This window comes from Corynebacterium sp. CCUG 71335 (genome assembly GCF_024454075.1).
Lineage (GTDB): Bacteria > Actinomycetota > Actinomycetes > Mycobacteriales > Mycobacteriaceae > Corynebacterium > Corynebacterium genitalium.
The window spans coordinates 1-57,671 of record NZ_JAGPYY010000013.1 but is presented as its reverse complement, the minus strand read 5'-3'; the positions used below and the strand labels follow the sequence as shown (position 1 = coordinate 57,671).

The window sequence follows — 57,671 nt, the reverse complement described above, 5'->3', positions numbered from 1 at the left end:
ACGCGAATCCTTCCGCGACCAGCACTGCCCCGTTGTAGACATGCACGGTGAGACCACCGAGAGAACGGCGGACCATTGTGGTCAGCTCGCCCGAAGCCGGCAGCGGCGCACGCTCCTCAGCAGCAACGACGCGGGCATCCGGGTCCACGTCAGCCGCGGCGAGCTCCACCAACTGGATAGAGGAGAAGATCTGGTCGGCTGGGGTGGCGTAGGCGTAAGTGGCGTCGGGAAGCGACACGCGCGCACCCAGCGGACCGGAACCGGAACTGGACGGCCGTGCGTCAGTCCACAGCTCGTTGCGGTGGAACGGGGTGTGCGGCACCTCTGCGCGTGGACCGTCGCCCGCAAGCGCCGCGAAATCGACCGGCATGCCGTTCACGTAGAGCTTCGCGGCGAGGTCCAGCAGCGTCGCGACCTCATTCTCCTTGCGCTTGAGGGAGAACAGCAGCTGCGCGTCGGGCTTGCCCACGGAGAACGCCGTGTTCATCATGCCCATGATCGCCACCGGGTTCGGGGAAATCTCCACCAGCGTCGTGTGGCCGGCGGCGAATGCGGCCTCGGTGGCGTCCTGGAACATGACCGGCTGGCGCGTCATGCGGACCCAGTAGTCGACGTCATGAATCGTCTCGCCCGCGTGGTGCGTGCCATCGACGGAGCCGAAGTGCGTGATGCGCAGCGGACGCGGCTGGGTGCCGGCGATCTCCGCGGCGAGCTCACCCAGGATCGGGTCGAGCATGCTCGTGTGGCCCGCACCGCGCACCTGCAGCTTGCGGGCGAACTTCGACTCTTCCTCCAGCGCTGCGACCAGGTAGTCGACGGCCTTTCCGGGGCCACCGACCGTCGTCATGCCCGGCCCTGCGTACACAGCCGGCTCCACGCCCTGAGCTTCCGGGTGCTTATCGACGAATTCCGTCAACTGCTCCCGGCTCAACTCCACCACCGCCATGGCACCCTCACCGTCCGTGCCGGCAACCTGCTGCTCGCCTTCACCCATGAGGCGGGCGCGGGCGCAGGCAATGACGATGGCGTCCTCGGCGGACAGACCGCCAGCGGCGTATGCCGCGGCCATCTCACCCATGGACATGCCCATCGTGGCGGCCGGGGTGATGCCGTAGCTGGCTAGCAGATCCGTCAGCGCGATCTGGATGGCGGTGATGGTGACCTGGCCGGTCTCTGTGTCATAGGTCTGCTCATCGTCCATGATGAGGTCCACCATGGACCAGCCGGATTCAAAGCCGACGACCTTGTCCAGCTCCTCGATGCGCTGGCGGAAGAAGACCGAGTGCTCCATAAGCGGCTTAGCCATCTTGCGGTGCTGCGAACCGAAACCGGAGTACACGAACACGGGGCCGCTAGTCTGCGGGGCATCCGCAGAGGCAATGCCCGGCGCGTTCTTGCCTTCAGCGACAGCACCTAGCCGCTTGACTGCTTCCTCGACGGAGCTCGCTGTCACCACTGCGCGGGAGCGGCCGTGGTTGCGCCCACCCAGCGTGCGCTGAACAGCGCGCAGATCCGTTTTCGAACTCAGCGTCTCGGCGATCGTCGCAGCCATGTCGCGGCGGCGCGACGGCAATAACCCGGAGACAGGGAGCAGGACCAGGTTGGGATTCTCCGGGTCGACCAAGCCGCCCTCGGCCGGGGCCTCGGAAGAGTCTGCCGACGTCGGGTAGTCAGCCGGGTCGAAGTCCGTGACCACGACGTGCGCGTTCGTACCGCCGAAGCCGAAGCCGGACACACCGGCAACGCGGCGGCCGGAATACTGCGGCCACTCGCGGGGGTCCTCAACGACCTCGATGCGCGTGGCGTCGAAGTCGATGTACTGGTTGCCCTCGGTGAAGTTTGCGCTCGGCGGAACAGTGTCATGGGTGAGGGCCTCGAGCACCTTGATCATCGCCACCACACCGGCGGCGGATTCAGTGTGGCCGATGCTGGACTTGGCGGAGCCAAGCAGAATCGGCTCCGCGAGCGGGCGGTTCGCGCCCAGCACCTCGCCCAGAGCGGACGCCTCGATCGGGTCGCCGAGCGCCGTACCCGTGCCGTGGGCTTCAACAAGGTCGACGGTGCCCGGATCGACACCAGCGTCGGTATACGCGCGCAACAGTACGTCCACCTGCGCCTCCGGGTTAGGGGCTGTCAGGCCGTTGGAGTGGCCGTCCGAGTTGGTGGCGGAGCCCTTGATCACGGCGAGGATCTCATCACCGTCGGCGATCGCGTCCTCGACGCGCTTGAGCACGATGAAGCCGGCTGCCTCAGCGCGGACGAAACCATCGGCGTCGTCGGAGAACGCGGCGATGCGGCCGGACGGGCTGATCACGCCGAGCTCAGCGAACGCGGTGGAGATGAACGGGGAGGCGAGAATGTTCACGCCGCCGGCCAGGGCGAGGTTCGTGTCCCCGTCGCGCAGCGCGCGCACAGCGTGGTGCACTGCCACAAGTGACGATGAGCAAGCCGTGTCCACATTCATGGACGGGCCGCGGAAATCGAACGCGTAGGAAATGCGGTTCGGGATGATGGAGCTGGCCGTGCCGGTGAGCGCGTACGGGTGCGCTGCTGCTGGGTCAGAAGACACGAGCATGCCGTAGTCGTTTGATGACGAGCCGACAAAGACACCGACGGGCGTACCGCGCAGCTCATTGGCTGGCTGGTGAGCATCCTCGAGAGCCTCCCACGCCAGCTCCAGCATGATGCGCTGCTGCGGATCCATGTTGGTCGCCTCCAGCGGCGACAGCCCGAAGAACTCGTTGTCGAAGCTGCGGATGTCATCCAGGTAGCCGCCCTGGACGTTCTGTTCGCGCATCTTCGCGCTCATCACCGGGTCCGCGGAGTACTCAGACCAGCGGCCTGCCGGCAGGTCGCCGGTCACGCACTGGCCCGCAACCAACAGGTCCCAAAACTTATCCACGTCCGCCGCACCGGGGAACCGCCCCGCGCGGCCGATGATGGCGACATCTCCAGAACCGGTCCCGGCACGGCGGGTGACCGGCGCGGATGTCGTCGACAAGCGTGCTTTCGGCGCGAGCAAACCTCGCGCCAACGCTTCCACCGTCGGGTACTGGTACGCGATGGTGGGGTCGAGCTTGGTGTCCAGGAGCCGCTCGAGCTCGCCGGAGAGGATGACCGCGTCGCGCGAGGACAACCCCAGGTTCTCCAGGGGCAGGGTCGGGTCGACGTCCTCAGTTCCCGTCGCTGAAGCAATCCACTGCTGCAGCCACGCTACGAGTTCACTCTCCGTCATGGGCACCTTTCTGTTGTCGGACACGTCTACTTATCGTCGGCCGCGATGAATTTGTTGCGGTTAACCTGTCGCGCAATCTTTCCAGAGCTAGACCGGGTGATGTCATTCGGTGCGTAGAAGCGGATGACCTCGGGGCTAATGCCGTGGGTGTGGGAGATCGCGCCGCGGATCGCGTCCTCGGCAATCGGGTCGGCAGCAGCGTCGGCGCCCTCGGCACGCTCGACGAGCACGACGAGCTTTTCGACGTCCTCACCCGGCACCGCGAACGCCGCCACCGAATCCGCACGGACGTGGTCGGAAGCTTCCATGGCGGTCGCCTCGATGTCCTGCGGGTAGTGGTTGCGGCCGGCGATGACGATGAGGTCCTTCACGCGGCCGGTGATGTAGAGGTGGCCCTTGTAGAAAGTAACCAGGTCACCGGTGGCCAGCCAGCCCTCGGACGGAGCGTCCTCGGCGACGGTGGAGCCTTCTGCCAGACGTTCGCCGAGAGTGTTGCCGAAGGTTTGCTGGGTTTCTCCCTCGCGGCCTTCGTAGCCCACGGCCACGTTGTCGCCGTGGATCCACAGCTCGCCGACGGTGCCCTCTGGCACCTCATTACGGGTCGACGGGTCCACGACCGCGTAGTGCATGTCCGGCACCGGCTGGCCGTTGGAGGCGAACGGAATGCCGTTCTCGGCCTCGACGGCGGTGCCTTCACCGATCTTCTCACGATCGAAGAGCACGAAGTGCGGGCGCTCCTCCGTCTGCGGGGTGGAGACGATGAGTGTCGCCTCTGCCAGACCGTAGGACGGGCGCAGAACCTTCGGGTCCAGGTTGGACGGCGTGAACGCCTCGACGAATGTCTCCACGGCCGCCTTGGTCACGGGCTCAGAGCCGACGATGATGCCGTCGACATTGGAGAAGTCGTAGTCGCCCGGGTTCTCCGGCGCTGCGTAGCGGGCGGCCAGGTCGAGGGCGAAGTTCGGCACGACGGTGTAGGTGAACTGCTCCTCATCGCCCTCACGGTAGGTGAGCTGATCAGTCCACCGCTTCGGTTGCTGAATGAAGTCTTTCGGGCCCATGAGCTCGAACTCGATGCCCATGATTGCCACGAAGATGGTGAGGATGATGCCCATGTCGTGGTGCAGCGGAAGCCACGTCGACAAGCGCAGCGGCATCTTCAGCTCCACTGCGTCATAGATCTGCAGGACGTTGGTGAGGATCGCGCGGTTGGTCAGCACCACACCGGCCGGCAGACGCGTCGAACCGGAGGTGTACTGGAGGAACGCGACCTGGTCGACGGGGTCGATGCCCTCGGGTTCGTCCGGGGTGACCCAGGACTCGGCCAGGGAATCCGGCAGAGAGTCCACCACCATGATGCGGGGGCGCTGCGGCTTCGGGGTCTCCGCGAAGAACTCGCGCACGGCCTTCGCGCCGAGGTTGTTGGTCAGCACGGTCTTCGCGCCGCAATCCGCCAGCACAGCGGTGAGCTGCTCGCCGTGGCCCGGCTCATTCGGGTCATACAGCGGCACCGGCACCTGGCCGGCGTAGACGGCACCCATGAAACCGAAGAGGTACTCCGGCGAGTTGTTCGCCATGATGGCCACACGGTCACCGGGCTGGCCGGTCTGCTGCAAGCGCGCACCGACAGCCTTGATGCGGGTGATCACATCCTCACGGGTGTAATCGACGGCCACACCTTCGCGGTCTTCCGAGTAGTCCCAGTAGCGCAGCTGGTGCAGGTCGCCCGTGCCCATTTCTGCGCTGCCTTGGTAGAGCATCTCGCACAACTGGAACAGGGACAGTTCCGGCGGCAGGTCGATCTTGTCGTCGTCGTAGAACTGGTAGAGCAGTTGCTCGAGGTCCATGGCTCTCCTTACATATTGTCAATACTCTCGCGAATCCACTCTACGGTCCATTGACTGGTCGTGGTGCCGGGAATCACATCGGGATTGGACGCATACATCGCGTGCACGCCGTTAGCTTCGGCGAGTTCGCGGGCGCGTCCCAGCGCATCGCCCACATTCGGCGGGGCGTCGCAGATCGAGTCATCCGGCGCGCAAATCTCAATCGCCCGGTCATTAACGGCGCCGAAACCGCCATCGCGCACCCCACGCATCGTCGCGCCCGGCACGACTGCCTGGACCACGGAGTTGAGCGGGTGCAGCGCGATCTCCGCGCCGATGCCGTTCAGCGGTACGCCGGGGTTGATGCCCACCGCGTTTTCGCGGCGGCCGTCGGCAATCATCACCGCGCCGCGCAACCGCTCCGGCGGGATGACGCCGCGGTGGTTGCCGATGTCGCTGGCAATATCGCCGACAATCACCGCGCCCTGGGAGAACCCGGCGAGAATGAACTGCGTCGACGGGCACGTATCCGCCACGAACTTCAGCTCCGCATTGAGCCGCTCGGTGCCCTCATTGCGCGAGTCGTCGTAGCTCATCTCCTTGCGCGACTGGATCGACTTGAACTGCGCGGTGTACGGCAGCGTCCACACACGCACGTGGTTGATGTCGTATTGTTCCTGCAGCGGCTTCGAGATCGAGAGCATGAAGCTCATCGGGTTCGCCGTCGGGTTGAACGGGTCATCGCTTTTCGACGACTCCCACGTCCCCGGTGCCGAAATCACCTCCACCGCAGGACACCAACCAGGCTCCTCGGCCGACGGCGGCGCGGGATCCTTACCCGGTTCAAGGGGGCCCTCACCGGGTCCAAACCATTGCGCAGCCCCCACCGCAATGACGGCGAGGACTGCGATGACGGCAATCACCGTCAATACGTTGCGTGCTTTCATTAGCTGCAAATGTGGTCGTTGGCGGAGGCGTCGATAAGCTCTGCGACCTTATCGGCGTCGAGCTTCGCCTGTTCCTGCTCGACCAGCTGACCTGCGACAGCGTCACGCGTGATCATGCTGCCGTCGCAGATGGTGCGAGCAGTGGAGACGAGCTGTTCTTCATTGCCGTCGACATTGACGCCGCCTTCGCGCAGCGCCTCGAGGTACGCCTCCTCCTCGGCCGGGCGCATCGGCTCGTCCGCGGGCGCCTCGACCTCGCTGGCCGCACCCTCATTGCCCAGTGCCGGATCAGCTTCGTCCGACTTTTCCGAGGTGGAGGTCTCGGTCTGCGTCTCTGTGGTTGCTTCCGTTGCGGTTGTGGACGGTGCCGACTGAGTCGCAGTGACGTCGTCGCTGTCCACTGTCGTGCCGCCGCACGCAGCGAGCGTGAGCCCTGCCGCAGCGAGGACAGCCGGTAGGAGTTTCTTCATGGTTTACTTCCGTTCGCGCACCTTGCCGAAGACCTGCTCGACCGTGCCATTCTCAAAGGTGATGGTCAGTCCACCGGTGGGGATCTTCTTCATGTCGGAGGTGGGCCAGCCCAACTCACCCTGCTCCCAGCCCTTCTTGCCCCAGTGGTCGAAGATTTCGCCGTAGTAGATCACGTGGGCGCCGGTCTTCGGGGACCAGTAGATGTTGCCCTTCTCGAATTCCTGGAAGAAGCCGCCGTTGATCTTGCGCTCATTCGACTTCGGGAAGCCCAGGTCGGAGCGGGCAGCACCCATCTCGCCGTACTTCGCGCCGATAGCGCCGAAGACCTGGTAGTGGCCCTTGTTGTCCGGATTGCGGGTCAGGTAGCCCTTCTCGAACTTCTGCACGTACCCGCCGCCGACAGCCTGTGCCTCCTCGACCGGGTAGCCGAGGTGGCCGCGCTCGTAGCCGGACTTGCCCCACTCGGCGAACATGTCGCCCGGGATCGCCTGCGCGCCAGTCTGCGGGGTCCAGTAGATGGAGCCGCGTTCGAAGTGGACGAAGCGGCCCTTGCCGTCCGGCGTCTTCAGCTCGCCAGTCTTCGGGAAGCCGAGCCAACCTGCCGGGCCCGACAGTGCGTTGTACTTAGCCAGGATCGAGCCGAAGAGCACTTGCGCGCCGGTCTCCGGGGACCAGAACGCGGAACCGTTGCGGAACTCCTGAGCCTTGCCCTTGCCGCCGGCGACGTCGTATTCGTTGTTCACGCAGGAACCCACCGCTCCGTTCTTCGTCGCTTCAGCGATGGCGCCGACCGCGTTGCACTCCGCGCCGCGGTCGCCCTCAGGGACGTTCAGCGCGTTCGCCATGAACGGCCATGCCTGTGTCATCTCGTACTGCCAGTACTCCCAGGAGTGGACACCGGACGGGCGGTAGCGGGTAATGATCGGCACGTTCGCCTTCTTCGCGTAACGCTCGAAGGTCTGGGTAGACATGCGCGAGATGACCTCCAGGCCCACGCCCGCTGGGACAGCCGGGCCCTTTGCCACCGAGTCCGGCTGGCCGTAGTCATCCTGGCCAGAACCTGCGGAGACGTAGACGGTCTTGCCGCGCAGGTTCTCAATGCCCAGCTTCGGGTCGTGGTCGATCCAGTCCTGGGAACCGATCGGGCCCCACATGGCCTCAGAGTTGTAGCCGCCGGCATCCATCTGCGAGGCCTTGATGGCCGTCGGCATACCGGTCGTGGTGGTGTCCAGGTAACCGGAGAAGGAGCCGACGAAGTTGAACAGGTGCGGGTTACGCTCCGCCAGGTTCATCGCGGCGGTACCGCCCATGGACAGGCCGACGACAGCGCGGGAGCCGTTGGAGCGGAACTCGTTGTCCAACACCGGGACGAGCTCCTTGGTCAGGAACGTCTCCCACTTGTAGTGCTTGCCGTTGTCCGCCTTCTGCCAGTCGGAGTAGAAGGAGGACTCGCCGCCCACCGGCAGGACCACGTTGACGTTCTTGTCGGCGTAGAACTGCTCGATGTTCGTTTCAATGGTCCAGCCGGACTCATCCTCGCGTGCACGCAGGCCATCGAGTGCCCACACCTCCGGGAACTTCGCCTGGGGGTTGGAGTGCCAGTCGCGGGCGAGCAGGATCTGCACCTGAATCGGCTTATCCGGCATCGCGGCGGACTTGATGTACACGGCCACGCGGCGCTGGGTGAGCCACTCGATGCGGTCCACGGACACCCCCTCCGGCAGGCCTTCAACCTGCGGGTTGTTGTCCACCTCAATGGGGGTGCGCGGCGGCGGGTCGGACGGACGGATGCCGTCGGAGATGCCGCGGCCCGACGACATGGCGGACGACAGGTCGGAGCCGTTCTGTGCTTCGGCAGGAACGACGGCGATTCCGGCAGCGATGACGGTTGGTGCAGCGATGGCCGCCAGGAGCTGGCCCTTAGAAAGCTTGCGCATGTGGTTGAACCCTTAAATCTCGGATGACGAAATGACCGGTTCAGCTCACCACCCCAGGAGTTTCCCCTCTCCCAGGCCGGGCCTCGGTTTCTGTGGCAAAGTTTAAGTTTAACTTGAGACTTTAGGTCAGTGACACGCCGGGTGCCCACGACCTAATCGTGATGCTACAACAAAGCCCCTGGGCGAGGATCTTCCCAGGGGCCATGTTGTGCCGGTGCCGTGATTACCAGGCGTTCATGTGGTTCAGCACACGACCCTTGGTCTTGTACAGCTGGCTACCGAACTGGTCCCAGTTGTGCAGACCGTTCGGCGGGTAATCCGAGGTGACGTTCAGGCCCTCGGCTCGAGCCTTCGCTTCCCACACGCGGGTGGTCACCATCGCACCGAACTCCAGGCCAGCGCCAGCCAGCTTCTGGTCGTTCGGGTACTTCGCGTCCTGCGGTCCCGGGATGCCCGGTCCGGCGGAGATGTAGATGTCCTTGCCGCGCAGACCGTTCATGTTCAAGAACGGGTCGTTGGCGAAGCGCTCCGGGTTGACCATGGAGCCGTGCATAGCGTTGAGGTTGTACCCGCCAGCGTCGAGCAGCGCCACGCGCAGCATGGTCTGCATGCCCGGCAGCGTCGTGGTCAGGTAGCCAGAGAAGGACAGGACCTGGCGGAACTGCTGCGGGTTCTTCGCCGCAAGGTTCATCGCCGCGGTACCACCCATGGACAGGCCGATGACGGAGTTGTTCGTCGGGGAGACACCGAAGTGGCGCTGCAGGTAGCCCGGCAGCTCACGCGTCAGGAAGGTCTCCCACTTGTAGGGCTTGCCGCCCCCGTACTTCGGGTCGTACTGCCAATCAGCGTAGAAGGAGCCCTCGCCGCCGATCGGCATGACCAGCGTGATGTTGGCGTTCTCGTAGACAGCCGCAGCGTTGACGTCGTGCACCCAAGCGTTCGTCTGCTCGGTGGCGCGCAGGCCGTCGAGCAGGTACAGGCCAGCGTTGCCGCCGCGGGCAGCCGGGCGGATCTGCACCGGGATGTTACGGCCCATGGCCGGGGAGTACACGTCGCAGCGCTGCACCCAGTACTTCACCGGGTCCCACGTGCAGTGGCCGGTTGCGTCGGGGCGCAGCCAACCGCGCGGGTTCGCGTCAGCCTCGGGGGTGGCAACGAGCAGCATCATCGCGGCAGCGAATGCCGTGACAAGCGCCACCACAGCGCGGCGCACGGAGAGAGTCGCGTTCATCGGTTCACCAATCACTAGAAAAAATCAGGATGACTCAATTGAGTTCATCGTTCATCGTGATCGATATGTTATCAACCGGTTACTTTCTGTTCCAGCCGTGCCGTTGGCCAGAAGATCCGCGGCCCCTGCAAACCCACGTCCTCACCTGCGGCGATGCGGTCCAGAGTTTCCTGATCCAGGTACATCTTCGGGTCATCGTTCACTTCCAGATTGCGTCCCTTTCTTAAGGAATACGCCATATTCTTCAAAAAACGCTTTGGACTCATCGGTTCGCGCGACGTCGCCAGCAATTCATTGAGCTCAGGCGTGCGCAGCGCAGCTCGTGCCTGCATCACCGTTTGCTTATCGACGTAATCCGGCATCCCTTCGTCCCCCACAGCCGAATCCGCCAACTGCCAGTGAAGAGGCAGGTTCTTGTCATGTCCGATGCGCCCGTCCAGGTCGCGCGGCTGGCGGGCACCCAGCGGGGTGGCCAAACCGACCGAGTCGAGCACACGCACATCGAGCGGGGCGTTGGCTGACGTCATGCCCAGGTTGATCAGGTACGCCGTAGTCGGGATGTCCTGCAGGTCAGTGTCCGCCGTCGTGCGGGCGCGCGGCACCCACGTGTAGTGGCGGGGGTTGTCGTCGAAGCGGATGATGGTCAGCGCACCGGAGTTTTGCCGCCGCGCCTCTTCCAGGCCTTCGGGCCAGCCGTTGAGCAAGTCCGCGACGAGAAAGTCCTCCGCATACCGCGGCGGATCACCGGATTCCCGCATCATTACGGCCGTCCAGAATTCGCGCTCATCCACGACGACGAGGTTTTCCGGACTCTCCACGAAGACGTCGAAGCCGAGGTCGTGGCCGCGGTAGACCACAATGCCCGCCCAAATCACCAGGGCACCCAACCCGATTCCACTGACCAAGGTGGCAGGCACCGCCATGACGGGCAGCAGCAACGCGAACAGGGGTAGCAACACCATGCGCCCGTGCATGAAGTCGCCGCCGACGCGCATGACGTACAGCATGTGTAGCAGCCCGCACACGAGAACAAGCCCGACTACGACGACCTCGCGTGACTGCAACCGCAGACTGAACCACACGCCGAGTGCCACCGCACCGATCAGCGGCAGCCACAGCGCATACGGCTGCACTGTGTCCCATACGTACGCAGCACCACTGCCCCACGCTGAGTCCGACGCTGATTTGGCCACCGCGGTGTGCGGAGTGAGCAGACCGTAATACCCCATGCGGAAGATCTGGTACGCAGCGGGCACCGGAAGGGCCGCCGCGAGAATTGCGCCAATGCGCGGCCAATCCCGCCAGGAGAAGAACAACAGCACCAGTCCGGTCAATCCGCCATAGAGCGCGAGCTCCGGCCTGACCAACCACGACAGTCCCGCCCAGAAGGCCAGCCAGTACACCACACGGGAGTCAGGCTGTTTCGCCCATCCGACCAGCAGCGCCCACCACACGCCGATCCACGCCAAGGACAACCCCCACTCCAAACCGGAGGTGGCAAAGTCTCGGGCGGGCGGCAGTGCCAGATAGATAATGATGCCGAACGGCAGCACCGTCTGCCCCCACAACCGGCCCGATGCCCATGTCGCACTCGCAGCGGCGATCACGGTGAAGATGAGGGCCAACCACATCGAGACGTCTTCGAGACGCACGCCAGGGATCCAGCCGAAGGCGGCGATGAGGTACTGCCACAGTGTTGACGTGTTGGCCTCCACGCGTTCCCCGACGTTGAACACCGGTCCGTTTCCGGCCAGGATGTTGCGGACTGTGCGCAGGACAATCAGCCCGTCATCACTCATCCAGCGGCGGGTCCATCCGCCCCAGAATGCGAAAACGCCCGCTATCGCTGCGGAGATGAGCAGGGAGAGGCGGGCACGATCATGCATGGCCGTGATTTTATCCTGCGGGTGGGGCTACGAGAACGCAGGCACGATGTAGACCGCCATGGCGATTGTCAGGATCCACAGCACTCCTAGCGCCTGGAGGACGCGGTCCTCTAGCACGATCTCATCAGGTGCGCCGCCGTTGCCGCTGTCCACTTCCGCGGCGTAGCGCAGGATCGCGATGATGAACGGCACCATCGAGATCTGGTACCACAAGCCCTGCTCCGGAGGGACACCGTTGGAGAGAGTGAAGCCCCACAGTGCGTAGGACATGACCACGGCAGTTGCAGACAGCGTCCACACAAAGCGCAGGTACGTCTGGGTGTAGCCCTGCAGAGACTTGCGGATCTTGGCTCCAGTCTGCTCCGCAAGCAGCAGCTCCGCGTAGCGCTTACCGGACGCCATGAACAGCGAACCGAAGGCGGCGACGAGCAGGAACCACTGCGACAGGTCGATGCCAGCAGCCACACCGCCGGCCATGGCGCGCAGCATGAATCCGGAGGACACCAGCGCGATGTCGATCACCGGGATGTGCTTCCATCCGAAGCAGTAGCCGAGCTGCAGCGCAATGTACACGCCGACCACAGCTGCCAGCGCAATACCGTCGGTGGCCATGAAGGACAGGCCAACGGCCAGCGCAATGAGCACGACCGACATGCCGTACGCGAGACCGATCGGCAGCATGCCCGAGGCGATCGGACGGTAGCGCTTCGTGGGGTGCTCACGGTCAGACTCGACATCGCGGGCGTCGTTGATCAAGTAAATAGAGGACGCCGCGAAGCAGAACGTGATGAAGGCCAGCAGGATGTCGATGGCCGTCCGCGAGGTGAAAGAGTCCAGCCCCGCCGCCAGCGGCGCCGCCACGACAAGGACGTTCTTGACCCACTGCTTCGGACGCAGACCTTTGATCATCGCGTCCGGGAGGTTCTTCGGCGGATTCTTCTTCCGGTTGTAGTCCACGCCCTCGGTGTGGGGCTCGGACTTCAGGAACGGCTCATCAACTGGCTCAGTCACGGGTGTTCCTCTCAATGTTGATCGCGGCGCGGGCCACCCCGGTACCCAGCAGGGCACCCACCAGGGTGTCCGTGGGGTAATGCACCCCCAGAACCATGCGGGAGGCCATCATAACGGGAATTCCGGCATACGGAAGGTTTGAGCCTGTGATGTCTGCCAAGTGCACCATCGCAGCGCTTGTCGACGTCGTATGCGACGACGGGAAGCTCAACTTCGATGGCGTACCCACACCGATTTTGACCCGCGGATCGTGCGGACGTCGGCGGCGCACGATGCGCTTGAGGATGACCGAGGTGGCGTGCGCGGTGAACGCGCCGGCCCCCATCGCGATCCACTGGCGGGATTTCTCGTGGTCCGCCACGGCACCGACGGCCGCGACGCTCATCCAGCCCAAAGCGTGCTCGCCGAACAAGCTCAACCCGCGGGCGACCGGAAGGACACCGGGGGCGTCGTAAAGCGCGTTTTGAAGCTCGCGGAGGATGTCTACTTCCGTCGAGTTCAACGAGTTATTGCTCATCGAAGATCTTCTTCCAGTTCTCATGGCTGGTCAGGTCAGGTTGGGCCGCACGGTAGGCGCGGGTCAGCTCCGGCCAGCGTTCATCAATCTCCTCGCGGAGCTCGCGTTGCTGGTCAACGAGATCGTCCGCGAGCTTCTTATCGCGCTTGCGGAAGGCCACGCCCGTTCCTCCAGCGGTCGACACCGTCGCCGAATCAACACGGGACAGGGTGTACCAGCGGGCTTCCTCGGCCGTGAGGTTGAGCTGCGGGGCCCCCCAGTGGGCGCGATCCTCCGGCTTGCGCATGTGCAGCAGGCTCTTGACCGCCCACGGAATCTTCTTCACCTTGGCCAGGCGGCCGCCGATCTTGTTCGTCGGCACACCCGGCGCACCCGTCGGCCCCGGCAGATCCGATGCGGACTCAATGACCTGCGCGTCAGAGTAGTCCTTGCGGATCGACTGGATGCGCGGCAGCGAGGACTCGAGAATCTCGAAGAGCTGGTCCGGGCCCTTGAGGAAGTCCTTCATCGCCTCGTTCTGGATCGCAATGGTCGAGTACTCCATGCACATGTAGTGCTTGAACGTGGACTTCGCCATGGACTTGAGCACCCCATCCGGCTCACCCTCGTGGTACAACGCGGCGACGATCAGGCGGTTGCGCAGGTGGAAGTACGCCTGCCAGTCGATCGCGTCATCCTTGTCAGCCCACGCCATGTGCCAGATGGCGGCGCCGGGCCAGGTGACCGTGGGAAAGCCCGCGCGGCCAGCGCGCAGCGAGTACTCCGTGTCATCCCACTTGATGAACAGCGGCAGCGGCAAGCCCATCTGCTCAGCCACTACGCGGGGGAACAGGCACATCCACCAGCCGTTGAACTCGACGTCGATACGCCTGTGCAGCGGCCGTGACGTCGTCTTCCTCGGGTCGAGGTCCTCTTCCTCCGTGCCGACGTACCCCAGCGGGTACTTCGCAAAGTCGTGGTCGTACACCGCGTGCTCCGCCGCACCCCACATGAAGTCCGCGCGGTTGACGCGCTCGCCGGAGGTGCGCAGCTGACTGCGGTCCTGCAGGTTGAGCATCTGACCACCGACGAGAATCGGGCTCTTCGCGTACCGTGCCGCCTGCACCGCGCGCAGGATCGAGTCCGGCTCAATCGCAATGTCGTCGTCCATGTACAGGATGAACGGCGCGTCAGTCTGGTTGAGCGCCTCATACATAATGCGCGAGTAGCCGCCCGATCCACCAAGGTTGCCCTGCGGGAAGATCTTCAACCGGCCCTGCAGGTTCTGTTCCGCTTGGGCGAAGTCCGGCTCATCCGCCGGGTGCTGGTTGCCCTGGTCCGGCATGAGCACATCCGTGATCGCGCCGAGCACCAGCGGATCCTCCGCAAGCGCGTGCAGTGCATTGACGGCGTCGCGGGGGCGGTTGAACGTCGGGATGCCCACCGCCACCTTCTTCTCGGACGGGGCGATGGTGGTGCCGTCGGGAAGCGTCTGCTCCTGCGGTTCGCACGGCGCGCACCAGCCCGCATTGCTTATCGACGCCTCCGACTCCGCGTTCACGTCAAACCACAACCATCCGCCATCTTCAAAGTTGGCGAGCTTCAGCGGAATCTCAACGCGCTCGTCCTGCGCCTCAACATTGACCACCGAGATGCGCGTGCCATCGTGCTTGGAGCGGTACACGGAAATTGTCGCCGCGCCCTCCACATCCATAGCCAAGACGACCTCGCTGAGCTGCGACCAGCGGCGCCAATAGCTCGCCGGGAACGCATTGAAGTACGTCTGGAACGAGACCTCTGCCCCCTCCGGCACAGCGACCCTGCTGCGATCCGGCCAGCTCACACGCTGCGTGTTGTGATCCGACTCGATCAGGTAGAGCATCCGCACATCATGCGGCTCACCCTTCCGCGGCAACAGGATGCGCTGCAGCACATCCACAGATTTGACGGATTTATCCTCGGGGTTTTCCACGGGACTCGCTTTCGTCTAGTTAACCAGTCGGCTTATCGACACCAGCGTAATCGTTCTGCCCGGTCGACTCCTCTCTTGGCGCGCGGTTGGCTGGGGGATTCCGTAAGGAATCTCAGGTTGAGGTGAGCTCGGCGCATAGCCGGTTCCTAAAACCCCAGAGGCGCCGCAGCGTGGACCTCCTCCGCAAAACCCCAGGGACTCCGCAATGCGGAGTGCAATCCGTCAGGCCCCGGAATACTGCTCGACCACATAAACCAAACCGCACGTTTTTGACCTGCACGTTTACTTGAGCAGTATTCCGAAAAACAGCGAACAGTATTCTGGCCCCACTTGGCGTCACCGGGCCCCGGCAAACTCCGGGGAGTTCGCAGCGCATACCGGTCATGAGGATCCAGCGGGGGCCGCGTAGGGGCCAGGAACGCCCTCCACCCAATGCGGCCCACCCAGAACAGGCAAGACACCTTCCAGGAGGTGGAGCCGACCCCCGCCTAGAAATGCCGAATAGCCCCGCCGAAGCGGGGCCATTCGGGTGCTAACTCTTCGTTAGCTAGAGGGGGTTATGCAGCAAGCGCGGCGTCCGCGTACATAGCGGCGTCGAGGGTGCCGTCAGCGATTTTGGTGAGCTCCGCGATAGCGGCGCGCTCTGCGCGAACCGGGATCCACTTGGTCACCGTTGCACGGTCCATGTGCTCAGCCAGTGCCATTGCGAAGACTGCGTCGATGACGTCGGCGTCGACGGCACCGCCGAAGCGGGCGTGCAGGTCCTGGGAAATGTTCTTGATTGCGATCATGGCATCCTCCTTTCAAGTTTTTGCGATTGCCATGAAGTTGAATGTGTTCTGCCCGTGGAGGGGGACCTCCTCGGGCGAGGTTCAAAGTGAACTTCTCGTTCCCTCTGCGTTAACCTGCCGTTAACTTTAGCAGATAGTTGGTCGGGGTCAAGCTTTGGTTCATATCAACCTATTCTCACGCTGTTTACCAGCATAAAAGGCGCGACACGCCGACGCGCATTGTTGCCCCATCAACCGAGTTCACCATGGGTTAACTTTGACGCGACCCAACAATCCGGTTTGTTAACCTGGCATTCGCATTTCAGGTCCCCGGCCCGGCGCAGTTGCCGTGTTAGTCTCCTTTTGTGTCGACAACGACCAGAAACCGCCTGGCCATAGCCCTGGAAGGCCCTCGTTGGGCCGTGCTTCTGTATGCAACCATGCTGTTCGCGCTCCTCCATGCGGCCGTGACCGTCCCCTTCCAAAATCCCGGCACTGACTTCACACCGGTGTGGACTGCGGCGCGCAAGTATCTTGCTGGGCAGACGGTGTTCGACTCGGACTACACGATCGACATGCCGCACTACCTGTACACGCCCGCCGGGACGGTGGTGATCGCCCCGATCGGCGTCTTCAGCGATGAGTCCACTGGCCGGTTAGTCATGCTGGCCCTTGGCGCACTGTGCATCATCGCGGCACTGGCGTTAGCAACGTGGATGGTGGCCAAACGCCACTTCCATTACGTCTTCCCACTCATAGTGACGGTCGTGTTCTTCACCCCGGAACCGGTTCGCGCGACGTTATCCCTGACAAACATCAATGGGTTCTTGCTACTGCTCATGGTGGTGTTCGTCTGGTGCTCGTTGCGCCTGCGCGGGGCCAACTGGAAAGAGCATTTCACCCGCCCGGAAGCGTACGTGGCGGGCATCGTCGCAGGCCTGGCGATCTCTGTGAAACCGCAGTTCGGCGTGCTGATGATCATCTCGGTTCTGCTGTTCCAAGCAGCGGTGGTCGTTGTCGCCGCGGTCACCTGCGCGGTCCTGTTCGCTATTGGCTGGTTCACCATTGCACAGCCAGAGCTGTTTTTCACCAACCTGGTGCCTTATCTATCGGAGCCCCGCCCCCGCTTCAACGGCTCCGTCGCTGGCCTGGGCAGCATGTTCGGCTGGCCGGAGTGGGTAGTCACGCTGCTGACACTGTTAGTTGTTGCGGCCACGCTCGCAGCCGTCGTCAAGCTCTGGCGCTGGCGAGATGTCGACGAGGTCATGTGGGCCTTCGTCACGCTTGGTGTCTGCTTCGCCGGTGGCTTCATGGCCAGCGGCTTACTGCAGACCTACTACTCGATCTGGCTGCTGCCGATGGTTCTCACCGTGGCCAGACCGCAATCCCCCATGCATTGGCCGGCGATGTGGCTGCTCATGTTGGTCATCTTCGCCAATCCGACGTGGCCATTCGACAGCCTTATCCTGCACTCGCTGCCGCCGCTGATGTTTCTGGCGCTCCCCTTCGTCGTCACGGCGTGGGCTTTTGCCACGCGACCATCTGCCCCGGAGATGCTAGAGCGTCACGTTCGCTAGCGATCACGAGCCGGTCGATCTCATCGAGCACCGCGTCGACGTCGGCGGGGTTATAGCGCCGCTCGCCGCGCGCTTTCTGCAGCTCTTCAGTCGCAGCTTGCAGGGCGATGCGTTGCAAATCAGCTGCGGCTTTCCGCGCGCGAGCAAATGCTTGACGACGTTCCTTCGCCCCCTCCGGATCCACCTGCCTCCTTTCGGCGAACTCGCCCAGCCACACCTGGACCATCTCATAAGACTCCGGCGCGAGCTCCGGGCCATGCTCCTGGATTGCCCGCCGTGCAGCCAAGTAGGCGCGTTGGTTGAGTTCGGCGTTGACCCGGTCGCCCTTCGCGTCGGGACCATTCTCGAGGTCCATTTGGCGCACCAGCCACGGCAGGAGCAGACCCGGGATGACCATGGTGAAGGTCAGCACGCTTAGGGCAATGACAGAGAGCTCGTGGTGGTACTTGGTCGTGCCAGCGGGGATGGACAGCACGAGCGCCAAGGTGACCAGGCCGCGCATGCCGGCCCACGTCATGAGCAGCACTTCCTGCATGCGCAACGGTGCCACGTCAGTCCGGTTCATCCGCTTCTTGAACTGGTACAGCACCCACATGCAGGCGAAACGCACCACGAAGGCAACGATGGAGAGAACGAGTCCGATGCCGACGGCTTGCCACACCATTGTTCCAGCGTCGTCAATCGCGTCGCGCACGCTCATCCCGATAAGGCCGAATGCGAGACCGGTGAACAGCAGCTCAATGGTCTCCCAGAAAGCGTTTCCGGAGAGGCGATCTTCGGCGGTGAACGACGCGCGGGAGCTCATTTCCACGGCCGCGATCACAATCGCGATGACACCCGAGGCGTGGATTTCCTCTGCCGCGATGAAGATCGCGAAGGGCAAGACCCACGTGAACGCTCTGCGGATCAGAGAATCGTGGACAGTATTGACGAACAGCGCCGCCAAACGGCCGGCGATCAGTCCAACGATCACAGCCACGACAGCGGAGTAGAGGAATTTGAGCGCACCTTCACTGAAGTCCACGTCCCCACCTGCGACGAGCGCGGTGAGTGCGACATTGAACGCGACGATGGAGGCAGCGTCATTGAACAGGCCCTCAGTTTCCAACGTGCCGGTGATGCGTTTGGGGATGCCCGCCGAACCCGCCACCGCGTCGACAGCCACCGGGTCCGGAGGGGCGATCGCCGCAGCCAGCACCATTGCCGCAGCGAGGCCGATGCCCGGCATGAGCCACATCGCCGTGGCCGTCAATGCCGCGATGGTGAGAAAGACCAACATCACCGACATCACAAGCACCACATGCACTTGTGCGCGGATCATGCCCCAGCTCGTTCGGCGAGCAAGCGACCAGAGCAGCGGTGGAATGAAGATCGGCAAAATGAGATCTGTATCCAGGCTCACCGTCTGAATACCTGGAATGAACAGCACCGGCGCAACAACGATGGTCAACAGTGCAGACCACGGCAGCCCGGTGCGCTCACCGATCGCGGCGACGAGGGCAGTGGCAAGAAGGAGACCGATGATGGCAAGAAGGATGGTCACGCGCTCATGGTAGCGGAGGGGTGGGACATTCCTCTCAACCTCGATGAAGGTGCCTAAGGACCCAGAGCACCGATCGGCACTACCGCTACTCCGTCCTTTCGTCGAAGAGCCCGGCCCCCCGAGGTAATAATCACCAGGGCTGGTTCTTCCACCAAGTGGTCCGCAAATCGCTTCAACGAATCGGCGGCTTGCTCGATGACCTCCGGGCTGTAACCCAACTTGACCTCCACGAGCACATCCCTACCTCGAACGTTGGCGATGGCATCGACTTCACGTTTGGTGTTCAACCTGGCGTGGTAGACCTCACGACCTGTGAACGCTCGCAGTTCGTGAACGACTAAAGACTCAAAAAGTTGGCCGAAGTATGCCCTGTCACGAAGAAGATGCTCGGGCCCGCGATCTAAGGCAGCCATTGCGAATGACGGGTCCGCCAGGTGTCGCTTCGGCGCTTTTCGCAGCGTTGCTTTGGAACGGAGATGCGTGAACCAAGCGGGCTGATCTACAGCAACGAAGATGCTCGCCAGCGCGTCCAGATACCCTCGCGTCGTCTCGCGGGAGGATGCAGCATCGGTCGCAATCGTCTGCAACTTCAACTCTGTCCCAATCCCGCGCGCCAACGAGCGGATAACCCTCTTGACCCGCTGGGGATCCCTGTTTGTTCCGTCGACGGTGTGGATGTCTACTTCTCCGACCGTGGTGACGTAATCCCTCACGTTTTCCAGCGCTTCATCCAGCGGCAGACCCACGTTGTACGGCAGACCCCCGCGGCACACCCGTTCCGCCAACTGTTGCAGGGTGAGCGTCGGTTGGACGAAAGGAATTGAATCACCGGTTGCGACAGCTTCCAAAGAGACGGATCCGTCGGACTCTCCGGATTCGAAAAGTGTCATCGTCGACATATTCAACCGCGCAAAACGCCCAGCCCCTGAGTGGCGGGTCGCACCAGCACCAGGAGCCGTCGACCCGGTGAAGATGAACTGGCCCTTGGCCTGACGGTCGTCGATAGCGTGACGGGCGAAATCCCATAAGCGCGGCTCGATCTGCCACTCATCGATGAGACGCGGTGTTTCGCCCTCGAGAAGCAGACGAGGATCGGTTTCCATTGCCAAGAGCACCGCTGGGTCCGTCTCAACGTTGAGCAGGCTCATTGCTTGGCGCTTGGCAGTTTCAGTCTTTCCGCAGCCCTTAGGCCCCTGGATCAAAACCCCTCCTTGACGGCGGAGAGCCCTCTCCAACTCACCGTCAGCCAGACGGGGAAGATAGTTGCCGCTCATGGGCGCCATTGTAGCAGGTAGATTGGATCACTTGGCATTCTGAAACGGTTTCACTTGGCATTCTGAAACTGTTTCACTTGGCATTTCGAAATTTTGGACAGTTAGACCTCGTCGAAGAACTCCACATTTGTGCCGTCGATGACCTTCGACGGCACACCGATCTTTCCCTGCTCAGTAATCTCTTCGTAGCCCGCCAGGGTGTCGCGGTATTCGAGGAACGTCTTGAGGTTGCGGATGTCGGTGATGTCGAGGAGAGCGGCATCCCCGAACTGAGCCGGGTCGGTGTTGAACTGCTCGATGACGCTGGCGCAATGAGGGCACTGGTGGTGGACGAAAATTTCAGTCTGCGGTTCCATGCACCCGACGATAGTGAAGGGCGCTAGACGCCGAGGATCAAGCGCAAACCTTGGCGAAGGTCGCCGACAACACGATCTGCCTCCGCTTCGTCAGCCCCCAGGTTGTCGATGGTCAGGCCGTTCACCAACGCGGTGATGAGCCGTGCTTTGCGCTCGGCGTTGTCCATGTCACCCAGCTCAGCTACGACTGCTTGCTGGAAATCACGAAGCACCTGACTGTAAAGGGCCGCTATCCAGTCGCGCGTTGCTGACGCTGAGCCGTAGGTGACCCAGATCGCTGCGTCCTCGTGACGCTCACCACCGAGGGGGAGTAGCTCAGAGAGCCGGACAACCCAGGCCTCGAATACATCGTTGGGGATCGGCGCCTCTTCCAGGCGAGCCGTCTGCCGCTGAATGGAGCGAATGAACGCGTGCGCCAGCAGGATCTCCTTGTTCGGGGCGTGGTACTGCACGGAGCCCGCAGCGAGACCAGATTCTTTGGCTACTTCGCGCACGCTCACTGCGTCGAGGCCGCGGGAAGCGATGATCCTGATGGTCGCATCCGCGACGGTAGCGGACGATACCGAGAACTGATGGTCCAGCGAAAAATCATTCATGGTTGCACACAAGCTTAGTCTGTCGTACGTTCGTAAGAGATTAATACGTTCGTATGACAGGGAAGGTTCTCCGCTATGCACTCCCTCATTCCGCTCGTTGGTTTGGCCCTGCTCGACAGCTTGAGCATCGGCACGCTCGTCATCCCGTTGGCACTCATCGTCATGTGGCGGTCGGTTCGCGTACCGGCACTCGCTGCGTACCTGCTCACCGTCGCGGCGGTGTACTTCGCCCTCGGAGTCGCCATGTTGCTGGGGTTCACCGGCCTGAGTTCCTACGTAGAACGAATCATCAATACCCCCGTCTTTCCATGGATCACACTGATCCTCGGCGCGATTCTGGCCATCTACGGAATCTTCGGTCCCGACCCGGTCAAACCCGCGCCGGGCGAACTGCCGAAGCAGTTGAACAAGCCCATCCGGACCAGTCTGCCCAAAATGATCATCTTGGGTCTAGGCGCCTCTTTAACGGAAGCGGCGACCATGCTTCCTTACATCGCCGCAATGGGAATCATCAGCGACTGGGATACGCCCATGGCAGGACAGCTAGTAGCTATCGCCGCCTACTGCGGAGTCATGGTCGCGCCGACGGTGATTCTGGCAGCGATCGCTCTCGTGGCGGGGCAGAAGTTCTTCCCGCGCCTCGAGAAGGCCATCCCCCGCCTTCAATACGAGGCCAAGGTGACTCTGCTGTGGATCGCAGCCATCGTCGGCATCTACATGGTCATCCACAGCGTGGGCGCTATTCGCTAGTGCCCGCGCGGCTGGTCGATCGCCTTGTCGCCCTCGAAGTAGGGTCGAACGTGGTTGTCGAAGACGGACAGAGCCGCGCCGATCGCCATGTGCATGTCCAGGTACTGGTAGGTGCCTAGGCGGCCACCGAAGAGGACCTTGTTCTCGCGGGATTCAGCGGCAGCGAGACGTCGATAAGCTTCGAGTTTGGCGCGGTCGTCGGGGGTGTTGATCGGGTAGTACACCTCGTCGTCGTCCTCGGCGAAGCGGGAGTACTCCTTCACAATCACCGTCCGGTCCTCCGGGTAGGAGGACCGCTCCGGGTGGAAGTGGCGGAACTCGTGGATGCGGGTGTAGGGGACATCGGCGTCGTTGTAGTTCATCACCGGGGTGCCCTGGAAGTCCCCCGTTTCCAGCACTTCCTGCTCGAAGTCGAGGGTGCGCCAGCCGAGACGGCCCTCGGCGTAGTCGAAGTAGCGGTCCAGCGGGCCGGTGTAGACAACCGGGGCATCCGGCGATTCAGCGCGGACTTTCTCGCGGACATCGAACCAGTCGGTGTTCAACTGCACATCGATGAGCTCCGAGGCGGCCATGTTTTCGAGCCAGGCGGCGTAGCCGTCGACAGGCAGACCCTCGTACTTGTCGTTGAAGTAGCGGTTGTTGAAGGTGTAGCGCACAGGTAGGCGGGAGATGATCTCCGGCGGCAAATCGGTGGGGTCGGTTTGCCACTGTTTGGCGGTGTAGTGCTTGACAAATGCGTCGTAAAGCGGCTTGCCGATGAGCGCAATACCGCGCTCCTCCAGATTCGTGGCAGCGGCGGGGTCGAAGCCTTCGCGCTGTTCCTCAATGAGCTCGCGCGCCTCATCCGGCGAGTAGTAGCGCCCGAAGAACTGATTGATCAGGCCCAGGCCCATGGGGAACTGGTACGCGGTGCCGTCGTGCATGGCGAAGACGCGGTGCTGGTAGTCCGTGAAGTCCGTGAAACGGTTGACGTACTCCCACACGCGGTCGTTCGAGGTGTGGAACAAGTGGGCACCGTATTTGTGCACCTCAATGCCGGTTTCCGGTTCCGGCTCGCTGTAGGCGTTGCCGCCGATATGTTCACGCTTTTCGACGACTAACACGCGCTTTCCCAGCTCAGACGCTGCCTGTTCGGCGATAGTGAGGCCGAAGAATCCGGATCCGACGACGATGAGGTCATAAGTCATGCGTTCCAGCGTAGTGGGGCCGGAGCGCAACGGCAGGGACAGACGCGACACGCCGAAGATTCACAATGTCACCAGTTGTCACACGAGTCACTTAAACTTCGTTGTGATCTAGATTAGTCACAGCTGTCACAATTAACTCAGGAGCGATCACCGTGAAAGCACGTACACGTTTGAACCCGTCTTCCCGCAGGAAGACGCCGGTCATCGCCGCCGTCACCTCCGTAGCCCTTGTTGCCGCTGGTGTTTACGGCGGGAACGAGATTCTCAAGACCCAGGATGCCGCCGGTGTACAGATCGAGGTGACCACCTCGCAGGCATCGCTTTCCGACGCTGAGAATGTCGTCGTCGACGACCCAGCCGTCGCAACGCAGGGCGCAGAAGGCGACGCCGCCCGCACAGTCAAGGAGTTCACCCGCGACGAGGAGTTCTCCGTGTTCGGCCTACAGTGGGAAGGCGACCGCGACATTGTCGCCTTCGTCCGCGCCGAGCGTGCCGACGGCTCCTGGTCCGAGTGGTACCCGATGGACCTGCTGTCCACCCCCGAGGATGCCACCCACCAGGGCACCGAGCCGATCTACGTCGAGCCGACCAAGAAGGTGCAGGTTTCCACGGCCAACGTGGACCTCATCGAGAACGGCGACCTGAACATTGGCGGAACCGAAGTCACCGACCAGGACGACATTCCTGACGTTCCGCTTCCTGACGATGCGCTTCCCGACTCTGACCCGGTCGACCTCCCCGACGTGCCCGACGCCGACTCCCCCGCTGTCATGGGCGACGCACCGGCGCTGCCGACCAACTACGGTGACATCGCACCGGTGGCGGACATCGAGGAGCTCAGCGAAGAAGGCGCCGAAGAGCACGGCGATGAAGACCCCGCCGAGGCTCCGGCCGAGGCTGCTCCGGTGACCACCGCCAGCGACCTCGAGGCCGTCTTCATCGACGGTGGTGAAGGCACTGTCGACGGTGCGATCGCCCCGGCCCAGTACAACAGTAACGGTATGCCCAAGGTGATCACCCGCGCCTCCTGGGGTGCGAAGAACGCCACCGGCACGAGCTACACCGAGCCGACCAAGGCCGTCACGGTGCACCACACTGCTGGCTCCAACAACTACACCGCAGCTCAGGCACCGGGCATCATGCGCTCGATGCAGGCCTACCACCAGGGCCTGGGCTGGCAGGATCTGGGCTACAACGCCGTGGTGGACAAGTACGGCAACATCTACGAGGGCCGCGCAGGCGGCCTGGACCGCGGCCCGCAGGGCGCGCACGTCGGCGGCTTCAACTCCAACACCTGGGGTGTGTCCATGATGGGCGACTACTCCAAGACAGCCCCGACCCCGCAAGGGCTCAAGGCCATGGGCGACATCATCGGTTGGAAGGCCGCAAGCTCGAACTTCGACCCGACCGGCACCGTCTACCTGCGCTCCGACTACTCCTTCCGCGGCACTAAGTTCCCGAAGGGTTCCGGCGCGAACTTCCCGGCCATCAACGCCCACCGCGACTTCCACTACAACGACTGCCCGGGGGACATGCTCTACTCCCAGCTGGGTACTGTCCGCAGCCACGCGAAGACCAAGTACAACGAGATCAAGGGCGGCGGCGCTGCACCGGCACCGAAGCCCGCGCCGAAGCCGAGCAACGGCAACAACGGAAACACCGGCAACTCCGGCACGGTGAAGGACTCGAACGGCACGGAGACCAACATCAACAACGCGGCGAACCTGTCCAGCGACATCTCCTTCGAGGACATCCTCAGTGGTGACCCGGCAGCAATCGCCGCGGCCGTGGGCTCTGTCGCCGGTGCTGTGCTCCTGTTCGCCGCCGGCAACGACCTGCTGCCCAAGGACATCTCCCAGGTGGCCAACATTGAGGTCCTGCCGGGCATGACGCTGTCCAGCCTGCGCCCGCACATTGGCAAGATCGTCGAGATGTCCGGCAGTGAGGATATTCAGGACACCTGGCGCAAGATCGATCCTGTCCTCGGCCAGCTCGACGGAGTGGTCAAGGGTGTCGGCGGCGACGAGTACGCCTTCTTCGAAAACGGCGTCGAGGCGCTCTCCTCCGACGGCAGCAGCGTGGTCATGCCCGAGAAGATCGCCGACGCCTGGCTCAAGCAGGGCATGGACCTCGGCCCGCTGGGCAAGCCCGTCAAGAGCGACGATGCAGCCTCCGGGGGTGACGTCCGCGTCGACTTCGAGCGCGGCAAGATCACCTACAACGTGCAGACCAACAAGCTGGATGTCACTATCGACGAGCGCTAACCGCTAAGGCGCCAAGTCCAGGGAGCGGGAAACCGCTTCCTCCCATTGCGAAACGAGCCGGTCCCGGTCGGGGCCGGCCATTTCGTTTTCCCAGGTGGTGTCCCCGCCGAGGCTCAAGGGGTCGTCGATAAGCCCAGCGCCAAAACCCGCTGCACTGGCTGCGCCCATGACTGTCGTCTCCATATTGTCTGGGCGGACCACCGTGGAATTGAGCATGTCGGCTTGCATTTGCATGAGCAGGTCGTTGGCGGTCATGCCGCCGTCGACACGCAATGCGTCGATGCTGATGCCGGAATCTTTCTCCATCGCGTTGACCACCTCGAGCGTTTGCAGGCAGGTCGCGTCGAGGGCAGCGCGCGCAATGTGGCGGCGGTCGATGTAGCGGGTGATGCCGGTGATCACGCCGCGCGCGTCCGGGCGCCACCGCGGGGCGAACAAGCCGGAAAACGCCGGAACGATGACGACTCCCGCGGAATCTTCGACCTGGCTGGCAAGCGTCTCCGACTCGGCGGCGGAAGACAGGATGCCCATCTGGTCGCGCAACCACTGGATCAGTGAGCCGCCAACCGCGACTGACCCCTCCAGCGCATAGACCGGCTTCTTGCCGTCCTGCTGGTAAGCGACGGTTGTGAGCAGGCCGTGATCCGAAAACTGCGGCTCTTCACCGGTGTTGAGCAGCATGAACAGCCCAGTACCGTAGGTCATCTTCGCGTCGCCCTGCTCGAGGCAGCCCTGGCCGAACAACGCGGCCTGCTGGTCGCCGAGCACACCCGTGATCGGCACGTCGCGGCTGCCCTTGCGCCGGCGCATGGTGCCGAATGAACCGAAGCTCGGCCTGATCTCCGGCAGGATCTTGCGCGGGACACCGATCTCTTCACAGAGCGAGTCGTCCCAGTCGAGGGTCTCCAGATCCATGAGCAGCGTGCGCGATGCATTCGTCACATCGGTCACATGCTGGGCACCGCCACGGCCGAAGACCGAGCGCTTCCCGCGCGCGCCGCCGGTGAGATTCCAAATCAGCCACGTATCGACGGTTCCCGCCAGCAACTCCCCCTTCTCCGCCCGCTCCCGAGCACCCTCGACGTTATCCAGGATCCACGCCCACTTCGGACCCGCCGGGTACGAGTTAGCCAACAGGCCCGTCTTCCGCAGGTAGCGGCCCTTCTCTCCCTCCCCGACACGCTCGGTGCGGGTATCTTGCCAGACAATCGCGTTGTAGACGGGCCTGCCTGTGGCTTTGTCCCAGACCACGGCTGTTTCCCGCTGGTTCGTCAGGCCGACAGCGCTGATGTCTTCGAGCTCCAAGTCAGCGTCGACAAGCGCCTCGGACAGCGCGCGACGAGTATTGCGCCAAATCTCCCGCGGATCGTGCTCCACCCAGCCCTCGCGCGGCATGATCTGCTCATGCTCGAACTGCGCCGTCCCCGCCACCTCACCGTCGGTGGTGGTGATGTAGCAGCGTGTCGACGTCGTCCCCTGGTCGATGGCAGCGATGTACATGGGGGCTATTAAACCTTATGGGGTTGGGGGTCGCGCCGGTGCCTAGCGGTGCCGGAATACTGCTGGCGGTTTTCCGGAATACTGCTCATGCGAAGCTGCAGGTCAAAAGGATGCGTTCTTGCTTATAACCTCGAGCAGTATTCTAAGGCCTGAATGCTCACTGCAGTGCGCACGGTGATGCTGCGCTGCCAGGTCCAGCTGGTTCATGATGGACACAGGAAACCCGGGGGGGATCATGGACAAGCAGGCAGAACTCGAACTGATACGGGAATCAATCCGGCACTGTAGGTCAGCGGTAGTCACAGGTCCTGCGGCTGCGCGCCTTATGGGTGTGAACACTCTGACTTGGGTGAGGAAGACAGATGTCCTCCTCCGCAATGGTGCGAAACCCCGGGCCAAAATGAAAGGGCAGCTTGTGTACCGCAGTGCCATCCTCAAGCCCCACGAGATCCGAGAGATCAACGGGGTTGCAGTAGTGAGGCCAGTGAGAATGCTCCTCGATACACTGCGCTACCACGGGAGACTCGAATGCCTCGTAGCCTTGGAATCTTTGCGGAACAAGTGGCCTGACAGGTTCACACAGGCCCTTCTTCTGGAGTCGTGTGAAACTCTTCCCCGCGCAAAGGGGGCCAAGGACCTGCGTGAACTCATTGAATATTCCGCCGACACCAGCGAAAGTCCCCTTGAAACCGTCGCGCGCGATCGGTTGCTGCAGCTTCCCGAAGTGGTCACGCTCGAACCTCAGGCAGAGATCGCCTACCGAGGCGATTATGGGGAACTATGCCTCTCACGGGTGGACTTCTTAATCAACGGATTCCTCGTCGCAGAGGTGGACGGGGCAGCAAAATACTCCGGCATATACGGGGATCCACGAAAGGTGATTACCCGGGAGAAGACGCGAGAGAACGGCATTCAAGCCGAGGGCTTCCCGATCGTGCGGGGAGATTGGACATCAGTCATGGAAGGCATCTTCGCCAACCGAGTTGCGCAGATCGTGCGCGCGGAAGAGAACAGGAAGTACTCCATCTACCGGAGAGGTGCCTAGCGACGCTGGAATACTACTGGGCAGTTTCCGGAATACTGCTCGTAGAAAACACCAGGTCAAAAGCGTGCAAAAAAGCTTATATGCTCGAGTAGTATTCCAGGCCAGCAAGGCAGGGCCCAGCAAGGCAGGGCCCAGCAAGGCAGGCGCCAGCGAGCGGGCGGGCAGGTCGGGCTGGCCGGACTCCAGCGAGCTAGAACCACCGCTCCAGCACCCGGGCCACCCCGAAGTCATCGTTCGAGGTGGTAACAAAGTCAGCGGCATCGTGAACGATCGGGGCCGCATCCGCCATGGCCACTCCCATGCCGGCCCAGGCGAGCATCTCAATGTCGTTGGGCATATCGCCGAAAGTGAGCACCTGTTTCTGATGCACGCCGTAGTGGGCGGCCAGGGTGGACACGCCGGTGGCTTTATTGATGCCGGGGGCGGAGATCTCGATCAAGCCATCGTTCATGGAGTAGGTGACGTGGGCGTCGGCAGGGTCGATGAGCGGAGCGACAACGTCGAAAAGCTCGGCGGAATTCATGTCAGCGCGCCGGACAAGGATCTTCGCGGCGGGCACCGAGGTCAGCTCGTCGACGTCGACCACGCCGTACCCGATGTCCCACAGGTCTGGGCTGTACCCGGGGGTGATCAGGAAGCATTCGTCCTCGGGGTCGAAGGCGGAAGATCCGACACGCTCGACGCCGAAACCGTACTCAGAGGGCGAAGCCGGCCCGAAGACCTCCTGCACCGCGGAGGCAATGTCGCGCAGGGTGTCGGGCTGCAGTTCGTGGCGCGCCAGGACTTCATCGCGGGCAGGGTCGTACAGCACGGCACCGTTGGCGCACACGCTCAACGGGGTGAACGGTAGCTGGTCGAGGACGGGGGTGAGCCAGCGGTGGGGGCGGCCCGTCGCTAAGCACACGTGCGTTCCGCTGCGGACTGCGCGCGCCAGCTTATCCCGCAGGCGGGGGCTGACGCGGCCGTTGCTGTCCAGCAGTGTGCCGTCAATGTCGCTGACGATGAGCCGTGGTGCCACTACTTCTTGCCCCTCTTCCTGGCGCGCTCGGCCTTCTCCTGCTCCTTGATCACGCGGGCCTCCTCGAACGTCGGCGCGGAGCCGCCCATGGAGGCCGGCATCCAGTCCAGGCCGGGCGGGAAAGGTCCGAAACGGTCGTTGTACTGGGCGCGGGAGACGTCGAGAAGCTCCTGCGTTGCGTCTTTGAGCCGCTGCGTGACCTCCTCTGCCGTGCCATCAGTGGAGATAGCGGGGCCGATGTTGATGACAATCGGGTAGTGGTTACGGCCCAGGTTCGGCTTGCGGCCCTTCGTCCAGAAGCGCTGCGTGCCCCAAGAGGCGACGGGGATGAGCGGCGCACCGGACTGCTGCGCAATGCGGGCGGCACCGGTCTTGAAGTCCGACAGTTCGAAAGACGGCGAGAGCGTGCCGTCGGGAAAAATGCCCACGACCTCGCCCTCTTCAAGCCGCTCAACGGCGGTGACGATGCTGTCCGCGCCGAGGGACCGGTCGACTTCGATGTGGCGCACAGAGCGGCAGACCGGGCCGAGCAACCAGTGGTCGAACAGCTCCTTCTTGGCCATGTAGCGCGTCGGGCGGCGGCCGCGGAGCATGCCCGGCAAAGCGCCGGCGATGAAGTCGTAGTAGCCGATGTGGTTCGTCGCAACAAGTGCCGGCCCCTCAACCGGAACGTTCTCCAGGCCATGCACGAAGATCTTCACTCCCTGCGCACGAAGCAGAGGGATCATCGTGTTCCTGATCGCCTGATACATCCGCTCGCGCTTCCAACCGGGCTGGATGGGCACCACCGGAACGTCGGCCGGGATGTAGAAAATCCCGTTCTCAACGCGGTAGTCAGGCTCGTTCACTTCCTCGCCTCCCGTGCAGCTTTCTTGGCGGCCCGCTCGCGCTCCAGGATCTGGTTCGCCTCCTCCAGCGTCGGGGCACTGCCGCCAAGGGAGGCCGGCATCCAGTCCAGACCGTCCTCGAACGGCCCGTACTTCTCGGCGTACTTTTCCCGCAGTTCTTCGAGCTGCGCCTGCATTGCGTCCTTGACCCGGCGCGTGTCTTCCTCCGCGTTGCCGGTCGCCCAGATGGGTTCGCCGTAGGAGACGAACACCGGTGTCTTGGAGCGGCCAAGGTTCTTCTTCAGGTCCTTGGTCAGGATGCGCTGCGAGCCCCAAATCACTGTCGGGATCATGGGCACCCCAGCTTCGTGCGCGATGCGCGCGGCACCCGTCTTGAACTCGGCGAGTTCAAACGACCGCGAGATCGTCGACTCCGGGAAGATGCCCACGAGTCCGCCGTCAGCAAGCCACTTTGTGGCCTCGCTAATCGACGCCGCACCCGCCGCACGGTCCACCGGCACATGCTTCATCCCGCGCATCAAGGACCCGACGACGCGCATGTCGAAGACCTCTTTCTTCGCCATGAAGCGCACCAGCCGCTTGCCCTGCAGGTGCGGGCCGATGCCGGCAATGATGAAGTCGTAGAACCCCGTGTGGTTGATCACGTACAGGGCGCCCGACTCGGTCGGGTTGTTCTCCACGCCGAAGATGGTGAAACGCAGCCCTTGGGCGCGCATGATCCCTTTGAAACCGGAGATAATGGCCTGATAAAACCGCTCGCGGGATTCTTTCGGGTGCGGGGCGGGTGGGGTGAAGTCGCTGCTTGCGACGTCGAAAAGCGTCATGGCGTGAGCACCTCTTTCCCGACCCACGGGCGCAACGCCTCCGGCACGACAACCGATCCGTCTGCCTGCTGATTGTTCTCCAGGATGGCCACGAGCCAGCGCGTGGTGGCCAGCGTGCCGTTGAGCGTCGCCGCGGTCTGGGTCTTGCCGCTCTCATCGCGGTAGCGCGTGTTCAGGCGGCGGCCCTGGAAGGTGGTGCAGTTCGACGTCGACGTCAGCTCGCGATAGGTGTCCTGCGACGGCACCCACGCCTCCGTGTCGAACTTGCGGGCGGCGGAAGCACCGAGGTCGCCGGCTGCAACGTCGATAATGCGGTACGGCACCTCAACCGCCGCGAGCATTTCGCGCTCGAGTCCCAGCAGCTTCTGGTGCATCTCCTCGGCGTCCTCGGGCTTGCAGTAAACGAACATCTCCAGTTTGTCGAACTGGTGGACGCGCAAAATTCCCTTGGTGTCCTTGCCGTAGGAGCCCGCTTCACGACGGAAACAGCTCGACCACCCCGCGTACAGCAACGGCCCATCGGACAGATCGATGATCTCGTCGCGGTGGTAGCCGGCCAGAGCGACCTCAGAGGTGCCCACGAGGTAGAGGTCATCGCGCTCGAGGTAATAAATCTCCTCGTCATGGGCGTCGAGGAAGCCGGTGCCCGCCATGATCTCCGGGCGGACCAGTACCGGCGGCACCATGACCTTGAAACCGGCCTCGCGCGCTTTCTGCGCAGCCAGCATGAGCATGCCGAGTTGCATCCACGCGCCGTCGCCGACGAGGTAGTAGAAGCGGGCGCCGCCGACCTTGGTGCCGCGCTTCATGTCGATGATCCCCAGGGCTTCGCCCAGATCCAGGTGGTCCTGCACCTCAAAGTCGAACTCCGGCAGCTCGCCGACATGCTCGAGCACCTCGAAGTCCTCTTCGCCGCCCGCGGGAGCGCCCTCGATGACGTTGGAGATGGCGTATTGCAGCTTGACGACGTTCTCCTCCGCCGTCTTCTGCACCTCCTCGGCCTCTTTGACCTTCGTCTTCAGCTCGTTGGAGCCCTCCAGCAACGCGGGCCGTTCCTCCGGCGAGGCCTGGCCGATCTTCTTGCCAAAGGCTTTCTGCTCCGCCCGCAAGGAATCTGCCGTAGCGATCGCTCCGCGACGCTTCTCATCCGCCGCCAGGAGGGCGTCTACTAGCCCCGGATCCTCACCGCGGGCGTGCTGGGAGGCACGGACGACATCGGGATTTTCACGCAGAAACTTCAGATCAATCACGGTTATAACACTACCGTCAGGCATGATAGTGGGTATGGCTGCACGAAAATCCGCTTTGACCCCGGCCGCGTTGCGCACCATTTTGGTGGCCACGCTCGCGGGCTCGCTAGGCATGGGCACCTACGCCGCCGCGACCGGATTCGATGTTGCGGCAGGCAACGGCAACGGAAACGGCACCTCCCAGACGTCGTCCACGTCGAAGAAGGGCGATGACACCGAAGCCTTCACCGCCGCCGACCAAGGCGCCTGCCTGACGTGGGAGTCCCAAGAGGACGGCTCCATCTCCGGTTTCACCGAAACGCCCTGCGACAATGAGCACCGCTTCGAGGTCACTGCCCGCGAAGACCTGAACACCTACCCCACGCAGGAATTCGGTCCGGACGCGCCACCGCCGAACCCGACCAGACAGGCGCAGCTGCGCGAGGAGCTGTGCCAGACAGCATCCATCCGCTACCTCAACGGCCGCTACGATCCGTCGGGCCGCTACTCCATCGCCCCGATTCTTCCGCCCGTCGAGGCGTGGGAGCGCGGCGACCGCACCATGCTGTGCGGGCTGCAGGAAACTGATAGCCAAGGCACCCCGATCCTCACCGTCGGCCACGCCGCCGAGCAGGACCAGGCCCGTGTCGCGGAGCCCGGCACTTGTGTGATCACTGATGATGCCAACACGCTGCGGACCGTCGAGTGCGCCGACCCGCACCACATTGAAATCACCGAGAAGGTCGACCTGGCCCCCGTCTTCCAAGACCGCACCCCGTCTACCGAGGACCAGAACAAGTACTTGGGCGACGTGTGCGCCAAGGCCGCAGAGAACTACCTCGGCGGGGAGGAGAACCTATACCAGTCCACCCTGCAGGTGTACTGGGGAACCTCCAACAGCCAGGCATGGGACGGCGGCAGCCGCTCCGTCAACTGCGGACTGATCTCCGCCAAGGACGACCGCTTCGCCGAGATCACCGGCTCCGCCAAGGACGGCCGCGACGCGCTGAAGGTTGACGGCGAGACACCGAAGCCCCCGCCGGAGCGCCGCCCGCTGCGCGAGGAATCCGAAAGCCCCAGCTCGACCGAAGACACCCCGTAATGGAGCCGGTCAGCGACGAGGTGTTCGAGGGCCTCATTAATGACGCCCTCGACCAGATCCCCGAGGACTTCGCCCGCAACATGACCAACATGGTCATCCTGGCCAGGCCCTATAACGAGGACAACCCGAGTCTGCTCGGCCTTTTTGAGGGCGTGCCGCTGCCGAAGCAGCACGCCAACCACACCGGCTTCCTGCCGGATGCAGTGTTCATCTACAAAGATGCCCTCGAAGCGATCTGTTCTGACCTCGACGAGCTCCGCCACGAGGTGAAAGTCACCGTGTTCCACGAGGTCGGCCACTACTTCGGCCTCGAGGAGCACGAGCTGCACCACCTCGGCTGGGGCTAGGCGCCGGGAAGGTCGTAGTCAGCCCACTTCACCATGCCCCACTGGCCGAAATCAGCCACGGGATCCCCGGTCGGCCCGGCACACGGATCTAGCACGACGAACTGGCAGTTCGGCAGGTAGGACCGCTCGGCATACGTCGGATCGACCTCGCAGGCGTTGGCGGTGAACGCACGGATGGCGCCGCCGTGGGAGACGGCAACCGTCGTCACGCCTTGGGCTGTTTGCTCCGCGAACGGCAGCAACGCGCCCTTGTAGCGGGCGAGGAAGATTTCCAGCGAGTCGCCGTCCTGGATCCCCGAGGCTAGGTCGCGGCGGTAAAAACCGCGAAACGCCTTCAGATACGCGTCGTGCGCTTCCCAGGAATAGTGCATCTCCCATTTCCCGGCGTGGACTTCCTGCAGCCCCTCGACGGCGGGAATGTCGCCGAAACGCTCCCCGAACGCGATGGCCGCAGTCTGTCGGGCGCGGGTCGCCTGGGACGAAATCACCTGGTCAACATCGTATTCAGCCAGAATGCGCTCCCCCGTCTCGCGCGCCTGCTCTTGGCCCAGCTCCGTCAGCTCCGCCCCCGGCAGAAGCGTGTCCAGCTTGTGGTCGACATTGGACGTGGTCTGCCCATGACGCAGAAGAATCAGCATTTAGTTCCCTTCCCTCGCAGCACGGACCCAGTCCTCGGCCTCGCGCAGGCGAGCCGGGGCCTCGATCGTGTCCACAACCGCTTCTTGCTTATCGACGAAGCGCGGCCACGACCCCAAAAACGCTATCTTCGACGCCCGCAGCCACAAGGACCGCAGCGCCTCCGCCACCTGCACATCATCAATGTGGCCGACGAAGTCCACGTAGAAGTTATAGGTGTTGGCTTCCTCGCGCGTCGGGCGCGACTCGATGCGGCTCAGGTCCACCCCGCGGTAGGCGAATTCCTGCAACGCTCCGACGAGCGTGCCGGGTTCGTTGGGCAGCTGGAAGACGACGGAGGTGCGGTCGTCGCCGGTCCGCGGCGTCGGCACGCCCCGCGGCCCGGCCAGCACGAACCGTGTCCGCGCACCGCGCATGTCCGCGATGTCCTCGGCGACCACCTCCAGGCCGAACAGGTCCGCTGCTCTCCTCGGCGCCGCCGCGACATCCGCCTGCCCTTCGGCCACAGCTTGCGCTGCCGCCGCGTTCGAGCTCGCGGCCACGAACTCCACGCCGGGAAGGTTCTCACCGAGCCAGGAACGGACTTGGCGGTGGGCGACAGGATGCGTCGAAAAGCGGGCGGCATCTGAGAGCTCGAAGCCCGGCCGCGTCATGATGGCGAAGCTGATCGGCAACTCCACCTCGCGGTACACCATCACCCCCGGCGCCTCCACGAACGCATCAGACGTGCTGGTCACAGCACCATCGACCGAGTTCTCGATGGCCACCACCGCGTACTGGGCCCGCCCGTCGCGCACCGCACCCAGCGCCTCCGACGGCGAATCCACGGGCAGCGGCTCCACGTCGCCGATGTGCTCAGCCAGACGCCACAGCGCCTCCTCGGTGAACGTGCCCGCAGGACCCAGATACGCGACGGTTGCAGTCATAGTTCCCCAGCCTACAGTTGCTCTCATGCACGCCCGGCTCAAACTTGAGATCCTCATCGTCCTCGCCGTCACCTTCGGCATGTCCGGGCTCAAGGCAGCCATGAAGCTTATCGACGCCTGGCTCTCCCCCACCCCCCTCAACCAAAAACAGGTCGTCCTCAACGACTCCGTCTCGCGCCTGGACTGGCTCGACGTGGGCCTCCAGCTCGCATCCGCTGGAACCTTGATCGCGTGGGGGCTACTTGCGCTGTATTTGTTGGCGGTGGTGCCGGCTGGTTCGGGTTCTGGCTCGGGGTCTGCGGTCGGGTCGGGTGCCGGTTCGGCTTCTGATGTCGGTTTTGCGTGGCGGTGGCCCGGGTGGCGCGACTGGGCGTGGGGCGCGGGGTTAGCCGCACTGATCGGCCTACCTGGCCTGGCTCTTTACGTGGGCGCCTTGCACTTCGGATTTTCGGCGGAGGTCGTCCCCGCCACCGACTCATCTAAGTTGCCCCTGCTGTTGGCCTGGTCTTTCGCCAACGCCTTTGGTGAAGAGATCGTGGTGGTGATGTGGTTTGTCTCCCGGCTGCGCCAGCTCGGCGTGCCCGTGTGGGGTGCCATCGCCGGATCCGCTGTCCTTCGCGGCTCCTACCACCTCTACCAGGGATTTTCCGCCGGCTTGGGCAATGTGGTCATGGGCGTGGTTTTCGCCTGGTTCTACGCGCGCACCGGAAAAGTCTGGCCACTGATCCTCGCCCACTTCCTTATCGACGCCGTCGCCTACATCGGCTACCTTTTCCTCGACCTCTCTTGGCTTGGGATATAGCAGGGAGTCCGCAGCGCGGACGGGCGAGCTAAAAAACCCCAGGGACTCCGCAGGATTTGCGGGGCCCGGTGACGACAGGTTGGGGGCCGGAATACTGCTCGCTGGTTTCCGGAATACTGCTCAAGTAAACGTGCAGGTCAAAAGCATGCTCTTTGGTTTATGTGGTCGAGCAGTATTCCGGAACTCGACGGATTGCACTCCGCAAGGTGGACGGCCTCGGTTGTAAAACTGCAGGGACTCCGCAATGCGGAGTGAACAATCACAAAACCGCAGGGAGTCCGCAGCGTGGACTCTTCTAAAACTTCCCAATGTAACTGGTGTGAATTGCTGGGACATGTGATGTGAGCGTTTAGGATAGTCACCATGTCGACAACGCCGCCGAGACCTCCACACTCCAACGATCCCCGGGACAACCCCGGGGACTTCGTTGTGGGTCGGGACGGCAAACCGCTGATCGACCGATACGGCCGTCCGATCCGCAAGCGTGCAACAAGTCAGAACCCCAGTAGCCAACCCAACCAGACCCAGTGGGGTGTCGGCCGTGGCGACGAAGAGCCCGTGCGCAGGGCGGCTCGCGAGCGGCAGCCAGCCTCGCCCGAGCGACCAGACCGAGCAGAGCGGCCACGTCAATCAGAGCGACCAGTCCGAACAGCCCAACCAGCCCAGTCGGACCGGCCGCGCCAGTACTTGCCGAATGAGACGGGGTATCAGCCTCGGCAGACTCCGCACCATTCGCCGCAGTCGGCGGAAAGAGCAGCAGACCGTCCGAACCGCCCTGCAAGAAACGCGCAGCGTTACCGCGATGACCTACCGGGCGATCTGAACCAGCCGCGACAGCGGCCGGGCCAAAGGCCAACACAACGACGTGACCAACCGTACGAGCCTCCCCGCCAGCACCGGCGCCCGCGGATGCGCATGCCCCGGCTCCGGGGCTGCATCCCGACGGCGCTGACACTGCTACTGGTTCTCATTGTGGCAGGCACCCTCTTCGTGGATACGCGCCTGACCCGCGTAGATGCCTTCCCGGACAACCAGGTGGCCAACACAGCAGGCACGAACTGGCTGATTGTGGGTTCGGACTCCCGCCAGGGTTTGAGCGACGAAGACATTGAGCGCCTGGGAACCGGCGGCGATATTGGTCAGGGCCGCACGGACACGATCATGCTCATGCACTTGCCGGCCACGGGAAAGCCGACGCTGGTGTCGCTCCCGCGTGACTCCTACGTGGAGATTCCTGGATATGGGATGGACAAGATCAATTCGGCGTTCGCGTTCGGTGGCCCGAAGTTGCTGACGGAGACGGTGGAGCAGGCCACGGGCCTGCGCATCGACCACTACGCGGAAATCGGCATGGGCGGTCTCGCGGGGCTGACGGACGCGGTGGGCGGCGTGGAGCTATGCCCGTCCGAACCGATCCAGGACCCGTTGGCGAACCTGGACGTGCAGGCAGGCTGCCAGAAGATGGATGGGCCGACCTCGCTGGGTTACGTCCGCACGCGCGCGACGGCGATGGGCGATCTGGACCGTGTCCAGCGTCAGCGCGAGTTCATGAGTGCACTGATGAAGCGCGTGGTCTCACCGGGCGTGCTGCTCAACCCGTTCCGTTTGGTGCCGATGGCGTTGCGCGGAACGGACCTGCTCATCGTCGGCGAGGGCGACCACGTGTGGCACCTCGCGCGCATGGCGCTGGGGCTGCGCTCGGGCGTGGAAACGGAGACTGTCCCCATCGGACAGTTCGCCGATTCCGAGGTGGGCAGCGTGCTCATCTGGGACGAGGTGGGTGCGCAAGAGCTCTTCGCTAAGTTGCGCTAGAAAGCATGCGCTTTACGACGCCCGCTGCTCCAGCTCCTCCGGTGTCGCCCCGGGCGTGTGATCGTTCACGCCGGGGAGATTGTGCCGGCCGGTGAGGTAGTACAGGGCGACAACGATGACGCTGAAGGCGATGCCGACCCAGAAGGCCGGCCTGAACTCGGGGAGCCAGAGCATGATGCCGAAGGTGAACAGGATGAACGCCACGGCGAAGTACTGGCCGTAGGGGAACAGCGGTGTCTTGTAGGTCAGGGCGGCGGCTTCTTCGGGGGTCATGTGGCGCCTCGAAGCGAGGTGCGCCAACAGGATCATCAACCACACGAAGATGGTGGCGAAGGTGGCCAAGGACGCGATGAGCTCGAAGACGCTCTCCGGAATGCGGGCGTTGGCCACGACGCCGACGACCATGACGATGAGAAGGATGATCGTGGTCATGACGGGCACGCCGCGGACGGTCTTCGCCATGATCGACGGCGCGAACTTCTGCTTGGCCAGCCCGGTGAGCACGCGGCCGGCACCGAAGATATCGGCGTTGATAGCGGACAGAGCGGCAGTGATGACCACGATGTTGAGCAGGCTGGCCGCCCAGTTCACGCCGAGAACGGAGAAAATCTGGACGAAGGGGGACTCCTCGCCGGTGATGGTGCGCCACGGGTTGATCATCAAGATGACCAGGATGGACAGCACGTAGAAGATGAGGATGCGCACCGGCACGGCGTTGACGGCCTGCGGGATCGCCTTCTTCGGTTCGGCCGCCTCGGTGCCGGCGACTCCGATGATCTCGGTTCCGCCGAAGGCGAAGAGCACCAGGATGAAGGAGGCGACCATGCCTTCAAAACCGTTGGGGAAGAACCCGCCGTCGTTGACTAGGTTGGCCGGGCCGGTGGCGGCGTCGGAAAGCCCGAAGGTGAGCACGGCCGCGCCAGCGACGATCATGGCGATGACCGCGCCGACCTTGATGATGGTGAACCAGAATTCCAGCTCGCCGAATGCTTTCGCGCTGGCGAGGTTGGCGGCCCCGACGATGAGCAGCGCGGTGACGATCCACACCCAGCGGGAGACATCCGGGAACCAGAAGCTCATGTAGACACTGATGGCAGTCAGGTCCGCCAGCGCCACAATGACCATTTCGAAGGCGAACATCCAGCCGGTCAGGTAGCCTGCGACGCCGCCTAAGTGCGCACGCGTGTACTCGGCAAAGGAGCCGGTCACGGGGTGGCGCACGGCCATCTCGCCCAGGGCGCGGAGCATGAAGTACACCACGGCACCGCCGAGCAGATAGACCAGCAGCACAGACGGGCCGGCCGCTTGGATGGCGCCGAATGAACCGTAGAACAGGCCGGTGCCGATAGCCGAGCCCAGGGCGATGAAGTTGAGGTGGCGCGTGTTCAAGCCCTTCGGCTTGGTCCTAGATGTAAGGGCTTGCGCAGACGAGGGGGAAGACACAGGTTCAGACACACGCTGAGCTTAAGCCCGCCCCCGGTCGGGGGAGAAAACGCTCCCTAAAAAGGGTTTAGAGCCTAGCCTTCCGACTCTTGCGGTGAATCCGCCGGAACGATAGGAGGTTCTTTCTTATGAGCAGCAAACATGAGAAACACTGGGGTGAAAGCGACTATCGCCATAAAGACCGCTGGGACCGGCTTATCGAACCAAGCCAGGAGGAAAGCTCCAACACCGATGAGGATCGTTAGGGCAGTGTATATCCCCTGCTGCCGATTAGAACGCTGGGTGTTTCCGTCGATCGATCTTGCCACCGCACGCTGAATCTCCGCGTTTGATTCCACTTGCACGCGTTGAATCGCAACACCCTCCTCTGCCATGCGGAGAATGCGATCGGCCGACCCAGGTAGAACTTCGTCGTATCCACGAAAAGCAGCGACCGGAGGGAGGGGGCCCGAATGCTCAACTACAGCAGAGAAACTGGGGTTTTCGTAGCCAGAAGGTCCGGAAACTATCTCGCCTTCTACCGCTTCGTCTGGGACTGGTGCCGCTTCATGGCCCTCTTCATCGACGTCCCGGTCTGCTTCCATGCCTCGCGCACGACTTCCCCTGATGCGGGGGCTTCGATCAGGTAGATTTCCTCTCCGGTGTTCGTTCTCGCGATCACCTTCCGCCCCGACTTCGGACTCAGGTAATTGGTTGTCATCTTCCATCACTCCTCCCGCTTCGAATCGTTTAACGCTATATAAGCACTACATTTTAGATTGAAATCTGCCGTACCGCTGGTTTCTACCTGCAGGGGCAACGAACTCTCGCTGCCCCTGCAATCTATTGAACGGATTAGGTGCCTACTTATGCCCGTCTGTTCGGACAGGGTCTAGATAGTCACCTGGCGGGACTTGATGTTCTCCAGCTGCTTGCGCTCGTCGGCGGTGAGCTGGGCGGAATTGGTGTACTCCTTCTCAATCGCCGCATTCACTGCCGCCAATGCCTCACCGTAGGAGTCAGCGGCAACGGACGGGTCCAGGTCGAACACCGGCACGAGCAGGCCGTGGGTGCGGAAAGTTCCGGCGAACTTGGTGCCCTCGCCCAGGTTCAGCTCGCCGCGGGCGGCGATGCGGGCCAGGGCGTTGAGCATGGCGCGCTCGTCATCTTCCGGGCGGACCCAGCGGATGTGGGCCTTGCCACCGCCGGGGTTGACCCACCAGACCGAACCCGGAACGTCGGCAGCGACCTTGGTGGACGGCATGATCGCGTCGTTTGCCCGCTGCAGTGCCTGCTGGATCTGCATGTTCATGCCGGCGCCGGAGGGGAACCACCAGTTGAAGTCGGAGTGCTCGGTGATGTCGAGGTCAGTAGAAGCGTCGATAAGCGAAGTCAGCTCCGGCTGCGAACCGTCTGCTGCCGTGGAACCGAGCGTCTCACCCGGCTGCGCGTTGACTACCCAGTTCAGGGCGTACGCGAGGTCACGGGCGGGGTTGCCGGAGTGGGACTGGACCTGGAGAGCGACGAGACGCTCAGCGCCCTCATCCTCGGAGCGGACCAACGCGGCGCCAGCGCCCGGCAGCACAGTGGCCAGCGTGACCGGAGTACCGTTCACATCCAGTTTCGCGGTGGCGGCGGGCACGAACTCCTGCAGTGCGACCAGATCGGTCTCAGCGGCGAAGTCCTTGTACGGGCGGGGGTCACCTGCCAGGGCTTCGCGCTCGGCGGCGCGGGCAGCGAGCTTGGCTTGACGGCGGCTCATGCCCTCCGGCAGGTCTTGGTCCTTCTTGCGGTTCTTCTTGGCCATGCGGCTTAGTCTAACTACCCGACGGCTGCCGGCGTGACCGGGTTGCGCTTGAACGTGTCCACGGCGAGCTGCGGCAAGTCGGTAGCGAAGACGTCCACACCGTTCTCACGGCACCACAGCATTTCCTTCGGCAGGTTCACCGTCCAGGTGTAGGTGCGTAAGCCCCGGAAACCGAGCAGCTCCGGCTTGCCCTGCAGGTGGGCCAGGGCCGGGCCGACACCGTAGGGGCGAGAAAACATGGTGTTGTTCTTGTTCCACTTCCGCTCGAACAGGCGGAACAGGTAGAAGGTCTCCAGGTCCGGCACGGCCTGGGCGAAGTAGCGCATCGCCGCGTGAGAGAAAGAGATGAGGTGGATCCGCGGGTCTTCCTTCATCCCGCGGTGCCACAGGGTGCGCACGGTTTGCTCGTCTACCTCGGGGCCGTAGCGGGTGGGGTGCTTTGTCTCGATGTAGAAATGCTTATCGGGATAGTCGGCGAGGAGGTCAAGAAGCTCGTCGAGAAGCAAAATTTGCTGCGGGTCTTCTTTGGTGCCGAAGTTGAACTGGCGCAGCTCATCGAAGTCCATTTTGGCCACGCGCCCCGCGCCGGTGGAGGTGCGGTTGATGAAGTTGTCGTGGTGGACAACCAGTTTGCCGTCGCGGGTGAGGCGCACGTCGGCTTCGATGCCGTGCACCCCGTCGAGCTTGAGTGCTTCTTCGAACGCCCGGAGCGTGGATTCGGGGTAGAGCCCGCTCATGCCGCGGTGGGCGACAATCTTCGGGTCTTTATTAACGGGCACTAGAGCTGTGTCAGTGACGGTGGTCAAAAGGATCTCCCAGCGAACGCAACGTATACCACTGGAAGACAATAGGCCTCCGCGCGCTGTGGGCGAACCCCCAGACGGTTGATTACCGCAAAGATTACTGAGAGTTCACCTCGAGTTAGTATCTTTTGTCACAATGGACCGCATGATGGTTGAGCCACTCAAGGATTCTCTCGGGTCCTTCCGCGACCGCCTCACGTCGACGGTGAAGGAGCTGTGGCCGCGCCGCAACCACGCGGTGCGTGTCCCGATTTATGCAGTTCAGCTCCTCGCAGACCTCACGCCGGTGGTGCGCATGGCGGGTCTGCGCCGCCTGCCGGACAACTTCGCCACGGGCATCATCGGGGCCGAAGCCGCGACGTGGTTAGCCATCTCTCCTTCTCTTTTGCCTCACCCATGGTGGGTGACCGCAGCTAATGTTGCGGGCTGCCAGGCAGCCGGGCACTCGGTTGGTGTTGGGCTGGCGAATTTCGTGGCCAACGCCAGCGAGTCGGTCGGCTGGCAGGCTCCGCGCCGCTTCCGTCAGCGCACCGCGGTGCCAGTGCAGCTGGTCATGGGCGCGGCTACGGTCATCGCGTACGCGACCGCTGCTTATCGACGTCCCGAGCACGAAAGCCTCGTAGAAAACGAGACCAAGCTTGGACCGCTGCAGACCTTGGCTGGCATTGGTGTCGGCTCCATCGGTTATGGCGTGCTGTTGCTGGTTGGTGAAGGCATCCAGGTCACCGTGGATCAGCTGAACAAGGAATTCGGCCGTGTTCTGCCGTCTGCAGCATCATGGCCGCTGGCGATCACCGCTCTGGGCGCGGCCGGTTTGCTGCTCACCGACAAGGTGGTCGTCCGGGCTGTGCTGAGCAAAGCCTACCAGAACGCCGACGAGCTCAACCGCGAATTCCTCCCCGGCGCGACCAAGCCGCGGGAGAAGGAACGCTCCGGCTCTCCGGCCTCTCTTGAACGTTGGAAGTACCTGGGCCGCCAGGGCCGCGCAGTGGTCGCGGGCGGGCCGCGCTCGGCCGATCTAGAGAAGGTGCTCGGCGGCGAGGTGAAGGAACCGATCCGCATCTTCATCGGTTTGAAGGACCGCTCGCCGGAGGAGCAGGCCAAAATGGTGCTGCGCGAGATGGACCGCACTGATGCGTGGTCGCGGAAGTCCATTGCTGTGATGTCGTCGGCCGGCACGGGCTGGATCAATGACTTCCACACCTCCGGGTTCGAGTTCTTGAACCGCGGTGACAGCGCCATCGTGGCGATTCAGTACTCGTTCATGCCGTCGGCCTACTCCTACGCCTCTGACCGCGAGGTCCCGGTGCGCAGCGCGAAGATTCTCATTGGCGCGGTGAAGGAGCGTATCGACGCCATGCCGGAAGACGAGCGGCCGAAGCTGTACCTCGGCGGCGAATCGCTCGGCGCCTACGGGCTTGCCGACGCTTTTGAGAACCTCGAGGAGTTCCGCGCCAATGTCGACGGCGGGGTGTTCACCGGTGCACCGGGCTTTACCAAGACCCACGCCCAGCTGACCCAGAACCGTGACGAGGGCTCCCCGCAGCGCGTGCCGGTTGTTGACGGTGGCCGCAGCGTGCGCTTCACTGCCCACCCCGATCACCTGGAGAAGACGTTCGACGGTTCCGAGTACGACAACGAGTGGGAGTTCCCCCGCGCGGTCTTCGCCCAGCACGCGTCCGACCCGATTGTCTGGTGGGATCTGACGCTGCTGTTCAAGGCGCCCGACTGGTTGAAGGAGCCGGGCTCCCGCGGCGAGCGCGCACCGGAAGCCATGCACGTGGACACGCTGCAGAACATGCGCTGGGTGCCGTTCATCACCTGGTGGCAGATCGGTGTGGACCAGTTGACCTCCCAGGACCCGCCCGGTGGCCACGGCCACCAGTACCACGATGAGACCGTGGCCTACTGGAACGCTGTCTTGGATGCCGGCTTCTCTGACGAGGAGCTGGCGGCGATTTCCGAGTGGATCCACAAGGACTCCACCCGCATCCGTGCCACCTCTGCCTCTGCGGCAAAGGAGAGCGCCCGACAGGCTGCCGAGTCGGCGCGGCAGGCGTTCACGGATGTCTCTGGCGCGCCGAGCTAAAGGCGCTAACTAGATTCCGCAGGCGACGCCCGTGGAGTGGTGCGGGCAGTAGCCGTTCGGAACTTTGTGCAGGTACTGCTGGTGCTCGTCTTCGGCGAGGTAATAGTCCTGCCCGGCCGCGACCTCTGTGGTGATGGCGCCGAAGCCGGCCTGCTCGAGCTGTTTGCCGTATTCGGTCACCCATTGGCGGGTCTGCTCCGCCTCTTCTTCAGTATCGGTGTAGAACGCGGAGCGGTATTGGGTGCCCACGTCATTTCCCTGGCGGTAGCCCTGCGTCGGGTCATGCGCCTCGAGCGCCATTCTGACCAGTTCCTTCAGGCTGATCTGCTCCGGGTCGTAGACGACCTCCACCAGCTCGACGTGGTTGGTGGCCCCACTGCACACTTCGCGGTAGGTCGGGTTCGGGGTCACGCCGCCGCCGTAGCCGACGGACGTGGACTCCACACCGGGGGTCTCCCAGTACATTTTCTCTGCACCCCAGAAGCAGCCAATGCCGATGAACAGGCGTTTCTGTCCCTCACGCCACGGGCCGGTGATCGGCGTGCCCAGCACAGCGTGCGGGCGCGGGTTGTTCAGGACCGGGTCCGGGCGGCCGGGCAGAGCCCGTTCCGGGTCGGTGAGTTCAGGGGTGCGTCCGAAGAAGAATGCCATGTCTTTCATAACGGCCGTGTGCCGCGGAAGATTCCCGCCCAGCTACTTTCGGGAGTGGCGAGCGACACGTGCCCTGTTGCCGCACGTGTTGCTGCACCACTGTTGTCCACTCCTCAGTTGGGTGAAATAGAGAACGCAATGAGGCCCGTCGCACTTTCGCAGTCTGGAAAACTCCGGTTCGGTGAGCACATCAACTGCAGACAGGAAGACCTCCGCCAGAAAATCATCTAAACGGTCAGCACCGTGGGCGAGATGCACATCAAAGGTTCCACTTGTTCCGGAGAAACTCGGAGCAATGTTCACTTCTTTCGCGAGGGAATTAAACGCCTTCGCCGCCCGCGGAGAGTCGCCCGCTAGTGCCGCATCGTAAGCTTCCGAGATTTTAACCCTTGCGCTCCTCAGCTGTTCCAGTTGTTCAGCATCGATCCCACCAACGTCCGCAACGCCCAACTCTTGCGACATGGCTCTGAACCAATTCCGCGCCGTTTCCTTGGTTGCCAACGCATCGACTAGCTCCCGGCCGTCATAAAACCGGGAACTAAGGAATCGGGTCGCCGCAGGCTCAAGTGGGCGGACTAGGGCGCCGTCTACTACGTACTGAGTCTTCACTTCACCCTCCTGTCGTGCGGAATCTACCGCTACGCCAAGACTAACGTGAATATAACTAATGGCATTCCCATTAATTCCAGTAATGTTGGGATCGCCCTAATGCCCTTGCCATTAATTGGAGATACTATGTTCACTACCGCAGCCCCGCCTCGCCCCCCGATCCGCACCATTGCCGTTTCAACCCTTTCAAGCTGCGCAGCGCTAGGAGTTCTCGCAGCGCTCACTGCCGCTTCAGGGCATCCATGGCTCATTCCTCCCATGGCCGCATCCATGGCCTTGATCATGGGGGTTCCGCATCTCCCCCTTGCTCAGCCACGAAATGTCGTAGGTGGCCAGACCCTCAGCGCATTGGTGGGAGTTCTGGTCGGACTCTTCGGAGATTCCCTATGGCTTGGCGCTTTGGCTGGCGGCTTGGCTCTCGGAGCCATGATGGCCGCCCGCATGCCCCACTCCCCCGCAGCGGCTACTGCTGTCCTCGGAGTGAGCGTGGATACCAACGTGGGTTTCGTTGCCCTCGCACTGTTGGCCGCGGTTGTTCTTGTCGTCGTTGGGCTGGCCGGAAATAGGCTCAACGGAGCTGAGTACCCGAGGTACTTTTGGTGATCGCCCAAACTGGCCCAGACCCCCACCCTGGGAAATTTCCCTATCATGGGCCACGTAAGCCAATCGCCCATACGAAAGGTAGTAGAACAATGGCTGTTTACACGCTTCCTGATCTGCCGTACGCGTACGACGCTCTGGAGCCGCACATCTCCGCTGAGATTATGGAGCTGCACCACGACAAGCACCACGCGAACTACGTCGCTGGCGCTAACGCTGCCCTGGAGGCTCTCGAGGAGGAGCGCAACGGCGAGGCTAACCCGGACAAGCTGCGCGCCCTGTCCAAGAACCTGGCGTTCAACCTGGGTGGCCACACCAACCACACCATTTTCTGGCAGAACATGTCCCCGAACGGTGGCGGCGAGCCGACCGGCGAGATCGCTGAGGCCATCAACCGCGACTTCAACTCCTTCGAGGCTTTCCAGAAGCAGTTCGAGGGCGTTGCAACCTCCATCCACGGCTCCGGCTGGGCGGTGCTGGGCTACGACCACATCGCTGGCCGCCTGATCATCCAGCAGCTGACCGACCAGCAGGGCAACATTTCCGTTGACTTCACCCCGCTGCTCATGTTGGACATGTGGGAGCACGCGTTCTACCTGCAGTACAAGAACGTCAAGGCTGACTACGCCAAGGCATTCTGGAACGTTGTCAACTGGGAGGATGTCGCCGAGCGTTACGCTAAGGCCTCCGCCTAACCATCGCTTGACTGCTTGAAGCGCGAAAGTCGCTTCAAGCTGAAAGGGACCGCCACTACCCAGAAAGTGGCGGTCCCTTCACGCATTCCCGGGGCTGGAGGTGCCTGGGTGCGTAACCTGATTTTCGCAACGAGATCGGCGGAGTTCCGAACTCGCCTTTCACTATAAGTAAGGCTGACCTAAACAAGCAAGGTTTTTGCAACATTAAATGCGCTTAATTGCTTATCGACGCCCTGACCTGCCCGGATTAGACCCCTTGGGCGAAGAGTAGTTGGATAGGAGCTATGGCACCCGACAGACAAGCAGGCATACGCAAAGGCACACCGGAGTACCGGCGCGCCTCGTTCGCGCTGCTGTTCGCGGGACTCGCCATCTTCAACTCGCTCTACGCCACGCAGGCTCTGCTGCCCACCTTGACTGACGAGCTCGGCATGACCGAGGGCCAAGCAGCTCTGACGGTCTCGGCAACAACCGGCGGACTGGCGCTCTGCGTCGTGCCAGCGTCGATCCTTTCGGAACGGTTCGGCCGCGGCAGGGTGCTCATCATTTCAGCGTTGCTCGCCACCACGCTCGGGCTTGCTTTGCCATTGGCGCAAACAGGCGGGCAGCTCATCGCGATGCGCTTTATCCAGGGTTGCCTCATCGCCGGCACCCCGGCAGTGGCGATGACGTGGATCTCGGAGGAAATCGCTGCCGAGGACTCCGCCGGAGCGATGGGGCTGTACGTGGCAGGCAACTCGATCGGCGGGCTGATCGGTCGCCTTGTTCCCGCGTTCACCTTAGAGGTCGCAGGCTGGCGCACCGCCCTGTTCGCCGGGGCGGTCACGGCTCTGACGTTCGCGTGCATCATGTGGGCACTGCTGCCTAACCAGAAGCAGTTCGAGCCGAAACCGCTGCATTTCTCCAGCGAGGCGACAGCTATCGCCCGCCACCTCACCGACTGGCGCCTCGTGGCCCTCTACGCCTGCGCGTTTTTGGGCATGGGCATGTTCGTCTCCGTCTACAACATGTTCGGCTTCCGGGCGATCGAGCACTTCGGGCTCCCGCCGGCGCTGGCAGGGCTTGTCTACGTGATGTATTTGTCGGGCACATGGTCGTCGGCACGCGCGGGCAACTACGTGCAGCGCGCTGGGCGCGGCCGGGTCATGGTGATCACCGCGGTGCTCATGCTCATCGGCGCGCTCATCCTCATCAGCCCGAACCTGTGGGTCACGCTCGTCGGGTTGCTGCTGTTCACGGCCAGCTTCTTCGCCATGCACTCGGTGGCGTCCGGCTGGGTGGGCCAAGTGGCAACTCGCGACAGGGCGGAAGCCTCGAGCGGGTACGTGTTCTTCTACTACGTCGGATCGTCGGCACTCGGCGCGTTGACGGGCTGGCTCTTCCAGTACCTCGACTGGCCGAGCTTCATCGGGGTCGTCGCTGGATTCCTCGTGGCGCTCACGGCGATCGCAGTGTGGCTCGCGCTCACAGTGAAGAAAGGCGCGGCACCCCGGGCGCACCAGCCATAAGCATCCGTCGCACGGCGGCAGTGGCACGGCAATCGTCCTCGTTATAGCGCTCCAGCGCCGCCCGCGCGGACATGTCCCCGGTGCGCGCTTCACGGCGCAGCGCCACTGACTCTTCCCCGTCCACATCGCCGGCCCATTCGTACCCGGCAATGGGCGCGACCACTTTCAGCCCTAGCCCGTCCGTGCCCACCAGCAAGCGGCGCACCCACGTGAACACGTCGACCCACTCGTCGGAAGCAATGAAGTCGCGGACTTCGTTTTCGCTTATCGACGCAAACCGCCGCGCCGACCCCATCAACCAGTGGTTCTCCCCACCAGCCGCGTAGCAATACGCCCGGAATGCCTTTCCCTCGGCGTGAGCAGCAGCGCGCAGGCCCATGAGCCAGTTCCAGAACGCCGCGAAGTTCTCCTCCTCGGCCACGGAATCCGGGCCGACCTCTTCCCACGTAGAGAAGGCGCGGTACGTCTGACCGTCGAACGCGCCCCACAGATAGGCACCCTGGTCGAGGTAGGCCTCCATGTCGATGTCCACTTCAACATCAGCCCGCAGTTCTGCAGGCGGGGCGAAGTCGTCGCGGGCGAGAACTGGGATCCCGGCGCGCCACGCGCGGGCGATCTGGGAGGACTCGCCAAGATCAGCATCCATAACGGCCTGGACTGTCTCCAAGCCCTTAAGACGCAGCGGTTCGGCGCGCTGACCGGGAAAGACGAGCGAGATATCGTCCATTGCGAGCAACTCCGGCTCGCACAGTTCCCAGAACCGGCAGGTCGCGCACTGTTTCAGGCGCACCGGGCGGTCGGGCGTGGGCAAAGCAAGAGCGGTGCGGAGCGCCTCCTCATAGCGGGTCACGTCAGTGAGGTAGGCCCGTTCGCGGTCCTGGCCGACGGCGGCGGCCTGCCCGCTGGCGTATCCGAGGTCGTCAAGCAGTATGTGCGCGAGCGCAGCGCGGTACCCGTCGATAGTGTGGTGCCGCAGCTTGGCACGGACCTCAAGGGGCTTACCCAGGCCCAACCGGCGCGTGGGGATGAACCGCAGCGTCGCCGATGGGCGCGACCGGGCGACGCGGTGGTTGGAAATCACCACGGGCAGGTAGGTCCCATCTTCAAGACGGGCGAGGATGTCGATCTCCGCCACCACCGGCACCCCGTCGATCGTCCCGGTCAAAGCGCCGTTCGTGATCAAGGTGGCGCCTTTGGCCAGCGCTGCGCGGGTGTGACCTTCTGCCGCGAAAACATCTGCGGCGGGATCGATGTCGATGCGCGAGAAGGGTTTACGGCGGCCATCCCCCATGGCTCTTCGGACAGGCAAGAGGGTGAATGCGGCGGCGCGTCCGGCGTCGATAAGCGGCTGGCGGCGCTCCGCCTCAGGCAGCGGCGGAATCTCGGGGTGGGCGATGCGCTGGCGCAGGCGGTAACGGCAACCGACAAGGTCACTCGCCCGCACCAAAGACGTTTCCTCGCTCACGGAAACCAAGCCTAACGGCCAGAGATGGGTAAAGTTGAACCGGACAAGTTATTTAAGGAGATACTCATGGGACTGTTCGAAACCATCCGCAAATCCCGCGCGAAGACCAAGGCTGAAATCAAGGCCGCTGAGGCGAAAGCGCGCCAGCTGGCTAAGGAAGAAGCCAAAAACGACAAACACATGGCCAAGCTGCTGGACAAGGCTGAAAAGCGCCTGCTGAAAGAGGAAAAGCAGGGCCTGAAGCGCAAGCGCAAGCACGAGCAGAATCTGGCCAAGAACGAGCTGAAGAAGATCCAGGAGTCTGGCTTGACCAAGAAGAAGGCCAAGCAGTGGGTCGGTGCGTCGCGCATTTTGCTGCCGATCCTCATCCCGCTCGCTTACCGCGCACTGACCACCTACCAGCAGAACAAGGTCAACGACCGCGCACGTGCCGCTGGCCTGACCGCCAACGAGATGGCGCGTTTTTCCACCCAGGGCGCTGAGCTCAAGGGCCGCGTGCAGGCGATCCGTTCGCAGGCGCAGAATAACGACGCGCTCAAGGACGACTTCCGCCGCGATGTCGAGGTGCGTTGCGACGAGATCGAGGCCGCCGTCAACAATGTCGAGCAGATGAACGACGCGCAGCGACGCCTGGCTCACGAGACGATCGACCGCGACATCAACAAACTGACCGCGGAGATCCAGGAAAAGACCCTCCGCTAATCCCTGCTGTAACGAGCTTGCGAGTTACAGCACTCCCTGTTCACGCGCCGATGCCACTGCTGACGTGCGTGAACGCACGCCCAGCTTGTCGTAGATATGGACGAGGTGGGACTTCACGGTCGCCTCTGACAGCATGAGGCGTTGGCCGATCTCGCGGTTCGAGGAGCCCCCGGCGACAAGCTGAAGCACCTCGAGCTCACGCGGGGTGAGCGAGGAGCGCGGGGTGCGGTCGCGGGTTTGCAGGCGGTCGCGCACCATCGGGGACATGGCCTGGTCGCCCTTGGCGGTGGAGCGCACAGCGGCCAGCAGCTCGGCGGGCGGGGCATCTTTGAGCAGGTAGCCGACAGCACCGGCTTCGATCGCGCCGAGAATGTCCACGTCGGTGTCGTAGTTGGTCACCACGAGCACTTTCGGCGGGTTCTCCATGGAGGCGCGGATCTCGCGGGTGGCTTCCGCGCCCGTGGTCACCCGCGCGCCCTGCGCGCCCGCGCCGAAGCGCAGGTCCATGAGGATGACATCGATTCCACCTGCCTGAGCTGTGGCGATAGCTCCTTCAGCAGTCGCCACCTCCCCCACGACGATGATGTCGTCAGCCTCTTCCAGGATGGCGCGCAGGCCAAGGCGGACGATCTCGTGGTCGTCGGCAAGCAAGACACGAATCATTCTTCCTCCTCAATCTTTCGATTGATAGTATCACCGTCGGGCACCACGATCGACAATGCCGTGGAGCCTGACGGCGCGGACTCGATGATGAGCTCTCCGCCCAACTCCCGGGCACGGGTGCGCATTGCGTCGAGCCCGAGGTGGCCGAGCCCGCTGGGACGCTCCGGCAGCGCATCCACATCGAACCCCTGACCATTATCGACGACGTCTAGCCGCACCTCATCCGGTGCGAACGTCAGCGTCACCCGCGCCATCGATGCGCCCGAATGCTTGACGACGTTACCCACCGCCCCCTGCGCAATCCGCAACAGTCCCGCCTCCACGCGCATCGGCAGCTGACGCGGCTGACCGTCTACGTCGACGGTAATGTCCATCTCCCCGGCCTGCGCGAACGATCCCGCGATCCGTTCCAGCGCCTCCGGCAGCGAGGTCTCCGACAGCGGCGCCGGCGTGAGCGCCGCGATCATCGCGCGTGTTTCCGCCAGGTTGTCCGACGCAGAATGTCGAGCCACTTCGATGCGGCGCAGCGGGCTGGCAAGTTCCTCGCGCTCAAGCCCGGTGCTCATCAGATCGCGTTCAGCGGCGTGCAGCAGCATTTGGATACTCGACAGCGACTGTGCCACCGTGTCATGAATCTCGTGCGCGAGACGCTGGCGCTCCTGAACCACGCCCGCCTCGCGCTCTTTGAGTGCGAGTGCTTCTTGCGTATCGACGAGTTCTTGGATGAGCGCCTCCCTTTCCGCACTCACCCGGGCAATGACCTTGAACGCGTACGTGATCATGATGACCACCAGCGCCGAGACGGTGGGACCCATCACCCCGCCGAGGGTGAGCCCATCCGGGATTTGCACGAGAATGGAGATCGCCAACACCCCGACGACGCCAACCACGCCGTACCAGCCATTGAACGCGCGCATGAACAGGAAGAACAGGATGAACACCCAGTAGACGGCCACCGGGGTCAGGAACATCGCCGCGACCCACACGGCCGTCAGCGCGAGCATCCACAGCACCCGCGCGATGGCGTTCCAGCGGCGCATCTGCAACACACCGAACGAGTAGATCCCGCCGAAGGTGATGATGAGCAAAACCAGGGTCACCGCCTGGCTGATGTGCATGCGGAACACCCCGCCCAGGGAGACCAGTAGCAACGCCACTGTCAGCGCGGCGATGCCCGTGTCCAGGGCGCGGTTGTCCGGCAGCCCGGCGACCCGGTCGGGCCGACCGCTTTCCGCAGATACCGTGGAGACCATGCGCAAGAGCGTACCCCGAGCTTCCACGTTTCTAGCCTTAGAATGATGCACATGACATCCCGTCGCGTGCTGGCCGCCATTCTCGCCGTGATTCCCCTTCTTCTTGCAGGCTGCTCCGAGTCCGGCGACGCCGCGTCTGAGCGCGTCACGGTCGAGGTGCCCACCACCGTGACCGTCACTGCCGACCCGACAGACCTTCCATCTTCCTTCACCCACTACGTGGCCCTCGGCGACTCGTATGCTGCGATGGGGTCCGCCTCCGGGCCATTCGTCGGCCCCGCCTTCTGCGCCCGCAGCGAAGACAACTACCCGCACGAGCTGGCGAAACTCTACAGCGGCATCAATGCCAAGCGCGGCTTCACCGATGCGACCTGCCAAGGCTCCACCACCGAGCACATCCTGTCCGACCGCGACATCACCGGCGCAGACATCCCCGCCCCCGTCCTCGACGCAGAGGTCAAAGACACCGCAACGGGTGCGGCGACGGTGACGGAGAGTTCGTCGACAAGCACTGCGACGTCGACAAGCAGCATGAGTTCTCCCACCACGACCGAGGATGCTGGCGCAAGCACCATCACCGCCCAGATCGAAGCCCTCGAACCGGATACGGACCTGATCACGCTGTCGATCGGCGGCAACGACATCCACTTCGGGCCGTGGAGCCGCTGCATCACAGGCATGGTCGAGGACCGCGGCGAGGCAGACTGCGACGAGGGACTGTACGACGACACCGCCCGCGCCCTCGTTGACCTGCCAAAACGCCTCGACGCGATCTACGCACGCATCAACGAGAAGACCCCGAACGCGACGATCATCACCACCGGTTACATGCCGCTGCTGTCCATGGAGGACGATTGCGAGCGCACGACGGATCTGCCCAGCGGCACGTTGAACTGGGCCGCCGGGTTGACCGTGACCATGAACGCAATGGTGCGCGATGCCGCAGTGCGCAACGGCGCACTGTTTGTCATGCCCCCGAACGCGGATTTCCACTCCGTCTGCGCGCCGGCCAGCGAGCGCTGGACCGACCTGACCGGTGAGGAAACCGACTCCTTTGCCGTGCACCCGACACCGACCGGGCAGAAACAAATGGCCGAAGCGATCGCGGATGTCTTGGCGAAACTGTAGTTCACCAATGCACCGAAGTTTTAGGAGCCGTCGTGGGCATGGCCTAAAATCAACCCTCGGTACGTAGAGGAGAGTGAGGCATGCTCGAAGCGTTCGTCTACCCGGTGTCCGCGGTGATGAAGCTGTGGCACTGGCTGCTGGCGGATGTGTTCAACGTGGCTCCCGACACAGCCTGGGTGCTGTCAATCTGCCTTCTCGTGCTCACCGTGCGCGGTCTGCTGGTCCCGTCCTATTGGTCGACGTTCAAATCCAGCCGCAAGATGCTCATGATGCGGCCTGAGCAAATCGCGCTCGAAGAACGCTACGGCGCCTCCCTAAAGCCAGACGACATCACAGCGCACGAGAAGGCGCTGAAGGAACTGAACAAGGAGTACGGGTACAACCCGCTGTCCGGCTGCATCCCGCCGCTGGTGCAGCTGCCGTTCATTTTGGGCCTGTACCGCCTACTCATCTGGATGTCCGTCCCCGAGAACGGCCGCACGGGCAGCGACATCGGCCTGCTCAACCCTGATGACATTGCCGGCTTCCTCGAAGCGTCCTTCCTTGGCGTGCCGCTGCCGGCGTACGTGTCCATGAGCCAGGAGCAGTTCGCGGCGCTGGGCACTACTGGCGACGACGTGCGCGCAGTGGCCATTCCGCTGCTCATCTTCGCGATCATCTTCACCACCTTCAACATGTTCGTCTCCCAGCTGCGCAGCCGCGTGCACATGGACTGGAACGAACGCATGGCCGTGCGCATCTACGACTTGATGTGGTGGCTCATGCTGCTGATACCCGTCATGCTCGGTTTCGTGGGCATGACCGGTCTGATCCCCATTGCGTTGTTGATGTACTGGTTCATCAGCAACCTGTGGACCCTGTGCCAGACAGCGATCATGTGGTACCTGCTTACCCGCAAGTACCCGCTCGAGCCGCACCACCTTGAACACGTCGAGGAAGCCCGCACCGACGCGCAGAATAAGGAGGCGAAGCGCTCCCGCCGCAGCCGCAACCTGCAGGCACTCGCCCACCCGTCGACGCTCCCGGAGGTCCGCCGCACCATCAAGGCAGAAAAGCAGGCGGAGAAGCAGGCACTCAAGGACAAAAAAGCGGAAAAGAAAAGCCTCAAGAAAGAAAAGAGCAAAGTCCGCTCCGACATGCGCAAAGCAGAGATGGAGGAACGGAAGAAAGCGCGGGAAAAAGCGAAGGCTGAAGCGAAAACCGGCTCTAAATTGAGTAGTCAGCCGGAGGAGCCGACAGCATCTGACGCGCCAAATCCCGACCAGTCATAAGCGGCCCCACGGTCCGGCTCACGCGCGCACCCGTCATCCCGCCGTCAAGGAAGATGAGCAGCTGGTTCGCCTGCGTTTCCGAGGGGTAACCGTTCTTCCGGTTGAGCAGCTCCGTCATTGTGGAGTGCATCCAGCGGCGGTGCTCTAGGCACGCGGCGACAATGTCGCGTTCTGACTCTGTCTCCGGGCGCGGGTATTCGGCAGCAGCGTTGAGAAACGGTGAGCCGCGGAAATCCTTCTCCGGCTCCTCCTCGATCGCCATGTCGAAGAAGGCGAGAATTTTCTCGTCGGCATCGATCATCATTGAAGTGCGCTCGACCCAGCGATCACGAAACTGCGAATCAAGCCGTTCGATGTACGCGATGACCAGGTTATCCTTCGACCCCAGCAGCGAGTACAGCGATGCCTTCGCCACATCCGCCTCACGCAGGATGCGGTCGATACCGATGACACGGATGCCCTCTTCAGTGAACAATTTTGTGGCGGCATCGAGCAGGCGCTGACGGGGACTGGGCCTGTTGCGGCGACGCGATGCCGGCTGTTTCTTGCTCACCTGTCTCAATATAGACAAACCGGTACGTCCATTCAAAGGTTTGCCCGCCCGAGCACGAAACAGCTCCCGCCCAATATGGGCGGGAGCTCATCTGCGACTCGGCGATTAGCGACGAGTAGCCGTGACCTTGTTGACAACCCACAGAACAATGACCGCACCCAAGATGCACGTCAGGAAGCTGAAGAGCCAACCCTTCGACTCCATGTCGATGACCAAGGACATAAGACCGCCGCCGACGAGACCACCGACAACACCGCACGCGATGTTAGCGAGAATGCCCATTGACGCGTCGCGGTTCATAATCATCGAAGCGATCCATCCTGCGAGACCACCAAAGACGATCCAGCCCAAGAGACTAAACCCAATTCCCATGATAATTTCCCTCTTTCTAGCGATTTCTAAATTTCGGACATAAACCATTATGCCCGAAAACTAGTATGCCCCCAAAGGCGAAACCGTGGGCAACAGAAAACCCACGGTTCCATAACGGTTTGGCTGCCATTGCAACCCTGCCCCGGTTTACTTCGGCAACTTCTCCGGGCGCACAACCATCATTGGGCAGGGCGCGGCCTGCAGCAACGCCCGCGAGGTGGAGCCGAGCAGCATGCCCTTGAAGCCGCCGCGGCCGTGGGAACCGGTGATGAGCAGCTGGGCGCCCTGCGCCTGCTCCACCAAAGCGCGCACCGGCCGGTCGCGGGTGACCACCTTGCGCACTGCGACATCGGGGAACTCAGCAGAGAAGGAGGACAATGCGTCCTCAAGCTTCTTCGCCCGCTGCTGATCCACCTGCTGCAGTTGATCCTCGGTGACGATCGCGCCGGCGGCTGGGGAGGAATTATCCATGTAGGTGTGCACCGCGATGAGCTCGGCACCGCGGGCCTGCGCTTCCTCGAAGGCGACCTGAGTGGCCTTGACGGAGACCTCGGAGCCGTCGACACCGACGACAAGCGGGCCGTACTTCGTATCTTCCGTCACCGCGTTGTCATCGCGCACGACCACGACCGGGCACGAAGCGTGAGACACGACTGCGGCGGAGACTGAACCCAGTACCATGCCGGACAGTCCGCCCAGACCACGGGAACCCATGACGATCATCGTGGATTCCTTGGACAGATCCAGCAGCATGTCGATCGGGGATCCCTCCGCGACCGTGTGCCCGATCTTGATGTCGGGAGCGACCTCGAGAGCGATGTCGCGGGCATCAGCGATCTTGCGCAGGCATTCGTTCTGCAGATCGTCGTACAGCTCCTGCGGAGGCACCATGCCTTCGGCGTAGAGAAACTGCGGCATGGTGTACGAGGACGCGAGACGCAGCGGAACGCCGCGCTTGTTAGCGGTGTTGGCCGCCCAACGGACGGCATTGTTCGACGGCTCGCCACCATCAACGGCGACGACAACCATATCTTCACGGCTCATGAGGGTGCCTTTCCTCGTTCTTATCTGACACCCCCATCATACCGCCGCGGGGGTCGGTTTACTTGGGGATTTCGATCGGACGGGCCGGTTCCGCGTTAGCCGGGAAGAGGATGGTGTAGATCGTCCACAGGACATCCTTGATCGTCTTGCCGATACCTTCACTGAAGAAAGCCGTCAGTTGGCCCAGAATTGCATCAATATTCATGGGGAATAAGTTAGTACATGTGACAGAAGTTGGGAAGAGGAACCGTAAACCTTTACCTCCGCGCGATGGCCTCGGCGCGTCGCGAGCGCGTGTTCCGGACGGTGAGCCGTGGGTCGCCCGGGACTTCATTTGGCATCTCGTGTCCACACAGCGCCACCGCCACCCGCTTGACGACGAGTCCGCCGTGACATCCCGCTTCACCGCGGGCGAGGTCGTGCTTATCGACGGCACCCCCCTCACCCCCAGTGACCTAGTACCGCCAGGAACGGACGTCTTTTTCTACCGGCGCCCCGCCCCGGAGCCGCGCGTGCCGTTCGAAGTAACTGTCGTCTACGAAGACGACGCCATCATGGTGGTGAATAAGCCTCCGTTCCTGGCCACCATGCCCCGGGCATCACACATCACCGAAAACGCGACGGTGCGCTTACGCCGTTCGACGGGAAACGAAGAACTCACGCCGGCGCACCGCCTCGACCGCATGACGTCCGGCCTTCTCTTATTCACCAAAAAGGCCTCCGTGCGGGGCGCTTACCAGCAACTCTTCGCGTCGCGGGCGGTCGCCAAACTTTATGAGGCTGTGGCCGACGACATCGGCCCGTCATTGCCCGCACGTCCGTCAGCGAATTCGCCATTGGTATGGGAGCACCACATTGTGAAGCGGGAGGGTGAGCTGGCGTCGTCCATCACCGTAGATGCCATCCCGAACTCACTCACATACGTCACAGACATCACACCGTTGCAAGGAGGTGCTGCCCGATATCTCTTACAGCCGGTAACGGGCCGCACCCATCAGCTCCGAGTGCAGATGCACGCTGCCGGCGCTCCTATTCACGGGGATCCTGTCTATCCGGAGCTACTTCCAGCGTCTGCTGAAGACTTCTCCCGGCCAATGCTGCTTGCGGCCGTCGGGCTCGCTTTCACCGACCCCCTAACCGGCGTGAAGCGAACCTTCACTGCACCAGGGTTCTCGGGACAAGCGATTCCGGGGCTGAAGCAAAAAGTGGGTGAAGACAGATAGTGCGCCCTGGTACCTAAGCGGTAGAAGCTGACCGTATAAGGGCGGTGGGCAAGCGACGATCAAGGCTGCCGCAACACACTCCGCGTTCCTACGACCCGATGTCCAATTAGTGGGAGCTAGCTTCCGTTACCGGCAGCAGCACCCTTGTTGTTCCATCTGTCCAACTGAGCGAAGTTGTCTAGAACAACGAGTAGCAGCCCAAACATACCCAGAACTGAGGCCAATCTGCCAATGGTGTTTGGGTTACCGGACGACAGGTCGTTGGTGATTCAGCGTGTGCTTTCGGCCCATGCGGAGGACTCTTCGGCCCGTGTGCGCGTGTTATTTGCGGTAGTGTCTGCTTGCGCTGCTGATACGGTGTCGGGTTGTGCCGGGGTGGTGTGTGCGTGTGCTGG

The 57,671-nt window shown here is 63.0% G+C and carries 52 protein-coding genes (1 of these 52 running past the window's edge); 16 read left to right on the top strand and 36 right to left on the bottom strand.

All coding sequences use genetic code 11. From position 1 onward, the window contains the following. The 11 genes from pks13 to KBX19_RS09645 form a co-directional block, all read right to left on the bottom strand. Window positions 1–3,235 carry the 5' portion of a polyketide synthase Pks13 gene (gene pks13, locus KBX19_RS09695; RefSeq protein ID WP_255998704.1) on the bottom strand. 1,541 nt of this gene lie to the left of the window's left edge, so 3,235 of the gene's 4,776 nt are visible here — the first part of the coding sequence; its start codon is at window positions 3,233–3,235; the stop codon falls past the left edge of the window. A 26-nt stretch (window positions 3,236–3,261) separates the two neighbouring features. Further along, complete coding sequence (locus KBX19_RS09690) at window positions 3,262–5,082, bottom strand: FadD32-like long-chain-fatty-acid--AMP ligase (RefSeq protein WP_255998675.1); 1,821 nt, start codon at window positions 5,080–5,082, stop codon at window positions 3,262–3,264. A gap of 8 nt (window positions 5,083–5,090) precedes the next feature. After that, window positions 5,091–6,008 (bottom strand): cutinase family protein, encoded by a 918-nt coding sequence (locus KBX19_RS09685; RefSeq protein ID WP_005288096.1) that lies wholly within the window; start codon window positions 6,006–6,008, stop codon window positions 5,091–5,093. Continuing rightward, window positions 6,008–6,478 (bottom strand): DUF732 domain-containing protein, encoded by a 471-nt coding sequence (locus KBX19_RS09680; protein ID WP_255998674.1) that lies wholly within the window; start codon window positions 6,476–6,478, stop codon window positions 6,008–6,010. The genes KBX19_RS09685 and KBX19_RS09680 overlap by 1 nt, the downstream gene beginning before the upstream one ends. Before the next feature lie 3 nt (window positions 6,479–6,481). Further along, window positions 6,482–8,416 carry an alpha/beta hydrolase-fold protein gene (locus KBX19_RS09675; protein WP_255995092.1) on the bottom strand — a complete coding sequence of 645 codons (1,935 nt, stop codon included), beginning with the start codon at window positions 8,414–8,416 and terminating at the stop codon, window positions 6,482–6,484. 223 nt (window positions 8,417–8,639) lie between these two features. Continuing rightward, window positions 8,640–9,647: an alpha/beta hydrolase family protein gene (locus KBX19_RS09670; protein ID WP_255998673.1), complete on the bottom strand. Its 1,008-nt coding sequence runs from the start codon at window positions 9,645–9,647 to the stop codon at window positions 8,640–8,642. Window positions 9,648–9,718: 71 nt separating this feature from the next. After that, window positions 9,719–11,533 carry a hypothetical protein gene (locus KBX19_RS09665; protein ID WP_255998672.1) on the bottom strand — a complete coding sequence of 605 codons (1,815 nt, stop codon included), beginning with the start codon at window positions 11,531–11,533 and terminating at the stop codon, window positions 9,719–9,721. A 27-nt stretch (window positions 11,534–11,560) separates the two neighbouring features. Further along, window positions 11,561–12,544, bottom strand: coding sequence for a decaprenyl-phosphate phosphoribosyltransferase (locus tag KBX19_RS09660; RefSeq protein WP_255998671.1), 984 nt, complete (start codon window positions 12,542–12,544; stop codon window positions 11,561–11,563). Beyond that, window positions 12,537–13,061 (bottom strand): phosphatase PAP2 family protein, encoded by a 525-nt coding sequence (locus tag KBX19_RS09655; protein ID WP_255995087.1) that lies wholly within the window; start codon window positions 13,059–13,061, stop codon window positions 12,537–12,539. Before KBX19_RS09655 ends, KBX19_RS09660 begins: the two co-directional genes overlap by 8 nt. Beyond that, complete coding sequence (locus tag KBX19_RS09650; RefSeq protein WP_255995086.1) at window positions 13,051–15,012, bottom strand: glycosyltransferase; 1,962 nt, start codon at window positions 15,010–15,012, stop codon at window positions 13,051–13,053. Before KBX19_RS09650 ends, KBX19_RS09655 begins: the two co-directional genes overlap by 11 nt. 557 nt (window positions 15,013–15,569) lie before the next feature. After that, window positions 15,570–15,803, bottom strand: coding sequence for a three-helix bundle dimerization domain-containing protein (locus KBX19_RS09645; RefSeq protein ID WP_005288070.1), 234 nt, complete (start codon window positions 15,801–15,803; stop codon window positions 15,570–15,572). Between the two features lie 401 nt (window positions 15,804–16,204). On the opposite strand from KBX19_RS09645, the gene KBX19_RS09640 reads away from it, so the two are divergent. Beyond that, window positions 16,205–17,359: a glycosyltransferase family 87 protein gene (locus tag KBX19_RS09640; protein WP_255998670.1), complete on the top strand. Its 1,155-nt coding sequence runs from the start codon at window positions 16,205–16,207 to the stop codon at window positions 17,357–17,359. Here the strand turns inward: KBX19_RS09640 and KBX19_RS09635 are convergent. The 4 genes from KBX19_RS09635 to KBX19_RS09620 form a co-directional block, all read right to left on the bottom strand. After that, entirely contained in the window at window positions 17,295–18,902 is a 1,608-nt protein-coding gene (locus KBX19_RS09635; RefSeq protein ID WP_255998668.1) for a sodium:proton antiporter, read from the bottom strand. The genes KBX19_RS09640 and KBX19_RS09635 overlap by 65 nt on opposite strands. Window positions 18,903–18,955: 53 nt before the next feature. Then, window positions 18,956–20,176, bottom strand: coding sequence for an ATP-binding protein (locus KBX19_RS09630; protein WP_255998666.1), 1,221 nt, complete (start codon window positions 20,174–20,176; stop codon window positions 18,956–18,958). A 101-nt stretch (window positions 20,177–20,277) separates the two neighbouring features. Continuing rightward, on the bottom strand, window positions 20,278–20,532 hold the full coding sequence (locus KBX19_RS09625; RefSeq protein ID WP_255998664.1) for a hypothetical protein: 255 nt from the start codon (window positions 20,530–20,532) through the stop codon (window positions 20,278–20,280). A 23-nt stretch (window positions 20,533–20,555) separates the two neighbouring features. Next, entirely contained in the window at window positions 20,556–21,128 is a 573-nt protein-coding gene (locus KBX19_RS09620; protein ID WP_255998662.1) for a TetR/AcrR family transcriptional regulator, read from the bottom strand. Between the two features lie 75 nt (window positions 21,129–21,203). On the opposite strand from KBX19_RS09620, the gene KBX19_RS09615 reads away from it, so the two are divergent. Then, complete coding sequence (locus tag KBX19_RS09615) at window positions 21,204–21,878, top strand: GAP family protein (protein ID WP_255998660.1); 675 nt, start codon at window positions 21,204–21,206, stop codon at window positions 21,876–21,878. On the opposite strand, the gene glf is transcribed toward KBX19_RS09615, so the two are convergent. Continuing rightward, a complete protein-coding gene (glf, locus tag KBX19_RS09610; RefSeq protein WP_255998658.1) occupies window positions 21,875–23,065 on the bottom strand; it encodes a UDP-galactopyranose mutase in 1,191 nt (396 codons plus the stop codon). The genes KBX19_RS09615 and glf overlap by 4 nt on opposite strands. 152 nt (window positions 23,066–23,217) lie before the next feature. Between glf and KBX19_RS09605 the strand changes: the two genes are divergently transcribed. Beyond that, window positions 23,218–25,329, top strand: coding sequence for an N-acetylmuramoyl-L-alanine amidase (locus KBX19_RS09605; RefSeq protein ID WP_255998656.1), 2,112 nt, complete (start codon window positions 23,218–23,220; stop codon window positions 25,327–25,329). A gap of 3 nt (window positions 25,330–25,332) precedes the next feature. Here KBX19_RS09605 and glpK read toward each other — a convergent pair whose 3' ends face one another. After that, window positions 25,333–26,829 (bottom strand): glycerol kinase GlpK, encoded by a 1,497-nt coding sequence (gene glpK, locus KBX19_RS09600; protein WP_255998654.1) that lies wholly within the window; start codon window positions 26,827–26,829, stop codon window positions 25,333–25,335. A gap of 349 nt (window positions 26,830–27,178) precedes the next feature. On the opposite strand from glpK, the gene KBX19_RS09595 reads away from it, so the two are divergent. Further along, window positions 27,179–27,874, top strand: a complete 696-nt coding sequence (locus KBX19_RS09595) for a hypothetical protein (protein WP_156774797.1) — start codon at window positions 27,179–27,181, stop codon at window positions 27,872–27,874. Window positions 27,875–28,064: 190 nt separating this feature from the next. On the opposite strand, the gene KBX19_RS09590 is transcribed toward KBX19_RS09595, so the two are convergent. The 4 genes from KBX19_RS09590 to serS are packed head-to-tail and all read right to left on the bottom strand — an operon-like array spanning window position 28,065 to window position 31,814. Then, complete coding sequence (locus KBX19_RS09590) at window positions 28,065–28,892, bottom strand: HAD family hydrolase (protein WP_255995808.1); 828 nt, start codon at window positions 28,890–28,892, stop codon at window positions 28,065–28,067. Further along, complete coding sequence (locus tag KBX19_RS09585) at window positions 28,892–29,740, bottom strand: lysophospholipid acyltransferase family protein (RefSeq protein WP_255998652.1); 849 nt, start codon at window positions 29,738–29,740, stop codon at window positions 28,892–28,894. The genes KBX19_RS09590 and KBX19_RS09585 overlap by 1 nt, the downstream gene beginning before the upstream one ends. Beyond that, window positions 29,737–30,564, bottom strand: a complete 828-nt coding sequence (locus KBX19_RS09580; protein ID WP_255995810.1) for a 1-acyl-sn-glycerol-3-phosphate acyltransferase — start codon at window positions 30,562–30,564, stop codon at window positions 29,737–29,739. Before KBX19_RS09580 ends, KBX19_RS09585 begins: the two co-directional genes overlap by 4 nt. After that, the gene (serS, locus tag KBX19_RS09575; protein WP_255995811.1) at window positions 30,561–31,814 is read right to left on the bottom strand and encodes a serine--tRNA ligase; all 1,254 of its coding nucleotides are present in this window, start codon (window positions 31,812–31,814) and stop codon (window positions 30,561–30,563) included. The genes KBX19_RS09580 and serS overlap by 4 nt, the downstream gene beginning before the upstream one ends. 34 nt (window positions 31,815–31,848) lie before the next feature. Here serS and KBX19_RS09570 point away from each other — a divergent pair, with 34 nt between their 5' ends. Continuing rightward, window positions 31,849–32,895, top strand: a complete 1,047-nt coding sequence (locus KBX19_RS09570) for a septum formation family protein (protein WP_255995812.1) — start codon at window positions 31,849–31,851, stop codon at window positions 32,893–32,895. After that, entirely contained in the window at window positions 32,895–33,242 is a 348-nt protein-coding gene (locus KBX19_RS09565) for a metallopeptidase family protein (RefSeq protein ID WP_255995813.1), read from the top strand. Before KBX19_RS09570 ends, KBX19_RS09565 begins: the two co-directional genes overlap by 1 nt. Here the strand turns inward: KBX19_RS09565 and KBX19_RS09560 are convergent. After that, window positions 33,239–33,880: a histidine phosphatase family protein gene (locus tag KBX19_RS09560; RefSeq protein WP_005287992.1), complete on the bottom strand. Its 642-nt coding sequence runs from the start codon at window positions 33,878–33,880 to the stop codon at window positions 33,239–33,241. The genes KBX19_RS09565 and KBX19_RS09560 overlap by 4 nt on opposite strands. After that, window positions 33,881–34,804: a prephenate dehydratase gene (pheA, locus tag KBX19_RS09555; protein WP_255998649.1), complete on the bottom strand. Its 924-nt coding sequence runs from the start codon at window positions 34,802–34,804 to the stop codon at window positions 33,881–33,883. 25 nt (window positions 34,805–34,829) lie between these two features. Between pheA and KBX19_RS09550 the strand changes: the two genes are divergently transcribed. Beyond that, complete coding sequence (locus KBX19_RS09550; RefSeq protein WP_255995816.1) at window positions 34,830–35,606, top strand: CPBP family intramembrane glutamic endopeptidase; 777 nt, start codon at window positions 34,830–34,832, stop codon at window positions 35,604–35,606. A gap of 363 nt (window positions 35,607–35,969) precedes the next feature. Continuing rightward, a complete protein-coding gene (locus KBX19_RS09545; RefSeq protein ID WP_255998647.1) occupies window positions 35,970–37,418 on the top strand; it encodes an LCP family protein in 1,449 nt (482 codons plus the stop codon). Window positions 37,419–37,430: 12 nt separating this feature from the next. On the opposite strand, the gene KBX19_RS09540 is transcribed toward KBX19_RS09545, so the two are convergent. The 4 genes from KBX19_RS09540 to KBX19_RS09525 all read right to left on the bottom strand — a co-directional run bounded on the left by KBX19_RS09540 (window position 37,431) and on the right by KBX19_RS09525 (window position 41,453). After that, complete coding sequence (locus KBX19_RS09540; RefSeq protein WP_370687019.1) at window positions 37,431–38,861, bottom strand: amino acid permease; 1,431 nt, start codon at window positions 38,859–38,861, stop codon at window positions 37,431–37,433. Window positions 38,862–38,935: 74 nt separating this feature from the next. Next, window positions 38,936–39,568 carry a DUF2335 domain-containing protein gene (locus KBX19_RS09535; protein WP_156774795.1) on the bottom strand — a complete coding sequence of 211 codons (633 nt, stop codon included), beginning with the start codon at window positions 39,566–39,568 and terminating at the stop codon, window positions 38,936–38,938. A gap of 164 nt (window positions 39,569–39,732) precedes the next feature. Continuing rightward, window positions 39,733–40,647, bottom strand: coding sequence for a DUF5926 family protein (locus tag KBX19_RS09530; protein ID WP_005287969.1), 915 nt, complete (start codon window positions 40,645–40,647; stop codon window positions 39,733–39,735). Window positions 40,648–40,661: 14 nt separating this feature from the next. After that, entirely contained in the window at window positions 40,662–41,453 is a 792-nt protein-coding gene (locus tag KBX19_RS09525; protein WP_255998645.1) for a glycerophosphodiester phosphodiesterase family protein, read from the bottom strand. A gap of 142 nt (window positions 41,454–41,595) precedes the next feature. Here KBX19_RS09525 and KBX19_RS09520 point away from each other — a divergent pair, with 142 nt between their 5' ends. Further along, entirely contained in the window at window positions 41,596–43,539 is a 1,944-nt protein-coding gene (locus KBX19_RS09520; RefSeq protein WP_255998643.1) for an alpha/beta-hydrolase family protein, read from the top strand. Window positions 43,540–43,548: 9 nt separating this feature from the next. On the opposite strand, the gene msrA is transcribed toward KBX19_RS09520, so the two are convergent. After that, window positions 43,549–44,190 carry a peptide-methionine (S)-S-oxide reductase MsrA gene (gene msrA, locus KBX19_RS09515; RefSeq protein ID WP_255998641.1) on the bottom strand — a complete coding sequence of 214 codons (642 nt, stop codon included), beginning with the start codon at window positions 44,188–44,190 and terminating at the stop codon, window positions 43,549–43,551. Window positions 44,191–44,232: 42 nt separating this feature from the next. Next, a complete protein-coding gene (locus KBX19_RS11395; RefSeq protein ID WP_255998639.1) occupies window positions 44,233–44,799 on the bottom strand; it encodes an ABATE domain-containing protein in 567 nt (188 codons plus the stop codon). A gap of 258 nt (window positions 44,800–45,057) precedes the next feature. On the opposite strand from KBX19_RS11395, the gene KBX19_RS09505 reads away from it, so the two are divergent. From KBX19_RS09505 to KBX19_RS09495, 3 genes are all read left to right on the top strand, one after another. Next, complete coding sequence (locus tag KBX19_RS09505; RefSeq protein WP_255998638.1) at window positions 45,058–45,402, top strand: HPP family protein; 345 nt, start codon at window positions 45,058–45,060, stop codon at window positions 45,400–45,402. Window positions 45,403–45,491: 89 nt separating this feature from the next. Further along, window positions 45,492–46,094, top strand: a complete 603-nt coding sequence (locus tag KBX19_RS09500) for a superoxide dismutase (RefSeq protein WP_005287955.1) — start codon at window positions 45,492–45,494, stop codon at window positions 46,092–46,094. Between the two features lie 284 nt (window positions 46,095–46,378). Then, window positions 46,379–47,602, top strand: a complete 1,224-nt coding sequence (locus tag KBX19_RS09495; RefSeq protein WP_255995821.1) for an MFS transporter — start codon at window positions 46,379–46,381, stop codon at window positions 47,600–47,602. Here KBX19_RS09495 and KBX19_RS09490 read toward each other — a convergent pair. Then, window positions 47,559–49,076, bottom strand: a complete 1,518-nt coding sequence (locus KBX19_RS09490; RefSeq protein WP_005287949.1) for a TM0106 family RecB-like putative nuclease — start codon at window positions 49,074–49,076, stop codon at window positions 47,559–47,561. The genes KBX19_RS09495 and KBX19_RS09490 overlap by 44 nt on opposite strands. A gap of 57 nt (window positions 49,077–49,133) precedes the next feature. Here KBX19_RS09490 and KBX19_RS09485 point away from each other — a divergent pair, with 57 nt between their 5' ends. Further along, window positions 49,134–49,769, top strand: a complete 636-nt coding sequence (locus tag KBX19_RS09485; RefSeq protein WP_255998635.1) for a DUF6474 family protein — start codon at window positions 49,134–49,136, stop codon at window positions 49,767–49,769. Between the two features lie 24 nt (window positions 49,770–49,793). Here the strand turns inward: KBX19_RS09485 and KBX19_RS09480 are convergent, their stop codons facing one another. Then, window positions 49,794–50,432, bottom strand: coding sequence for a response regulator transcription factor (locus KBX19_RS09480; protein WP_005287943.1), 639 nt, complete (start codon window positions 50,430–50,432; stop codon window positions 49,794–49,796). Further along, window positions 50,429–51,685 carry a sensor histidine kinase gene (locus KBX19_RS09475; RefSeq protein ID WP_255998633.1) on the bottom strand — a complete coding sequence of 419 codons (1,257 nt, stop codon included), beginning with the start codon at window positions 51,683–51,685 and terminating at the stop codon, window positions 50,429–50,431. Before KBX19_RS09475 ends, KBX19_RS09480 begins: the two co-directional genes overlap by 4 nt. Before the next feature lie 51 nt (window positions 51,686–51,736). On the opposite strand from KBX19_RS09475, the gene KBX19_RS09470 reads away from it, so the two are divergent. Beyond that, window positions 51,737–52,813 (top strand): SGNH/GDSL hydrolase family protein, encoded by a 1,077-nt coding sequence (locus KBX19_RS09470; RefSeq protein WP_255998631.1) that lies wholly within the window; start codon window positions 51,737–51,739, stop codon window positions 52,811–52,813. 80 nt (window positions 52,814–52,893) lie between these two features. Next, on the top strand, window positions 52,894–54,084 hold the full coding sequence (yidC, locus tag KBX19_RS09465) for a membrane protein insertase YidC (protein ID WP_255998629.1): 1,191 nt from the start codon (window positions 52,894–52,896) through the stop codon (window positions 54,082–54,084). Here the strand turns inward: yidC and KBX19_RS09460 are convergent. From KBX19_RS09460 to KBX19_RS09445, 4 genes are all read right to left on the bottom strand, one after another. Next, complete coding sequence (locus tag KBX19_RS09460) at window positions 54,020–54,637, bottom strand: TetR/AcrR family transcriptional regulator (RefSeq protein ID WP_370687017.1); 618 nt, start codon at window positions 54,635–54,637, stop codon at window positions 54,020–54,022. The two genes, yidC and KBX19_RS09460, sit on opposite strands and share 65 nt — an antisense overlap. A gap of 105 nt (window positions 54,638–54,742) precedes the next feature. Continuing rightward, window positions 54,743–55,009: a GlsB/YeaQ/YmgE family stress response membrane protein gene (locus KBX19_RS09455; protein ID WP_255998625.1), complete on the bottom strand. Its 267-nt coding sequence runs from the start codon at window positions 55,007–55,009 to the stop codon at window positions 54,743–54,745. Window positions 55,010–55,156: 147 nt separating this feature from the next. After that, entirely contained in the window at window positions 55,157–56,053 is an 897-nt protein-coding gene (locus KBX19_RS09450; RefSeq protein WP_255998623.1) for a universal stress protein, read from the bottom strand. A 58-nt stretch (window positions 56,054–56,111) separates the two neighbouring features. Continuing rightward, window positions 56,112–56,258: a hypothetical protein gene (locus tag KBX19_RS09445; protein ID WP_005287921.1), complete on the bottom strand. Its 147-nt coding sequence runs from the start codon at window positions 56,256–56,258 to the stop codon at window positions 56,112–56,114. On the opposite strand from KBX19_RS09445, the gene KBX19_RS09440 reads away from it, so the two are divergent. Further along, window positions 56,257–57,276, top strand: a complete 1,020-nt coding sequence (locus KBX19_RS09440) for a pseudouridine synthase (protein ID WP_305083815.1) — start codon at window positions 56,257–56,259, stop codon at window positions 57,274–57,276. The genes KBX19_RS09445 and KBX19_RS09440 overlap by 2 nt on opposite strands. The last annotated feature ends 395 nt before the right edge of the window (window positions 57,277–57,671 follow it).

Coding starts and splice junctions, on each gene's coding strand:
- KBX19_RS09485 (WP_255998635.1), top strand. CDS start 49,134: ATGGGACTGTTCGAAACCATCCGCAAATCCCGCGCGAAGACCAAGGCT.
- KBX19_RS09620 (WP_255998662.1), bottom strand. CDS start 21,128: ATGAATGATTTTTCGCTGGACCATCAGTTCTCGGTATCGTCCGCTACC.
- KBX19_RS09675 (WP_255995092.1), bottom strand. CDS start 8,416: ATGCGCAAGCTTTCTAAGGGCCAGCTCCTGGCGGCCATCGCTGCACCA.
- KBX19_RS09655 (WP_255995087.1), bottom strand. CDS start 13,061: ATGAGCAATAACTCGTTGAACTCGACGGAAGTAGACATCCTCCGCGAG.
- KBX19_RS09580 (WP_255995810.1), bottom strand. CDS start 30,564: ATGACGCTTTTCGACGTCGCAAGCAGCGACTTCACCCCACCCGCCCCG.
- KBX19_RS09630 (WP_255998666.1), bottom strand. CDS start 20,176: ATGAGCGGCAACTATCTTCCCCGTCTGGCTGACGGTGAGTTGGAGAGG.
- KBX19_RS09690 (WP_255998675.1), bottom strand. CDS start 5,082: ATGGACCTCGAGCAACTGCTCTACCAGTTCTACGACGACGACAAGATC.
- yidC (WP_255998629.1), top strand. CDS start 52,894: ATGCTCGAAGCGTTCGTCTACCCGGTGTCCGCGGTGATGAAGCTGTGG.
- KBX19_RS09625 (WP_255998664.1), bottom strand. CDS start 20,532: ATGGAACCGCAGACTGAAATTTTCGTCCACCACCAGTGCCCTCATTGC.
- KBX19_RS09550 (WP_255995816.1), top strand. CDS start 34,830: ATGCACGCCCGGCTCAAACTTGAGATCCTCATCGTCCTCGCCGTCACC.
- KBX19_RS09535 (WP_156774795.1), bottom strand. CDS start 39,568: ATGGAAGATGACAACCAATTACCTGAGTCCGAAGTCGGGGCGGAAGGT.
- KBX19_RS09565 (WP_255995813.1), top strand. CDS start 32,895: ATGGAGCCGGTCAGCGACGAGGTGTTCGAGGGCCTCATTAATGACGCC.
- KBX19_RS09645 (WP_005288070.1), bottom strand. CDS start 15,803: ATGATCGCAATCAAGAACATTTCCCAGGACCTGCACGCCCGCTTCGGC.
- glpK (WP_255998654.1), bottom strand. CDS start 26,829: ATGTACATCGCTGCCATCGACCAGGGGACGACGTCGACACGCTGCTAC.
- KBX19_RS09450 (WP_255998623.1), bottom strand. CDS start 56,053: ATGAGCCGTGAAGATATGGTTGTCGTCGCCGTTGATGGTGGCGAGCCG.
- msrA (WP_255998641.1), bottom strand. CDS start 44,190: ATGGCATTCTTCTTCGGACGCACCCCTGAACTCACCGACCCGGAACGG.
- KBX19_RS09670 (WP_255998673.1), bottom strand. CDS start 9,647: ATGAACGCGACTCTCTCCGTGCGCCGCGCTGTGGTGGCGCTTGTCACG.
- KBX19_RS09505 (WP_255998638.1), top strand. CDS start 45,058: ATGGCCGCATCCATGGCCTTGATCATGGGGGTTCCGCATCTCCCCCTT.
- KBX19_RS09560 (WP_005287992.1), bottom strand. CDS start 33,880: ATGCTGATTCTTCTGCGTCATGGGCAGACCACGTCCAATGTCGACCAC.
- KBX19_RS09445 (WP_005287921.1), bottom strand. CDS start 56,258: ATGAATATTGATGCAATTCTGGGCCAACTGACGGCTTTCTTCAGTGAA.
- KBX19_RS09680 (WP_255998674.1), bottom strand. CDS start 6,478: ATGAAGAAACTCCTACCGGCTGTCCTCGCTGCGGCAGGGCTCACGCTC.
- KBX19_RS09475 (WP_255998633.1), bottom strand. CDS start 51,685: ATGGTCTCCACGGTATCTGCGGAAAGCGGTCGGCCCGACCGGGTCGCC.
- KBX19_RS09520 (WP_255998643.1), top strand. CDS start 41,596: ATGATGGTTGAGCCACTCAAGGATTCTCTCGGGTCCTTCCGCGACCGC.
- glf (WP_255998658.1), bottom strand. CDS start 23,065: ATGACTTATGACCTCATCGTCGTCGGATCCGGATTCTTCGGCCTCACT.
- KBX19_RS09530 (WP_005287969.1), bottom strand. CDS start 40,647: ATGGCCAAGAAGAACCGCAAGAAGGACCAAGACCTGCCGGAGGGCATG.
- KBX19_RS09500 (WP_005287955.1), top strand. CDS start 45,492: ATGGCTGTTTACACGCTTCCTGATCTGCCGTACGCGTACGACGCTCTG.
- KBX19_RS09495 (WP_255995821.1), top strand. CDS start 46,379: ATGGCACCCGACAGACAAGCAGGCATACGCAAAGGCACACCGGAGTAC.
- KBX19_RS09570 (WP_255995812.1), top strand. CDS start 31,849: ATGGCTGCACGAAAATCCGCTTTGACCCCGGCCGCGTTGCGCACCATT.
- KBX19_RS09455 (WP_255998625.1), bottom strand. CDS start 55,009: ATGGGAATTGGGTTTAGTCTCTTGGGCTGGATCGTCTTTGGTGGTCTC.
- KBX19_RS09685 (WP_005288096.1), bottom strand. CDS start 6,008: ATGAAAGCACGCAACGTATTGACGGTGATTGCCGTCATCGCAGTCCTC.
- KBX19_RS09480 (WP_005287943.1), bottom strand. CDS start 50,432: ATGATTCGTGTCTTGCTTGCCGACGACCACGAGATCGTCCGCCTTGGC.
- KBX19_RS09470 (WP_255998631.1), top strand. CDS start 51,737: ATGACATCCCGTCGCGTGCTGGCCGCCATTCTCGCCGTGATTCCCCTT.
- KBX19_RS09665 (WP_255998672.1), bottom strand. CDS start 11,533: ATGCATGATCGTGCCCGCCTCTCCCTGCTCATCTCCGCAGCGATAGCG.
- KBX19_RS09440 (WP_305083815.1), top strand. CDS start 56,257: ATGGGGAATAAGTTAGTACATGTGACAGAAGTTGGGAAGAGGAACCGT.
- KBX19_RS09615 (WP_255998660.1), top strand. CDS start 21,204: ATGCACTCCCTCATTCCGCTCGTTGGTTTGGCCCTGCTCGACAGCTTG.
- KBX19_RS09545 (WP_255998647.1), top strand. CDS start 35,970: ATGTCGACAACGCCGCCGAGACCTCCACACTCCAACGATCCCCGGGAC.
- pheA (WP_255998649.1), bottom strand. CDS start 34,804: ATGACTGCAACCGTCGCGTATCTGGGTCCTGCGGGCACGTTCACCGAG.